Genomic DNA, 57,671 nt, shown 5'->3' with positions numbered 1-57,671 from the left:
GAAGTTTTACTCAAGCAACTGCTTGCCAATTAAGTCTAGTGCTTGGGATGGCTCTTACCATGCCAGATACAGTATTTGTAATTCATGGTCCTGTAGGTTGTGGATCACAGATTCATTCATCTAATTTTCAAGTTAATTCTGGAACAAAAGCCAGAGGCAAAATTCCTAAACCTTTAATATGGTTATCCACTAATCTCACAGAGAAAGACATTATCAATGGAGGTGAAAGTAAACTAAATAAAACCATATTAGAAGCTGACAAACGTTACAAACCTAAAGCTATCATTGTCATGAATACCTGTTCTCCAAGTATGATTGGTGATGATATTGATGAAGTGGTAAGGAATATACAAAAAGATATAAATGCAAAAATAATACCAATGCACTGTGAAGGAATTAAATCTCCAATAGTTGCCAATGCTTATGACACTTATTATCATGGTGTAGGCAGAAATCTTGATTTGTCTAAGGACTCATCAGGTAATATAGGAGAAAACAATTCAAGATTTCAATTGGAAGGAGAAGTTCATAAAAAATCTAAAATCGTAAATTTATTTAATTTTGGTTCCCTCACCTATCCTGATGAATTGGAGATAAAAAGATTATTGGAGACATTAGATCTTAAAGTAAGGGTTTTCCCTAATTTTGCACATCCCAATGATTTTAAAAAATTGTCTGAGGCAGCTTTAAATATAAGTCTCTGCAACGTACATGACGACTACTTTTTAACTTTTTTAAAAGAAAGATTTAACATTCCCTATTTTATTCACAATATGCCTGTAGGCATAAAAAATACAAGTGAATGGTTTATAGAGGTAGCAAAACAGCTTAATTTAGAGAAAAAGGCAAAAGAAATAGTTTTAGCAGAAGAGCAAGAAATCTTTTCTGCAATAGAACCTTATAAGAAAATTTTAAAAGGTAAAAGAGTGCTTGTAACTGGAGGGGTAATAAGAGTAGTATCTGATGCAGAACTTCTTCATGAATTAGGCTGCGAGATTGTATCCATTAGAGCTCATCATTATGACAGTTTAAGTACAGATCTCTATACAAAATTCAATGAGAAGTTTCCAGACTTAGAAATAAGCGTAGCACCAAATCAGGTTTTCGAATTGATTAATATAATAAACAGATATAGACCAGATATATGCCTAACTCATGCTGGAGCTGGAGTATGGGTATCTAAACTCGGTATTCCTTCACTGCCGCTATTTGGAGGCCCGCATAATTATTTTGGATACAAAGGTTCCTATGATGTAGCAAGAAGAATGACAAAACTACTAAGAAATCCTTCTTTCCAACATAAACTACAGGCGAACACAGATCTTCCCTATAAAAAGGAATGGTATAATAAAAATCCATTTTCATATATAAAGGAATAAATAAGATTAAGGAGTTTTCTCACAAGGCATATTGTACCTCTTGTGAGAAGACTCCTCTAATTATTTTATTCATATTTTACTCTTAAGCTGTAACACAAATTTCACTAAATAAATATTCTATTATATAGGTCTTTATTTAACAGTTTGGAGGTAAAGATATGGACTATGAAATAAAGGATTGTATTGATGCTGGAACAGAATATTGCCCCTGCCATCTTGCAGAAACTGGTAACTGCCTTCTTTGTTCTCATCTTCAAGGAAAAAGTTTTTGCGATTGCACAAATTGGAAGGGAGTTTGTATATATCAGGAATATGCCTGGAATGGAAATCATGCAAAAAATTTAAGAAAAGTAAGCCTATGTAAAATACTAAAGAAAGAAACAATAGATGATAATCTCTTATGTTTTACTATATCTGCAAAACATAAACTTGTTCAAGAATTGTCACAGCCTGGTAGTTTTGTTTTTATAAGACATCCTAAATCCAATGGATATTTCGATGCTCCTATTTCAATAATGGATACAGATGTAAATGAAAATATTATAAAAATAGTTATTGATGTAAAGGGAATAAAAACTAAAAGTATAGATAAACTTCAGGAAAATGATAACATAGCCCTAAGAGGACCTTATTGGAATGGAGTTCTTGGTCTAAAAAATATATACCATAGCAAAGATGGTACATCTCTGATAATTGCCAGAGGCATAGGTATGGCTCCAATGATACCTGTAATGGAAAAATTATATAGTAACGGAAATAAAATCATTGCTGTTTTGGATAAAGGGAATTATAAAGATATATTTATAAAGAAATATCTAGACCTATGTAATGCTGAATTAATAGAATGTACCGTTATAAATAATGATGGCACTCTTTCAGAGGAACTAAAAAATATTATAAATAAATATGAAAAAGATATAAATATCATATACTGTGCAGGTCCAGATATATTTATAAGCAATTTGCTGGAACAAACCAAAGAAGATACTAAAATAGCCTGCTGTAATAATGCAAGAATGTGCTGTGGAGAAGGTATATGCGGTACCTGCAGCACACGATATGATGGTGATATTGTAAAAAGATTATGTAAGCTACAAATTGATCCTAAATATATATTTAAAGGCAGAAGAGCATTATAGCAAAATCAATAGATTTTAGGAGGATTATTTTATATGAAAGTTGTAATTATTGGTGGTGGCTGGTCTGGTTGTGCCGCAGCCATTACAGCAAAAAAATCTGGTGCAGAAGTTGAACTATATGAAAAAACCGACTTATTATTAGGTCTTGGAAATGTTGGAGGTATAATGCGAAATAACGGTCGATATACAGCCGCTGAAGAATTACTTGCCTTAGGTGCAGGTGATTTGATAAACATAACAGATAAAAATACAAGGCATAAAAATATTGATTTTCCAGGTCATAAACATGCTTGGCTTTATGATGTAAATAAAATAGAATCCCATGTGCGAAATTATTTAAAAGAGTTAAATATATCAATTAATTTAATAAGCAGAGTTATAGACGTAAAAAAAATTAATAACAAAATAGAAGGAATATATCTTGCTGACGGTACCTATGTAAAAGGTGATGTATTTATAGAAACTACGGGCTCTACAGGTCCTATGGGCAATTGCTTAAAATATGGTAATGGCTGTTCCATGTGCATACTCAGATGCCCTGCCTTTGGACCAAGGGTAAGTATAAGCAGCAGAGCAGGCGTAGACGATCTTCAAGGTGAAAGAGAAGATGGCAACTTAGGTGCCTTCAGTGGTTCCTGTAAACTTGCAAAAGAATCACTAAGCGATTTTATAGTTAAAGAACTAGATGAAAAAGGTGTTGTTATATTAAAAATACCACCAGAAGATGTAAATCTTGATAAACTTAAAATAAAAGTCTGCCAGCAATATGCATTAAAAGAATTTGCCGAGAATATTATACTTTTGGATACTGGTCATGCAAAACTTATGACAACCTTCTATCCTCTAGAAAAGCTCAGAAAAATTCATGGACTTGAAAATGTCAAATTTGTAGATCCATATGCAGGAGGGAAAGGAAATTCTGTGCGATATCTATCTGTTGCACCAAGAAATGATGATATGAAAGTAAAAGGAATAGATAACCTATTTTGCGGTGGTGAAAAAGGAGGACTGTTTGTTGGTCATACTGAAGCTATATTAACTGGTTCTCTAGCTGGTCATAATGCTGTAAGAAGCGTCCTTGGAATTCCTTCTTTAATCTTGCCAAGAGATCTAGCTTCTGGCGACTTTTTAGCTTTTGCTAATTATAAAATGCTGGAAAAAGACGGCCGCAGAAAGCGTTATACCTTTGCAGGTTCTGACTATTTCAAACGAATGCAGGAACTAAATCTATATACCATAGATTCAGATGAAATAAAACGAAAAGTAGAAAAATTAAATCTTACAGATATATTTAATCAAAAATTAGTTTAAATTTTAATACAAAAGACTGTCTCACATTGTACAGATTGTGAGACGGCTTTTGTAGTTTTACACAGCTGTTAAAATCTAATTTTTCTTTATACCTTTAAAGAATTTGTCTATTATAGAGCTTTTTTCTTTAATATTATTATTTACTATTAAAGGTTCAGAATAAAGTAATTTGTCTTCTTTATACACTTGCACCTTTCCAAATTCATCACCTTTATTTATTTTTTTAAGAGAAATTTTAGGTATTACATATTTTGTAGTATAATTTTTATTATTTTCACAAGGCAGCACTATATCTTCTTTTAATGACAATTTAACATTATCTTTTTTATTTATTGCCGCTTTTGGAATATTATCATTTACTGAGCAAAGCTTTTTATAAGAATAATTATCTTTAACATACTTGTATATTTTGCCAGTTTCCTTCCATCTAGGAGTGCAATTAAGTACTACAAATATAACATCATGACCATCCATATCTACAGATGTAACCAAACATTTACCGGCATTCCCTGTATATCCGGTTTTAACACCATTTGCCCCGGGAATTTGATATAGTATTTTATTTATATTGTGATAACTTCTTGTAAAATTCATTTCTTCATCAGTAACATCTTTACATCCTACTATATCATTAAATATTTTATTTTCTTTAGCTTTTGCAGTTATCAGTGCCAAATCGTAAGCAGTACAATAATGATTTTCGCTATCTAAGCCGTGAGGAGATTCAAAATGTGAATTAAAAGCTCCAATTTCAACAGCGTATTCATTCATTAATTTTAAAAATTGTTCTACACTTCCACCTACACCCTCTGCTAAGGCAATAGCCGCATCATTACCTGAACGGAACATAAGACCATATAGTAACTCTCTCTCCGTTATTACTTCTCCTTCTTTATATCCAACAGTAGATCCTCTTACACTAGCAGATGCTTTAGATATAGTAATTTTTTTATCCAAATCGCCATATTTTATTGTAACAAGGGCAGTCATAATTTTAGTGGTACTTGCCATAGGAAGAATCATATCTGAATTTTTTTCATATAGAACTAATTTAGATTTACTATCTAATGCAATTGCTGCTTTTGCATCTACATTTAAGTTCTGCGCTTTTACATTATAAGTAAACATATTTATTAAACAAAAACAAATTAATAAAATTATTATCTTATTAGTTCTTACAATTTTCATCTCTACACCTTCTTATAATTTTCTTATTTGCAAAATATTATATTATTCTTCTCATAACCATTTAACTACATAGTAATCATAAATATTTTATATGCTTTAGTTTTAATGTTAGCTAATATATTATTTCATAGTTATGTGTTTAATTATTGTGTTTCGTTATTCTAATAATATTGTGATTTTATGATAATTAAATTGATGCTTTATTATTATTTGTATAAAATTAAAATCTATGCTTTGGTTTACATTTTTATTTAATTTACATAATTTAAATTATGTAAATTAAATAAAAAATTTTAAATGAATACTTTACCATAATTCTATTTTTTCACCATTTATAATAAATTCACTTAAAACTTTTCATCTAATATTCAATAAATTTAAATATCTTATTAAAATTGGTGAATATGGTTATAATATGTAATAATATTATTGAATCACAAGGAGTTACTATGCACATTATCATTATAATCCTAATTATTTTTATAATAACACTTTTTCCAATACCAATCCCTTTTAAATTACACTATTATAATAACAACTTACATATATACATATACGAAAAAGAGATAAGTTTTAAGAAAAGAGTAACTAAAAATATAAAACATGATATAAGAAGTAAAGATTATTTCCAAATATTAAAAGATTTTTATCCCTTAATTAAAAATGTAGCTATAAAGCTTAAAAATAATCCTTTAAAACCTAGATTGATTTTCAATCTTTACTTGAATTTTGGTTTTGAAGATGCGGCTAAAACTGCAATATGCTTTGGATTTTTAAATTCTCTTTCACCTATTTTATATTTTTCCATAGGTAAATTTTTTCATATAAAAAAATATACTTTCTCCATTATACCTAATTTCAAATCATCAAAAATAGATTTATGCTTAAAAAGTATATTAAGAATAAGTATAGTAAATACTATATATATAGTCATATTAATCCTATTAGTCTTTTTAAATAATAAAAAGCTTAAAAACACAAAAATTTTACATCCTAAGGAGGAATTGTAATTGGAAAATCATTCTATTGAAAATTTAATGACAAATACTATGGAAAATTTAAGAGATATGATTGATGTTAATACAATTGTGGGTGACCCTGTAGAAGCCAAAGATGGAACTTTAATATTACCTATATCTAAAGTTTCCTTTGGCTTCGCCTCAGGCGGTACTGAATTTTCTGATAATATTACTAAAGATAGCCCTTCAGATAAATTTCCCTTTGGAGGAGGTTCTGGTGCTGGTGTATCTGTAAAACCTGTAGCCTTTCTGGTTCTTAAAGAAAATACGGTAAGACTCTTATCCTTAGATTCTCAAAATACTTATGATAAGATGGTAGATACTATACCTCAAATAATTGATCTGATAAAAGACAATATAGGGAAGCATAAAGAGAATAAAAATGAAGCGTTGAAATCTAAAAATAATTCTATAGAAAAAGATGAAACTGACATTAAATAAAATGATAGCAAGTAATTCTATACAGCATTTATAATTATATATAAAGCAAAATATTATTACCTAACAATATATCTATGAATTACTTGCTAGATTAAAAAATATATAATTCATCTCATTTTATAAATATTAAACTTTAAATATAAATTTAATATTTTTATGTCAGCGTATCTCTCTTATCTATGCTTATTAATATTTAATTACTAAATTGAATATTATCTTTTATCAATATAAGGTTGGATATACCTTTTTATTTAATCTTCATCCTCTTCTATAATATCTTTAAAGCTTTCAACAAACTCTTCTATTTTAGGAAGTTCTTGTAGATTTGACAACTCAAAATATCTTAAGAATTCTTCAGTAGTTCCATATAATATAGGCCTTCCTGGTGCATCTAATCTTCCACATTCTTTAATTAAATTTTTTTCCTGTAAACTACTGATAGCTCTATCCGACTTTACTCCTCTAATTTCATCTATATCTATTCTTGTTACTGGTTGTTTATAAGCAATAATAGCCAATGCTTCTAGAGATGCTTGAGATAGAGACTGTCTTGTATTGGTCTTTAAAAGTTTTTGAATATAGGAACTATTGTCAGGTTTTGTAACCAATTGATAGTTATCATTTATAGAAATGAGTTTTATTCCCCTTACATTATTTTCATAATTATAAATCATTTCTTTTAACAACTTTTTAGTGTAGTGTAAATCGCATTCAATTATTTCAGATATATTTTTTACTTTCATGGGTTCACCACTTACAAATAAAAGTGATTCAATTATTGAAAAATACTTTTCTTTATTTAAAACTCCCTCTATTTCCAATTGCTCTATATTATAATTCTTCACCATCAAAAATCCTTTCAATATAAATTTCATTAAAGTTAGCTTGCTGTATTACCCTTACACTTCTTAGTTTTATTAATTCTAAAAGGGCTAAAAATGTAACTACTATTTCCATTTTACTATTACACTCTTTTTTCACATCTGAAAAGAATATTCTTTTTTTATCTTTAAAGGTTGACATTAATTCTTCTATTTTATCTTCTATTCTAAACTTATCAATGGGAATTTCTTTTGAAATAACATTTTCTTTATTAATTTTACTTAAATATGTATTAATGAGATTATCATATAAATTAAATAAATCTAACATACTTATATTTTTTAATAATTCCTCTGTAGAACTAGATTTTTTATCCATATCCTCTATAATTTCAGGTTTTTTTGTAAATACTTCTCCCTTGATATCTTCCCTTTCTTTAAAAAAGTCAGCAGCAAGCTTGTACTTTTTATACTCAACAAGTTTTGAAACCAAATCCATTCTAGGGTCTTTTCCCTCTTCTTCTAATTCTTCAACTTTATTTTTAGGTAATAATAATTTTGATTTAATTTCAAGCAAATTTGCAGCAATTACAATAAATTCAGAGGTTATCTCCAAATCCATCTCTTTCATTGTCTTTATATAACTTAAATACTGTGAGGTTATATCATATATTTTTATATCATATATATCCATTTTATTTCTTTTTATAAGGTGTAGTAAAAGGTCAAAAGGACCTTCAAAATTGTTTAATTTTATATTTATTGACATAGAGTTTCTCCTGATTTTAAACTTATATTTATTATACACTTAAATAGATTATATATAATTCTAAAATAGATTTTTACTATAACCTTTTCCCTTTTATTATTAATAGATATTTATATTTTGAGATTATAAAATAAACTTCATCAATAATATAGATACATATATAATTATACAAAAACAAATGGATACTATAAAGATAAAATTTATCCTTATTTGTTCTACAACTAATTTTCCACTCTAAACAGTATTCAACTCTATAGATATATAAATAATGCAGACCCTAATATAAGTATCAATATATTTGAATCTGCATTATTATAATATTAGAAAGATATAACTAAAAATATTTTTGCTATTTATAGATATATAAATTAATATTTAAATATTAATGTTATGAGAAATAATTTCAATACTTAATCTTTAAATAGCATTATCAAATACCCTTCCTAAATTATATTTAAAGTGACTTAGAATTCCACCCTTTTTCACATCTCTATCACAGTATAATTTTACTTTGCCACATACATTACCATCTTGATAAAACTCACAGTATCCAACTTCATCGCCTTTTTTAAATCCCTTAGCATTCTCATTGTATACACATTTATGATCTATTTTTATATTATTATCTCTAGGAACAACTAAATCCAAATCTTCACCAGCTTTAGCTAGGAAAAATTTATCACCCTTTTTATTTAAATTAACTTTTTCAACAATACTGTCTTTCTTGACAATTTTTTTGCTTTCAAATTTAGAAAAACCATAAGTCATAAGCATTGATGCATCTCTATTTCTAACTTTGTATGTAGGAGCACCCATTATAACTGCCAGCATTCTAACTCCATCTTTAGTTGCTGTAGCTGATATACAATATTTTGCCTCATCAGTAAAACCTGTCTTTAATCCATCACAGCCTTTATAGAATCTTACTAATTTATTGTGATTAACAAGTTCTATAGGAGACTTCCTACCCTCACTAATAGTTTCCATATAAGTTCCTGAATATTTTAGTATTTGAGGATGTTTTAATAACTCTTTTGACATCAATGCTATATCATAAGCTGTTGTTAGATGTCCCTGTGCACTAAGTCCAGTACAATTCTCAAAGTGAGTATCCTTCATACCCAACTTCTGTGCTTCTTCATTCATTTTTTTTACAAAACCATCTTCACTTCCACCTAGGTATTCTGCCATAGCAACTGCAGCATCATTTCCCGAAGCTATAGCTATACCTTTTAATAATTCTTCAACGGTTCTTACTTCCCCTGTATCCAATATCATAGAACTTCCGCCCATTTTTTTTGCATTTTCACTTACTGTAACTTTGTCATTAAGTTTAATTTTACCACTATCTACATTTTCCATGGTAATTAACATAGTCATTATTTTTGTTACTGATGCAGGTGCAAATTTTTCATGAGAATTTTTTTCATAAATTACTTTACCAGTAGATGGTTCTATCAATAATGCTGATTTTGCATCTACATCTATACTAGAAGAATTTTGATTTTTATTATCTGACGGTTCTAATTCTAATACTTCTGCTTCTGTCCATACAGGAGTAAAAAGAAGTGTAGTAGACATTATAGCCGCACATAAGGCACTAGAGATAAGTCTGCTTCTTTTTATCATAATATACCACCCTTTCTTAAATTATTTTAACAATATTATTTTTACCAACTTCAAAAAGATTATCACATAATAGTAAAAAAACAGACTGAAAGCTATTATTAATATTTAACATATATATAAGAATAATGCAGGCAACACTAAAAAATAGTATTACCTGCATTATTCTTACATAAATTCATTTATTTAATTATATCATATACATATTTAATAGCTGCTGGTTTTACTTTACTTATACTAAAACTATTTTTTACTATATTTTCAGCTTCAGTATAATTCTCAATATTCGTATGTAATACAAAAACTGTATCCCCTTTACTTACTTTTTCACCATATTTTTTATTAACAGTTATTCCTGCTGAAAAATCTATTGTATCTTCTTTATTCTTTCTTCCTGCACCTAATAACATGGCTGCTAAACCTATATTATCAGCTTTTATAAATTTTATATACCCATCTTTCTTTGCTCTTATTTCAATATTATTTTTTGCCTTTGGAAGCATATCGGGATTGCCTATTATGTCTGTATTGCCACCTTGAATTCTAACGAATTCTCTAAATTTTTCTATAGCCTTTCCAGACTTTATAATATGCTTCAGTTTCATATAAGCAGAATCAAAATCCTCAAAAACGCCACCTAATATACTCATGTAAGAAGCTATAGTTAAAGCTACTGTAGTTTCATCTTCTGATCCATTTCCCTTTAAAACCTCCATAGCCTCCCTTACCTCATTTGCATTTCCAACTTCACGCCCAAGAGGTTCATTCATATTAGTTATTATAGCTATAGTTTTTCTATTTAAAGATTTTCCTATATCTACCATAGTCTCTGCAAGTTCTTTAGCCTTATCTAAAGATTTCATAAAAGCTCCCGCACCTACTTTTACATCCAGTACAATGGCATCTGCCCCAGAAGCTATTTTTTTACTCATTATAGAACTTGCAATTAGAGGTATGCTATCTACACTGCCTGTTACATCTCTTAAGGCATAAGTCTTTTTATCCGCAGGTGTTAAATTAGCAGTTTGACCTGCAATGGCCATCTTATATTTATTTACATTATCTATAAATGTATTCATATCCAAATTTGTATTAAAACCTTCAATTGACTCCAATTTATCTATAGTGCCTCCTGTATGTCCAAGTCCTCTGCCTGACATTTTAGCAACGGGTATGCCTAGAGCAGCTACTAAAGGAATAACAATTAATGAAATTTTATCTCCTACACCTCCTGAAGAATGCTTATCTACCTTTATACCATCAATACTAGACAAATCAATAATATCTCCAGACTCTATATAGGAAAGAGTAAGATTTGATATTTCGTCTCTGTTCATTCCCTTAAAATATATTGCCATCAAAAAAGCCGCCATTTGATAATCTGGTATATGTCCATTAGTATATCCTGAAACTATAAATTGAATTTCTTCTTTACTTAAAATTTTTCCATCTTTCTTCTTATTTATTAAATCCACTACTCTCATTTTTAGCTTCCCCTTTGACTACATTTTCTCTATTACGGATTTTACTATGGAAACAAATTTATTTTGAGCTTTGGCTGCAGTTTCTAAAACCTTTCTATGATCTAAAGGTTCTAAATTATCTGCTATGGCCATATCTGTAATGCAAGATATTCCGAGAACTCTCATAGACATATGGTTAGCTGCTATAACTTCTGGAACTGTAGACATTCCAACGGCATCCCCTCCTAATGTTCTAAGCATTCTAAGTTCCGCCGGTGTTTCATAATTAGGACCTGTAACAGCAGCATAAACACCCTTTTTAATTTCATATCCTAATTCTTTTGCACTCTTTTCTGTTAATACAATAAGTTCACTATTATAAGCTTCAGACATATCCGGAAATCTTGGTCCCAGCTCTTCATAATTTTTACCTATGAGAGGATTTGTACCCATAAAATTAATATGATCTTCTATAATCATTAAATCTCCCGCTTTAAAATGAGGATTCATGCCACCTGCAGCATTTGTTATAATTATATCTTTTATACCAAGTGCATTTATTACTCTTACTCCAAAAGTTACTGTATCCATAGAATAACCTTCATAGTAGTGAAATCTTCCGTTCATTATAATCACAGATTTTTTATTAATCTTTCCAATTATTAATTCTCCTGCATGACCAGCTACCGTAGATACTGGGAATTCCGGTATGTCTTTATATGCTATTACCAATTTATTCTCTACCTCATCTACTATACTCCCTAAACCTGTACCAAGTATTATGGCAGCATCTATTTTTTTATTATATAAATTTAATATGTACTCCTTAGCCTTATTGATCTCCTGTAAAATATCCATATAACGCACCTCACATAATATTAAAAGTCCTACTATAAATTATTTTAATTTTATTTTCTATATTCAGCTCTACAATATAAAATCATATTTCTCCTACTATATCATTTATAAGCTTTTTAAAATTATCTTTGACTTTATAGGAAATTTCCATTACCTCCGCATGGTCTAATGGTTTATTTAATATTCCTGCCGCCATATTTGTAATGCAGGAAATGCCCAGTACTTCTAGATTGCAATGATTAGCTGCAATTACCTCTGGAACTGTAGACATTCCAACCGCATCTCCACCTAATATTCTGATCATTCTAATTTCTGCAGGGGTTTCATAGCAAGGACCCGTCATCATTAAATAGACTCCCTCTTTAATATTTATATTTAAATTATTTGAAACTTCTTTTGCTATATCTATTAACTTTTCACTATAGGCACAGGACATATCTGGAAATCTTGATCCTATTTTCTCATGATTTTTTCCTATAAGAGGGTTATTAAATACAAAATTTATATGATCCTTGATTAACATTAAATCTCCAGGAACAAAATTAGTATTTACTCCCCCGGCAGCATTGGTTACAATTAAATTTTCCACCCCTAAATATTTCATAATGTAAATAGGCAATGCCAAAAGTTCCATGGAATTGCCTTCATAATAATGGAATCTCCCCTGCATAATTATAACATTTTTTCCTGAAAATTCACCTATTACAAATTGACCTGCATGCCCTTTTACTGTAGATATAGGCATATTGGGAATATCACTGTATTTTATTATAATCTTATTTTCGATATCTTCTGCTATTTCTCCAAGACCAGAACCAAGTATTATGCCTATTTTAGGCACTATATCAGTAATTCCTCTTATATATTCTACACTTTTAATTATAGTATTATTATCCATATACCTTTTCTCCTAAATTAACTTTTCTTTAAAACTCTTTCCATATAAATTATTATCAATTTTCAATATATCTAAAACAGTTTTGCCTATATCACAAAAGCACTGTCTCATACCTATATTTACAGAATTCTTTATAGATTTACCATATACAAGTAGTGGTATATATTCCCGGGAGTGATCTGTACTTCTAGTTGTAGGATCGCAGCCATGATCTGCAGTTATAATTAAAACATCTTCTTTTTTCATAACCTCCATTATTTCAGGAAGCCTCTTATCAAATTTCATTAATGCATCAGCATAGCCCTTTATATCATTTCTATGTCCATAGAGCATATCAAAATCTACTAAATTTGTAAATATTAATCCGTTTTTTTCACTTTTCATATACTCAATAGTTTTGTCTATTCCTTCATTATTATTTTTTATGTGAACGGCTTCAGTTATTCCCTTTCCATTAAATATATCCTCTATTTTTCCTACTGCCATAACACTTAATTTATCTTCTTCTATGTAATCTAACATAGTCTTATCAAAAGGATCTAGTGCAAAATCTCGTCTATTTGAGGTTCTAGTATAATTACCTTTAATACCCAAAAAAGGTCTTGCTATTATTCTTCCCACTAAATTTTCTCCTGTAAACATATTCCTTGCTATTTTACACATATCATATAACTTTGAAAGAGGAATTACCTCTTCATGAGCTGCAATTTGAAACACGCTGTCTGCAGAAGTATATATTATAGGATAACCTGTTTTCACATGTTCCTCCCCAAGTTCTTTAATAATTTCCGTACCGGAAGCTACTTTATTACCAAGGATCTTTCTTCCTATTTTATTTTGAAATTCCCTAATAATTTCTATTGGAAAGCCTTCAGGATAAGTCTTTAAAGGTTTCTTTAGTACTACTCCAGATATCTCCCAGTGACCTGTAACAGTATCCTTTCCATTTGACAGTTCGGCACATTTACCAAAGTTACCAATAGGATCGTGAATTCTTTTTACTCCCTCAATAGAATTTATATTTCCAAGGCCAAGCTTTTCCATATTAGGAAGTTTTAGTCCCCCAATGCTTTTCCCTATATTACCCAAAGTATTACTTCCATCATCTCCATACAACTTTGAATCCGACATTTCTCCTATTCCAACGCTATCAAGTACTACCAATATAACCCTATTCATAAATTTTCTCTCCTATCTACAGAATATATAAAAATCAGCTATCATCTTTATCTAAAATATAAAAAGCAAATCACTATTATATACTAGGCTCTAGGATGTGCTTTTTTATATATTTCTGCAATTTTACTCTTTTTATATATACCTGAATAAATTTGGGTTGTAGATAAATCACTGTGTCCCAGTAATTCTTGAATTGTCTTTATATCCGCACCATTTTGCAATAAATGCACTGCAAAAGAATGTCTTATAGTATAAGAATTTATAGGTTTGTCAATTTGAGCTTCCTCTGCATAATGCTTTACTATCTTCCAAAAACCCTGTCTTGTCATTTTATTTCCCTGAAGATTAAAATATAAAAAGTCCAAATTATTTAAATTTAGTTGTGACCTTACTTTTAAATATTTCCCAATCCATTTTATTCCATAAGACCCTATAGGTATTATCCTCTCTTTTCCCTTTAATCCTTTGCATTTAATATAGGAAAGTTTAGTATCTACATCATATATGGTAAGATTCAAAAGCTCTGTTACCTTTATGCCTGTAGCATACATTATTTCAAGCATACACTTATCTCTAATTCCCTTATTGGTTTCACAATCCGGCATAGATAAAAGTTTATCTACTTCTTCAACCGTTAAAATTGCTGGTAATCTTCTTTTTATTTTAGGAGATTGATATTGTATTACAGGGTTCACATCAATTTTACCCATATTTATCAAATACTTATAGAAATTTCTTATAGAAACTATATTTCGTATAACAGATGAATTTGCTTTACCTTCTTTCTTTAAATTCTGCACATAAGCCATTACAATTACTACATCTACTTCTTCTATATTTTCCTTTTTACTCATAACAAACTCGTGAAATTTTTTTATATCTCTTGTATAGGCATCAAGAGTATTAGAACTCAATTTTTTATTGCTAATATAATTAATATAACCATTTACTAAATCGCTCATAAAAATTCTCCCAAAATTTATAAAAATAGATTAGCTGGTAGCTAATTTAAATAAATATATAAAATTATAAATAATTCGTTTATCTATCTTAAGTACATTATATACTAAAATGCTGTTATTATGAACCTCTGACTTAGTAATAAAAAAATAAATTGAATAATCCACTAATTTTGGAAGTATAATTCCTAAAAAAATTAGAATTAAAAAACATTTCATAGCTAAAATAATAAATTCAATGAATTCTGTTTTCTCTATCAAAAGTTATCACAATCCCCTCCTAAGCAATTGCCTTAATTATATTAGGCGTTATATAGGTTTCAAAGGATAACCCAACAAACATACATGCCGCTATTATAATAAATACTATAGAATAAGACATTATTCTAGAAGATATACCGGTTGTCCAATGTTTTTTACCATTACTTTTTATTAGCATTAATGAGAATTCCATAGCCACTACAGATCCAATTATTATACAAGGTATGTATATAATATTTTGAGGAATAACAGATAAAAGTGCCATCCAGATCCCCTTAAACCCCATACCATTCACAAAAAATGTTACAGTAAAGCCCATGGTAAAGCCTTTAATTACATCTAACACCAATATTATAGGGATTCCTATCATGGTTAATCCTAAAAACCAAACTATTAACAATATAGGTATATTATTTTTTGCCGTTTCTAAAAATAATTGATTGTAATTAATAGTTTGAGAATTATAATTTTTCATAAATGATGATAAATAATTTAAAAGATCACTTTTTTCAAATCCACTCATATACTTTACTGTGTATACTCCAAGTACAATACCTGTACATAGACAAATAGCACTTAAGACATATAACCATAAGTTATTTTGTAAATGACTTGCTATTAAATTTTTAAAAAATGTCACTTTCATTAATTATTCCTCCCATTGTTAATCATCTTTTTATAATATTTATGATTCACAATAGAATAATATGATAATTTTACAAATACATAAATGCACTTATAGTTTTTGCGTCTATTATAATTCCTTTAATTATCATCTCTTTTATATCATTAATTTTTACTTCTTTTATATTTATAAATTCATCTTCATCTCTATCCAACTTACCTTTATATAGATCTTCAGCCTTATAAAAATAAATATATTCATTACAAAATCCTGGTGATGTAGCAATTTTACCTAGATAGGTAAATTCTCTTGCTTTATACCCAGTTTCCTCTTCAAGTTCTCTTTTGCCACATTCTTCAGTCCTCTCTCCAAGTTCAATTTTACCTGCTGGCAGCTCAATTAAAACCCTTTCCAGCGGCTTTCTGTACTGCTCTACCATAAGTATTGTTTCCTTATCTTTAAAAGCTATAATAGCCACTCCGCCAGGATGCTTTACTATTTCTCTATCTGAACATTTTCCATTACTCAATCTAACTTTTTGTAAATATAATTCTATTACTTTACCTTTATATAAATTCTTCTCACAGACAGTATCTTCCGTTAATTTCATCAAAATATCCTCCAAAATTAAAATTTTCTTTATAAAAATCAATAATTTCATTCTAATTACGAAAAATACAATTGTCAAATTTAAGTATTTACTAAAAAGTACAAAATTTATTATAGGATTAAATTGTCAATTTATATATTCATTAACTATATTATAATTATTTTTTGTTATTTGTGATAAATTTACATAAATATAGAAATTTTGTATCTAAGTTAAAATAATTGTATAAAATATAAATATAAGGGAATATTATCTTACATAATTATAAATTTACAATAACTATATTATCTTTTAAATAATTTATTTTAATTTCAGTTTTTATAATTAAAATATTTGTAAATACCAATAATTAAAATCAATTTACTTATTTTAATTATGAGATATTGATTTAACTTCAAAATTATATAAACGTTTACAAGAAAATTTGGAAAGGGGTAATATGTATGAAAGGTAAAATTATCAAAGAAAACTATATAGCAAAAAAAAATACAAATTTTGGAGACATAGGAGAATATGCTTTTACCTATGAGGGAGTAGATTACCATGTAGGCGATGTAGTTTTTATTATGGACACCTCTTTTGTTAGAAGAACAACTTTAGTTGTAAAATTTAGAGACAACTATTACATTCACGGCTATCCAGGAAACTTAAATGGGATTATTCATAAAGACTATATTCTTCAGCTTAAAATAGTAAAAAAATATACGGAACTATCAAATAATAGATATATTGATGGATTTACTGTAAAAATAGGTGATACTGAGGAAATACAAAAAATAAATGATACCGATCTAGAAAAGAATCTCAAGTTAGAAGACAAACTTAGTTTAGTAGAATTATCAATAAATCTGCTATTATCCAATTATAAACATTTAAATAAATTAGAAAAGAATAAATTATATGATTTAAGCAAAAAATACAGCATTTTATATGAATTATTAAAAGATAAAGAAGATATGAAATTAGTTGATAAATTTCGAAAAAAAACCATAAAATAATTATATTTAAGAAATTTAAATTTAATCACATAAATTTAACACAATTCTTTTATATTTTTTCTGTATTGTAATGCTAATATTTAATCGTAGCAAATATTAGATACCCCCTTATCTTAATATTTAATTATACTAAAAATAAACCTTATGATAGTAATAGTAACTACATAGGGTTTATTTTTAGTATAATTGATAATCTTCAATAATTAAATTAATAAATACTAAAAATCACACAAAATAAACATATTTATTTTATATTTATGCCATATTCCCTTATTATAATTTAATCATAATAAAGTGATAAATCGGAAAGGTATGAATTACATGACTGCTATTAAAAATATTTATAATAAATTTATAAATAATAACGATTTTAAACATATCATAAAATTTGGATGCATAGGTTGCTTAAATACTATATTTGACTTTGGAATATTTTCTTTGCTAAATATCTTATTGGGTGTTAACTATATTATAAGTCAGATAATATCATATTTTAGTGGTACTTTAAATAGCTACCTTTTCAATAGATTTTGGACTTTTAATGATACAAGAAATAATAAGAAAACAATTATGGAAATTGTTCAATTTATTGTTGTTAATTTAGCTTCATTAAGTGTAAGTTTAATAGGGTTAAGTATATTAATGAATAATAGCTCTTTAAATTCTTTTTTTGCTAAAATTATTTCAATGTTGTTAGCTCAGATAGTTAATTTTTTAGGCTATAGATTTTGGGTTTTTGGGAAAATAGTAAAATTAAAATCTCTTAATTAATAAACTTTATTGAAGCAAGTACTTAATTCAGGTGAGGATTCTTTTACCCCATCTTGAATTTTAGAACTGCAAATGCATGGCTTACTTGGCGTCGAACTCCCACTTCAAGAAGTTGGAGACTTACGCCAAGTTAGTCAGGTTAAATTTTAAAATCTTTTATTTGTATAATTCCAACTTCACGCAATATAAGAACTTAGTGTATAATTTTCATATAATAATATAAGTTAAAAATTTAAATAATTCGAGGTTATAGTAAAAATGAAAACACCATTAGGATATCAAAGTACAGAATATGATTGTGTTCCAACAACTTTTATAAATGCTTTAAAATATTTATTTGAAAGACATGAAATTTTCCCAGAAATCATAAAAAATATTTATATGTATAGTCTAGATACTTACAATAAAAATGGAAAGTTAGGTGGAAATGGTACATCATATTTTGCAGTAGAATTAATAAGTAATTGTATAAATGAATTTTCTAAATCACATAATTTAAAGATTAAATGTGAAACATTGAAAAATAAAGAAATAAATTTAAAAACTAACAGTAAAGTTTATAAATGCTTAAATAACAATGGAGTTGCTGCTGTAAAAGTATATTTTGATTCAAATATATATCATTATGTTTTACTTACCTCTATTGATGATGATTATGTATATGTATTTGATCCATACTATAGAAAAAGAAATTTTAAAGATAAAGAAATAAAGATTATTATGGATAAATCAGAACTTTATAATAGAAAAATAAGTAAAAGCAGATTTACGGAGGAACAAGAAAAGTTTTATGCTATGAGTCTTATGGAAGATCGAGAATGTACTTTAATATATAAACTGTAGCTGAAAAAATAGGGTATTACTACTTTTGGAAATACCCTATAACATTTCTATACTAATATTTATTTTTATATTTATCATAATTAATATTATCATAACTATCATCAGTAATTCTCACATACCGCTTTGTAAGAATTAAAAATATTATTAATATAATGATAAAAGTTATAAAACCAACATCCATTAAAGTTGTATTATCATAATACATTCCTATATATGTTATTATCATAGGTGAAAATAAAACTAAAAATATAAATGATGCAAAATAAAACTTTTTTATAATCAAAATTACTAAAGCAATTCCTATTATTATACCAGCTATAATACTTATTAATATGTTGCCATTCAATCCAAAATAAGTATTATCTCCAAAATTTCTAGAAAACCATCTTCCGAAAAAGATACCAAACATACTTATAGATTGAGCTATACTTTTATTCCTATCTTTCATATAATTTCTTTCCTTGTTGATTACCTGAACAGTTCTGTTGTAAACACAGTATTTTATCCATTTTTTGTCAAATCAAATAAATTTACAGCAGATGATAAATGTATAGGATGTGGCATATGTGTGAAAGAATGTCCCCTTAACAATATCCATCTAAAAAAAACAAACCTGTCTGGGACAAGGAATGTACTCACTTGTAAATGTCCCACAGAAGCCATTGAGTATGGAAAAAACAGTGTTGGCAAGGTCCGTTATCAATGTCCAATATAAAAAGAGAAGATTTGTACTGGCTTTTATAATACGATTTATATGTTGATAAATTTCAATTTGTCTGTTTGATTAAAATTATCATAACATTGGTTTTGATTAACGCAGATTTTTCTTATTTAGATGTAATAATAAAAAACAAAAAAATAGGCAATCTAAGAATTTACCCTAAATTGCCTATTTTAATTTAATTATTAATTGTTTTTTATCTACTATTTCTATGTGTGTGTTGTAGCATATTGTTCAACTAGCAAATAATCTGAGACAAGCTTCATAAGATGTGATACTTTTTATTCTTAAATCTTTTTGTTGACACCAAATCATAAAGTCATCAATTTTATAATCCAAACTTTATTTTTTTACATTTTTATTCATAAAAATAACCTCCAATAATCACACCAATGAATATTGAAAGTTATTTTTATTTTTAAATAAATATTAGTCGGCTCAAAAATCATTAGTTGGTCTGATGATATACCCTAAAACTACTCTCAACCCACCTACTGAGCCACATTCTTAACCTTATTTTTAAGTCTAAGTTTATCTGCAATCATTGCTATAAATTCTGAATTAGTTGGTTTTCCCTTTCCATTATGTATGGTATATCCAAATAATTTATTTATGGTATCGACTTGCCCTCTAGACCAGGCTACTTCAATTGCATGTCTTATAGCTCTCTCTACACGGCTTGCAGTAGTATTATATTTTTTTGCTATAGATGGATATAATTCTTTAGTTACAGCAGATAAAAGTTCTATATTATCTACTACCATATTTATTGCTTCTCTTAAATACATATAACCTTTAATATGAGCTGGAACGCCTATTTCATGAATAATACTTGTTATTTCATCCTCTAAATCTAGAGGTACAGATTGAGAAATCTTTACATCTGCAGCTTTTTCAGATATAGGCATTGTCTTTTTAGTTTCTGAATCCAAAATAGTATTGTTAAACATTTGTCTTATTCTCTTAGTAAATACATCCATATCAAAAGGTTTAACTACATAATAATCAGCACCTAAAGTTATAGCTCTTTGAGTAATTTTGTCTTGACCTACAGCAGATAGTACAATTACATTTGGTACAGGATCTATGTTTATATTGGCAAGCTTCTCCAAAACTCCTAATCCATCCAAATGCGGCATTATTATGTCTAAAATAACTAGATCCGGCTTTTTTTCTTCTATTAATTTTAAAGCTTCTATTCCGTCTTTAGCTATACCTACCACCACTATGTCACTTTGATTTAATAAATAATCATTTAAAATATTACAGAATTCTTTATTATCATCTGCTATCAATACACTTATCTTAGAATATTCCATTTTTAATACTCCCCTTTATATTTCTATTCCCATATGTTTACAATTAAAGTATTCGACAAATCTTTGATAAAACCTTCTTTATTATATAAATTATTTTTTTTATTAAATTTATTTTTAAATTTATTTTTTTATTAAATAAATTATATTTCTGTTCTATTTTATTATTAAATCAATTAAAAAGCAAGATATTTTGTAAAATTTTACTATAATAATTTATTTTAACATTAATTATAAAAGACTTTAGAATTTACTCTAAAGTCTTTTATTCTACTTTAAAATACCAGCATCTTTTAACATCCATTCCATATATATACCATATCCTACATCTGGTTTATTGATAAGCACATGGGTCACAGCACCTATAATTTTGTTGTTTTGTATTATAGGACTACCACTCATTCCTTGAACTATACCACCTGTTTTCTCTAATAATTCAGGATCTGTAATCCTTATAACCATACTTTTAGGTCCTGGTGAATCTTGTGGAAGAAGCTTTTCAATTTTTATACTGTAAAGTTTTGGCGTTTCACCATCTATTGTTGTAAGTATCTGTGCATCGCCTTCTTTTATTTCATTTCTAAGTCCTATTTCTATAGGTCTGTTATATTTATGGTTTTTTAATATTTTATCAGTCATACCATAAATACCAGATATAGTATTGGATTGTATATTACCCATGGGATTATTTTCATTTACAAAAATTCCTCTAACTTCTCCTGGATCACCTTTAGCTCCCTTTTTTATTGACACTATAGATGAATTTATTATATTTCCATTCCTTACACTGAGCATTGTACCAGTATCAACATCTGTTATTGGATGACCTAAGGCTGCAAACTTTTTGGAGTTTTCATGATAGAATGTTAATGTTCCAACTCCTGCAGTAGAATCTCTTACCCACAATCCTAATTTGTAATCATTATCTAAATCACTTTTTATTGGTCTAATTTCTTTTTCAATATTTTTCCCATCTCTTTTTATAGTTACTTTTAAAATAGAATCTTTATATTTTTTTAGTTTGTCTGAAACTGTTTTAGAATTGTTTACATTTTCCCCATCTATTTTTACTATACTATCACCAATCTGCACACCTGCTTCTGCAGCAGGACTGCTAACTTTTCTATTTTGTGAATCTATATCAGATAAACCTACTACCAAAACTCCTTCTGTATTTAATTTTATACCTACAGGTTGACCTCCAGGGTATACCATAATTTTAGGTACCACTTCTAAGTTTACGGTTTTAACAGGTAAAATACCTAATAAATTCACAGATTTTTTTACTTTTGTTTGGAACTGATTATTAGTATTTTGTTTTAATACTGTAACATCACTATTATTTACCTTTAACATTGAGCTGTAATTTATATTTTCACCTTGTCTTACATATATAGTTTCTGGTATATTTCTTAGGCTCATAAAGGTAACTAAAGTTAAAATAATAATAGGAGTTAAAATAGAGCACATTATCTTTAATTTTTTGTTCTTCATGCTTTTAACCTCCTGATCTTTAAGATTATAATTTTAAGTTACCCTGATGAATTTTTATTATGCTATTATAACAATGCATTATTAGTTAATACTTTCAATATACGAAAAACACCAATAAAAAAATCCATAATTTATATTATGGATTTTTTTATTGATGTTTATTATAAAATTTTCCTTAAACTTTTCTTTTTATTATCTGCTAATATAATCATTTCTTTTGCGTTTGCCAAGGTCAAATTCGTAATTTCACTTCCACTAATCATTTTAGCAATAGCCTTTTCCTTCTGTTCTAATGTTAATCTATTTACAAAGGTAAAAGTTTTATCATTTAATATCTTTTTTTCAATAAGGTAATGAACATCTGATATACATGCAATTTGTGGGAGATGAGTTATGCAAAAAACTTGATGATTGTTGGATATAGCATATATTTTTTCTGCTACGCTTTGAGCAACTTTACCACTTATTCCAGTATCAATTTCATCAAATATAACTGAAGGAATATTGTCTTTATCTACAAAAACGGTTTTAAAGGCCAACATTATTCTAGATAATTCACCACCAGATACGACTTTTTCCAATTCTCTAAGTGGTTCTCCAGGATTTGTAGTTATGAAAAACTTTACTCTATCTCCTCCATTTTCATTAATATTTTGTTCATTAAATTCAATATTAATGTTAAATATGCTTTTTCCAAGACCTACATACTTTAATTCATCCAAAATTTTTTGTTCTAATGTTTTTGCAATTTTTTCTCTTGTACTATGAATTTTTTTAGCTTGATCAACTACTTTAATATGAATAGTGTCTTTATCAATTGATAATTTCTGTATAATTTCAGAAAAATTAACAAGTTCTTCATATTGATTTATTATTTTTTCTCTATACTTCTTTATGTCACTGATAGTATTTCCATATTTCTTTTTTAATCCATCAATTGTATATAATCTATTATTTACATATTCCAATTCTTTATCATCAAATTCAATTTTATCCTTAATATCTCTTATAATTGATATATTTTCTTCTATATTATAGTAAGATTCCTCTAGGGAACTAGCAACAGATTTTATTTCATCGGAATGCTCTTCTATAGACCTTAGCTCCTTTATAACAACTCCTAAGTTATCAAATATGGATAAAGTCTGTTCCTTGCCTGTATAGAGCTTTTCATAACTGCTGCATAAAATTTTGCTTATAGCTTCACTATTTGATATAATAGAATATCTTTCTTCCAACTCAACATCTTCACCGTCTTTTAATTTTGCCTTTTCGATTTCATCAATTTGATATTTTAAAAAGTCAATAATTTTATCTTTGTCGCCGGTTTTTTTAGAAAGCTCTTCTATCTTGAATTCAATCTCTTTCAATTCTCTGTAGTATATTCTATATTTTTCTTTTTCTTTATTTAAAATACCATCTCCAAAGGAGTCTAAAAAATTAATATGATTTTCTGAATTCATAAGAGTTTGACTTTCATGCTGTCCATGAATATCCATTAAAGTAGCACTAACTTTTCTCAATTGAGTAAGCAGTACAGTTTTTCCATTTATCTTAGTTATATTTTTCCCTGATTGAAAAGCTTCTCTTGAGATAATTAAGATATCATCATAATCTATTTCAAGTTTCTTTAATAATTCTATAGTTTTACTATTTTTAATAGAAAAGACTGCTTCTACAAAAGTTTTTTTCTCACCAGTTCTAATAGAATTTTTTGTAAATTTTACTCCCAGTACATAATTAATAGCATCAATCAATATGGATTTACCTGCACCTGTTTCTCCTGATAATACATTAAATCCATTTTCAAAAGAAATGCTTAGAGATTCTATAAGTGCAAAATTACTAATATTCAACTGAAGGAGCATATTAAATCCTCCTATTCATTTTCATTAAGTAATTTTTTTAGCTTCTGTACTATTTCAAAGGCTTTTTCCTCGCTTCGTACAAGTATAAAGATAGTGTTATCTCCTGCTATTGTACCTGCAATTTCGTCAAAATTAAGGGAATCAATTGCTTCTGCTGCCCCGGGGGCAGATCCTGAAATTGTCTTAACTACTACAAAATTTTTCACATGTTCTACATTTAGAACTGTTTGAATAAATACACTAACCAGTTTATTTGAAAGAAAATTTTCATTTGAAGATATTGAAGCATATTTATACTTGCCATTATTAGATAAAACTTTTATCAGTTTCAATTCTTTTATATCTCTTGAAACTGTAGCTTGTGTTACTACCATATCTTGTTTTCTTAGTTCATCTGCCAATTCTTCCTGTGTTTCTATATCCTTTGAATTTATTATTTCTAATATTTTAGCATGCCTCGATATTTTCATTACTCATCACCTTCACACTCTTTAGTTCTAGATATTATCTTTTTTCTTAATATTTCAAAATAGTCATATCCGCTTATTCTAATTATCTTACATTTAAATGGAGCTTCTTTAATATATACTTTATGTATATTACTTATTTCTTGAGAATCCTGACCATCTACAGTTAAATACACAGGTTGATAAACTTTATTTAAAACAACATTAACTTCACTTTTACTGTCTATAACCATAGTTCTAACACCAAGAGATAGAGGGCATATAGGAGTAATAGAAATTAATTTTAAAGTAGGAGAAATTATAGGACCTCCAGCAGAAAGAGAATATGCAGTAGATCCTGTAGGTGTTGAAACAATTATTCCATCAGACATAAATTTAGTATAAAAATTGCCATCAATTTTTATGCCATATTCTAATATTCTTGCCAAAGTTCCCTTAGATATAACAACTTCATTAAGTGCATAATAGATTTTTTCATCCTTATTTTTTTTTACTCTACACTCAAGCATAACTCTCTCTTCTATTTCATATTGTGATTTAGACAGCTTTATAATACATTCCTTTAATTCCGATAATTCCGCGCTAGCTAAAAATCCCAAATGTCCCAAATTAATACCTAGTATAGGTATATCATATCTACATACATTTCTAGCAGTACTTAAAATAGTTCCATCGCCGCCTAATGATATCATTATATCTATTTTTTCTGCCTGATCTTTTGTAAAGTTTCCAAGGTCATCAAATATTTTTATTTTTACATCCTCTATATTTTTAACTATAAAATCAACTATTTCTCTAGTTACTGTTCTGTCCTTATCTTTGCTTTTATTAATATTGATACCTATATTTTTCATAATTTATTCTCCTAATCCAACTGACCATGAGCCCTCTTTACCACCTGCTCTATATTTTCTAATGAAAATTTACTATGAGTACTATCTTCTTTATTAAAAAATATGAGATACTCTATATTACCTTCCGGACCTTTTATAGGTGAATAATCCAGTCCAATTATTTTTAAATTATTTTGTACTAAAAAATCTGCTATTCCTTCAATAACTTCTCTATGAACAAATGGCTCTCTTACAACACCTTTTTTACCAACTTTTTCTCTTCCCGCTTCAAATTGTGGTTTAATCAAAGCTACAATTTCACCCTTATCCTCTAATAAATCTAAAACGGCTGGAATTACTTTTTTTAATGATATAAAAGAAACATCTATACTTGCAAATTGTCCTATTTCACCTATATCTTCTTTCTTTACATATCTTACATTAGTTCTTTCCATACAGACAACTCTAGGGTCATTTCTAAGTTTCCAAGCAAACTGTCCATAACCTACATCTATAGAAAATACTCTTTTAGCTCCATTTTGAAGCATACAGTCTGTGAAACCTCCTGTAGATGCTCCTATATCAAAGCAGACCTTATCTTTTAATTCTATTATAAAGGATTTAATTGCTTTTTCAAGTTTATACCCGCCTCTACTAACATAGGGCATAGTTTCTCCTTTAAACACTATATTAGATGACTCTTTTACCTTTTCACCGCATTTATCATATCTCACATCATCTATAAAAATCTCTCCTGCCATTATACTGGCTCTTGCTCTTTCCCTTGATTGAAATAAGCCCTTCTTTACTAATAAAACATCTAATCTTTCTTTTGCTTCACCCATCTTTAACTCCTCAATCAGATAAATTTTAAAATACTTTGAAAAACCCCTTCTACATCTAATCCATGTAATTTATATAATAAATCTACATTTCCCTGAGTAACAAATTTATCCTTATATCCCAGTGTCAATATATTATGTTTACATTCAAGTGTATTAACATATTCTAATATAGAAGATCCTAGTGCACCATGCAAAATATTATCTTCTAAAGTAATTATTTTATAATTCTCATTCACTAACCTTTTTATTATATCCTTGTCTATAGGCTTTATAAACTGGGCATTTATTATAGTGGTTTTAATATTTAACTTCAAAAGTTTTTCTTTCACCAGTATTGCTGTCTGTACCATTTTCCCAGAAGCTATTATTGCAATATTGCCTTCTTTCTGAATTATTTCCCACTTTCCTCTAAAAAAATCCTTTAGAGGCTTTAATTTAATATCTCCATTGTCTACTCCTCTTGGATATCTTATAGCAATAGGTCCTTTATTATCATTAACTGCCCATCTTAACATATATACAAGTTCCTCAATACATTTTGGACTCATTACTGTCATATTTGGCATTTGAGTCAAATAGGATAAATCAAATATTCCCTGATGAGTTTCACCATCTTCTCCCACTATTCCCGCTCTATCTATAGCAAAAATCACTGGCAATTTTTGAATACATACATCATGCAGTACTTGATCGTAGGCCCTTTGTAAAAATGTAGAATACACAGCAAATACAGGTTTTATTCCCTGCGTAGCCATTCCTGCACAAAGAGTCACTGCATGCTGCTCTGCTATGCCTACATCAAAAAACCTCTTTGGAAATTTTTCTGCAAAATTGTTTAAGCCCGTTCCATCTGGCATAGCAGCAGTGACTGCTACTATTTTTTTATTTTCTTTAGCTAAATTTATCATTTCTTTGCCAAATACCTTTGAATAAGTTAATCCTTTTATAGAGCATATTTCTCCACTATCACAATCAAAAGGACCTATGCCATGAAACTTATTTGGATTTTTCTCAGCAAAGTCATAGCCTTTTCCTTTTCTTGTAATAATATGTACTAAAACGGGTCCTTTTATATTTTTAGCTAAATTTAATACTTGTACCAATTCATTTATATTATGTCCATCTATAGGCCCTAAATATTTAATTCCCATATCTTCAAAGAGCATCCCGGGAATAAAGAGCTGTTTAAATCCATCTTTTATCTTCTGAAGGGAATTAGCTACACCCACTCCTATATTTGTCTTTCTTAAAGTATTATTTACTTCTTGTTTAAATTTATTGTAGGCAGGATCAATTCTTATTTTATTTAGATATTTAGACATTCCACCCACATTTTTAGAAATTGACATTTGATTGTCATTTAAAATTATTATCATTTTAGTCTTACTATAACCTAAATCATTAAGTGCCTCATAGGCCATTCCACCGGTCAGTGCACCATCCCCAATAACTGATACTACTTCATAATTATCTCCATTTAGATCTCTAGCCCTTGAAATTCCAAGCCCTGCTGATATAGATGTACTACTATGTCCAGTATCAAATATATCAAAATAACTTTCTTCACGTTTTGGGAAACCGCTTATCCCTCCATATTTTCTAAGTTTGGAGAAATATTTTATTCTTCCTGTTAATATTTTATGTACATAAGATTGATGTCCTACATCCCAAATTAATTTATCTTTTCTAAAATTGAACACCTTGTATAAACTTAAAGTTAATTCCACCACACCAAGATTTGATGCTAGATGTCCTCCAGTTTTCGATACACTGTTTATTAAAAATTGTCTTATTTCCTGTGAAAATATATTAAGTTCTTCTGAGCTCATATTTTTTATTTCATCTATATCCTTATACTTATCAAGTATATATGTCATTATCATCTATCCTTTACTATTAGATATAGTAGCTTAGAAACTTTAGAAACTATAATGCTATTATTTTCTAAAGCATAAGTCTTCCCAATGGATTTACCACATATAGTGATAGACGCAACTATCGCTCCAATGGCCACATTCACACCAGTAAAATTAATATTGGTAAAATTATGTGTAACCTTTTGTGCTATAAAAAAGCCAACAGAACCACTAATTATTCCTGCAATATCTCCTACCACATCATTACAAAAAGTAGAAACTTTATCAGCATTTCTTAGAAGTCTTATAGCTATTTTTGCTCCATGTATCTTTTTTGCAGCCATAGCATGAAAAGGTGTTTCATCTGCTGTAGTAACTGCTATACCTACTATATCAAAGATTATACCTGCAATTATAATAAAAGCCAACACAATAAAAGCTACTAACATATTAACCTTACTTAGTAGCGAATCAGACAAAAGAGAAATACTGCTGCTTATCAATATTGACCACACTAAAATTGTTAAAATCCACTTTCTTCTATCCTTTGTAGTCTCTTTTCTATTGATCTTTTTTGACATTACTAATCCTCCATTTGCATTTTAAGCTGATCATTAACATTATTTAAAATGCATTGACAAAAACAGTGGCAGTATGTTAAATAAATCTTGCGGCATAGGTCCAGTAGGATTTCCCATGAATTAACCGAAACGTCGCCGTAACGGCAGTTTCCATTTAATAACTCATCTAATTTGTTACCATAATTAGGACTAGATTACCACTAAGTCCGCACTGCAATCCATAACATACCCCTTTACATGACAGTCTAGAAGTTTTCCTTAACAGTTAGGCTCTTTCTTAGCCTCTTTTGCAAAATAGGTTTCAGAAGGCAACCGAATAAAATTTTTGGCCTGAAATTTTATTTTTCCTGTCCTCTCCCCATTTCACTCAAGGCAGGCTACACTGCACATAGCTTTTACACCACAATACAGGTTTACCCCATTGCCGTAAATTAGGTATCTAACCTAATTCACAGATAATGGTCTCCACGAAGGTAGGGTCAATTGCGCATGCCGTTGCGGTTGCCCCAGCCTCCTTACTCCCAGCACAAACCCATGACTGGGCGTTATAGGCAAGCACCAGGAACTTCATCGATATGCCCTCTAACGGATTTTTAGCCCCGTCTTTAAAAAAAGCTTACCTGACTAGAATACTGCGCCACTGGCTAAGTATTATATTAAAGAAATTATAACATAGCTATACTAATTATTCAAAAAATTCATTCTCCTATAGTAAATATATAAAATATTACCTTCATCATTTTTCTCTATATAGTAAAGTTTTAGTTAATTCCTTAAGATTCAATGTATCTCTATCTACATCATCTAAAATATTCATACATTCTTTAGTTAGCTCTCTGCATTTATTTTTACAATCTTCAAGACCAAAGGTACTTATAAAATTGGTTTTGTTATTATCTATATCACTATTCACAGGCTTTCCCATAACCTCTTCATTCCCAACAACATCCAATATATCATCTTTTATTTGAAAGGCAAGTCCTAGTTTACTCCCAAAATCAGATAATTTATCTATCTCCCTATCTGATGCTCTTCCAATTATAGCCCCTGAAAGTATAGAGGCTTTGATTAATTCCCCAGTCTTTTTTCTATGCATATAACTAAGGGTTTCATAGGATATTTTCTTACCCTCACTTAAAATATCTACTACCTGTCCTCCAATCATTCCTTCTGCTCCAGCACTATCAGATATAATTTTACAAGCCAATAATTCATTTTTTCCTCTATCTTTGCAGTAGTCAAACATTAGACTCATAGCTTCATTCAGTAATCCATCCCCTGCCAACACCGCCAATGCTTCTCCAAAAATTTTATGATTTGTAGGATGCCCTCTTCTAAGATCATCATCATCCATACATGGCAAATCATCATGTATTAAAGAATAAGTATGAATCATTTCTATTGCACAGGCTACAGCTATTACTTCTCTATAATTTTCATTAAACATTTCGTAAGTTAAACAGTGAAGCATTGGTCTCACTCTCTTACCGCCAATATCTATGCTGTATTTCATGGCTTCATATATTTTTTTATTATAAGTACCTTTATTACTAAAATAATTATTTAACCATACATCCACTTCACTTTTTAAAGCTTCAAATTTCATAATTATTCCCCATCCCTTAGAAAATCTTGTTCTTGTCCATTGGACAATATTTTTATCTTTCCTTCTGCTTCATTTAAATACTTATATAATTTATTGCAGAGTTTAATTCCCTGTTCATAGCTCTTCATTGTTTCCTGTAAAGTAAGTTCCTTATTTTCCATAGAGTAAATAATATCCTCTAATTTTTTTACCATGCTCTCATAGGACTCATTTCTAGATGTCACAGCCTATCACCAACTTTTAATAATATTTTAAATTATTTGTCTTTTAGTTTTTCTATATGAAACTTAGCATTACCATTTTTCAACGTAATTTTCACTTTATCAGTATTATTTAGGATATTTATATCACTAATAAGTTCACTATTTTCATTTTCTATAATAGCATATCCTCTGTCTAATACATTTAAAGGGTTGTGTGCACTTAGTAATGCATTTAATTTGCTAAGTTTTTGCTTTTCAATTTCTAATTTATTTTTAACATTTTTATTTAATATTTCATTCATTCTATCTATATAGCTGTAGGAATTAGCTATAATAGCCATTGGACTGTTATGCTCAAGGGTATTTCTGTACATATCTATAGTTTTAAGTTTATTTTCTATGTATATTTTTATATGTTTTTCTATAGTATATCTGTAATTTTTTATTTTGTCATTGGCTTCTTCTAAATCATAGGCAATTATTTCTGCTCCTGCAGAGGGAGTTGGTGCTCTAAGATCACTTACAAAGTCTGCAATAGTAAAATCTGTTTCGTGACCTACCGCTGATATTATAGGCTTTTTTGAATTAAAAATTGCATAAGCCAGTTTTTCATCATTAAAAGACCATAATTCTTCAATAGAACCTCCCCCACGAGCAAGTAATATTACATCTATATCCTCTACCTCATTAAAATAATTTATTCCTCTTATAATATCCTCTGGTGCATTAATACCCTGAACCAGTGCAGGATATATCATTATATCAATTCTCTTATTTCTTCTTTTAGTGACATTTATAATATCCCTTACTGCTGCTCCCGTTGGTGAAGTTATAACTCCCATTTTTTCACAAAATTTAGGTATAGTTTTTTTATGAGAAACACTGAATAGTCCCTCTGCCTCTAACTTTTTTTTCAGTTTATTAAAAGCCTCGCTTAGTTCCCCTATTCCCTCTAATTTTATCTCTTCACAATAAATTTGATATACTCCATCTTTGGCATATACAGAAACTTTTCCTTTTACAACAACGTCCATACCATCTTCTGGCATAAACTCAAGTTTTCTAGTTTTATCTTTAAACATTATACAGCTTATTTTACCATAATCATCCTTTAATGAAAAATAAGCATGACCACTGCTGTGAATTTTAAAATTGGATATTTCACCCTTAATAAGAGTATTATTTAATATAAAATCACTGTCTATTATTTTTTTAATATAATTACTTACCTCTGAAACCGTTAGAGTTTTAATGTACATAATTTTCAAGAGCCTCACAAGTGTTCATCAAAAGCATTGTAGTGGTCATAGCTCCTACTCCACCTGGAACTGAAGTTAAAAAAGATGCTTTATTAATTACATCATCAAATATAACATCTCCTTTTAGCTTTCCATCTACCATGGTAGTACCAACATCTATTACAATGGCACCTTCTTTTACAAAAGATCCATCTACAAAATGGGGCTTTCCTATAGCAGCAATTAAAATATCAGCTTGACTGCACACTTCTTTTAAATTCTTTGTTCTAGAGTGGCAAATAGTAACTGTAGCATTATTATTTAATAGAAGCTGTGCTACTGGTTTGCCCACAATATTACTTCTTCCAATAACTACGGCGTTTTTACAGCTTATATCTTCTCCCGTACTCTTTATAAGTTCTATTATTCCCTTAGGAGTACAAGGTATAAAACTCTTTTCGCCACTGTAAAGCTTACCTATATTAATATGGGTAAGACCATCTACATCCTTTTTATAATCTATTTTATCAATTATATTTTTTTCATTGAATTTATCTGGAAGAGGAAGCTGCAGCATTATTCCATCTACATCTTCTCTGTTATTTAAAGTTTCAATAGTATTTATAATATCTTTTTCGGAAGTTTCCTCTGGAAAATTAAACACTTCACATTTTACATTTAAGTTATCACATAATTTCTTAGCATTTTTAACGTAATATTGAGATCCACCATCATTTCCCACCAAAATTATTGATAGTCCTGGAACTCTTAAATTATTATCTATTCTATTCTTTACAAATTCTCTAATACTATCTCTAAAGCTCTCCGCTACTAATTTCCCTTGTATTTTGTTTCCCATTTCTACACCTCTATGTTTATGTTTTTAAATATTCTAATCCATATTTTTTGTTGATTGTTTTGATTTTATTATATTACCTATTACTCCATTTATAAAAGCAGGAGATTTTTCATCAGAATACTTCTTCGCCAGATTCACCGCTTCATTAGCAGAAACCTTTTCTGGTATATCTTCCTCAAAATATATTTCATAAATAGCTATTTTTAAAATAGCTGTATTTATTTTAGAAATTCTATTAATCTTCCAATTATTTGAATTTTCTTCAATAGATCTGTTTAAAAAATCTATATTTTTAAATATTCCCTCTAGTGTATTTTCAATATATGTGAAATCCACATCTTCCAAATTTTTATTACTTTCTTTATACTGTTCTATTGCTTCCTTTGTCTCTTTTACATTCATAGATATCTCAAACAGAAGCTTCATTGCTATTTCTCTACTTTTTCTTCTACTCATTAAAATTGTCTCCTCCTAAGGCATATTCAAATAAATAACTAGTCAGTATGCTAGCCTATTTTTAATCCTACTACGTCAACAGAACCCTCAGATAGCTCACTATCCTGGTCACCTGTTTCCTTGTAGGATTAAAAATATCCGTCGCATCTTTGGCTTTCTATTTATTTTCATATGCCTAAAATAATATGCAATGAATTTATATTACTATATATTAATCCAAAGTTCTATAACTTTTATGTATAAATATTATTGACATAGAAACACCCTCTAAAAAATTAGAGGGTGTTTAGTCCTTATTCTTCTACTTCAACAACTTCCTCTTCCTTTGGAAGAATAACATTTTGAACATATACATTAACACCTGAAACGCTGAGTCCAGTCATAGATTCAACAGCTTTTTTTACATTAGTTTGAACTGCAGCTGCTACTTCTGGTATTTTAATTCCATATTTCACTACTAAATATAAATCAATTGAAGCACTATCTTCTCCTAAGTTTACTTTAACACCCTTTGAAAGGTTTTTCTTTCCACTTAATATTTGCGAAATTCCACCTACTAAGCTTGCGCTCATGCCTACAACACCTGTTATTTCAGCTGCGGCAAGTCCTGCAATAACTTCTACTACTTCGTCAGATATCTTTACAATACCTACTTCTATGTCATCTCTTAGATCGTTATCCATTTTCTCTTTACCCCCTTAGTCCTGTAACATCGCACAAATCTATTAGTCTTATGTACATTATATCAAAACCAATAGAATTTTACAATGTTAGGAATTTTAAAAGAAAAATCTAAGAGTCTTCTTTTTTACATTACGCTTTATTCCATCAGCAGAGCCTTTTATAATTTTACTATTTTGTTATGAGGCCCTGCTTATACTTTGCATCATATATATTAAAATTTTAATGAACTGGAGGCTCTATTTCTATATTTCTAAGATTAGTTACACTTAATACCACATCTCTTATTTCTCTTAGTTGCTTGTCTGATAATTTTTGTTCATCAGTTTTTACAACAATATTTACTTTATCATCATTGATAGTACATAATGCCTCTTTATAGCCTTTACCTTTAAGCATATTTTCAACTTTTGCAGCATTTGCACTAGCTGTAGAGATGTTTATAGATTTTTGTGTTGCATTCTTTTTACTTTCTTCGGATACATTCTTATCGTCAATTATAGATTTCAATGTAGAAATTGTCTTTGCATTAGCTTTTTCCCTAGTAAGTCTGGCATCAGCAAAATAATCAGATTTGCTATTAGCTGCTGTTTCATTTGCTTTAGCCTGATCAGTGCTATCTGTAGATATTGTACTGTTATTATCCACAAGATCTGTATCACTGACATACAATGGGCTGTTGACCTTTGTAGCTAAAACTCCAGCGCAAACTATAAGTACCAATAAAGTGACAATAATAACTGCTTGTTTCTTATTCATTTAATTCCCCTCCATTTTAACCATTGGTCATAATCAAAGAAATTATTAGTCAATATGCTATTATACTTTGCATCTTATAAACAACTATGATATTTGTAAACTCTTCATACACACCTTGTGTTTTTATAATTACAAAATATTATGCACCATGCCTCATTAACTTCTTGTCCTATGCCTTATACAAAATTTATATGCTTGTTCAAATAATTATATGTTACTTTTTCATAGGATAAACATTTACTTTATCTGCTGACAAATCAAAAAAACTTGATACAGCATTAGTTATATTAAGCCTTATGTCTGAATCATCTGCTCCTTCTGCAGAAATTAAAATCCCTGTAACTTTTGGTTTATATTTTTTTAAAATAAATGGCTTAGTTTTTTCACCATCATTTTCCATAACTATGCTAGTTCCAGAATTATTTTGAGTAGTAGTCCTCTTTCCGCCAGAATTATCAGTTTCATTAATTACAGAGGAAGATTTATTTTCATTATAAGCAGGCACATCCTCTTCTCCCGTTGAAAAATATATCATTACACGAGTATCTCCAACTCCCTGTATACTCTGAAGTAATGCCTTCAGCTTATTTTCCTGTTCATTTTCATAGGCAGATATATCCTCCGTAGTGCTTAAGTCATTTGATGATTGACTATTAGCAGTACTATTACCACTATTTGGGCTATTAGAAAAAGTAGAAGTAGCCTTGTTGTCTTTAAAAAAGCCAGCTGATATAATTAAAAGTATTCCTATCAATATTACTATAATAATGTTATTTATCTGTTTATTTTTGCCACCACCTTTTTTTAATATTTCCAGTAATTTTTTAAAATTCATGCTTCCCCCTCCCAATTTTTATCCGATGACTACCATACCTAACACTCCAATCTTACTCTGTAAAATCGGCATACAAGGTCTGATGCGTCCCTGGATAACGATTTACCCTAAAGGACAACGATTTCTAAGTATCAAAAATACTGATACTAAGAACTCTATTAGTAAGTATTGAAAATGCCAATATTAAGAACTCTGTTTATCATTGCTTATATATAGATATACTATCTTTAGATATTTTAAGCTCATTATTAAGATAATCTTTAATTTCTTTATCTACCTCTGGATCCACTTTCTTTTCTTGACTTGCGCTAACACTTTTACTGTCTATTTCTATATTTTCTATTTTTTCTACCCCTTCATTTTTAACACCAATACTCAATCCTTTTATATTGATTTGATTAGTGGCATCATCTAATTTAACATCAGCTTTCACTTCATAGTCATTGTTTGGAAATTTATCCTTTAGCATTTTAGAACAGGATTTCTGTAAATTTTCTTTAAAAGCATTTATAGTTTCCTCTTTATCTTGATTTTTATATTTTTCAGTATTACTTTCATAGGACCCACTATTTACATATTGATCTGCTTTATCTATATAAGTAGTTATATCAGTTTTATTATTAAATATCTTTATTATGGGGTTCAATATTACAGCTATTAATATAAGTCCCATTACAAATTTAACATAGCCCTTAAATTTATTACTGGGTATTATAAGCTCTACTGCTGTTATAAAAATTACTGCCACACAAATACTCATCACCCAGCTTCTAACCCAATCTATCATATAATCTCCCCTTTCTAAGAAATAACATTCCCACTAGAGGCAATTATGGCTATCATAATAAAGAACATCACTGAGATAGATATGAGACAGGACATAAGCAGTATAAGTGTATCTCCAGCTGCATTTATACAATTTACTATTCTCTTATCACTTATTGGCTGAACTAAGGCTGCTGTTAATTTATGAATAAGAGCTAAAGCCAAAATCTTTATAATAGGGAAAATTACTATTACAATCAATACTATAAGTCCTATACTGCTTATGGCATTTTTTAAGACTACAGAATAACCTACTACAGTAGTCACCGCATCAGATAGAGCTTTACCAACTATAGGTACAAAATTGTCTACAGCAAATTTAGCTGTCTTAGCTGTAACCTGATCTATGGCCTTTGCATTTATTCCTCTTATAGTTACTATACCAATAAATATTGTCATAACCAGTCCTTGTATCCAAAGTACAATTTGATTTAAAAGCTTTGCCAATCTATCAACTTTGTATTCTTCTGATATATTATTTACAAATTGCAAAACAAATCCTATCAATATAAGAGGCAGCAAAACATCCATAAATATCCTTGCAGCCACATTAATAGCCAATATTATAATTGGATCCATAATGGTAGATTGAACCAGTCCACCTCCTGCCGCAAGAAGTGTCAATAGTACAGGTACCAGTGCAGCCATAAAGTCAGTTAAATTATTAGTTGCAGCTTTAACTTCATTTACACCTATATAAAAACTTCTAGCAACAATAATAATTATAAGTGAATAGCAGGCAAAATATGCTATATTAGATAATCCTTCATTACTAAAGGCTTTCTGAAGATTTGTAAGTAATGCACATATAACACATATTAGCAAAAGCATTATCATCAATTTAAAAGAGGCTATTACTTCTCTAAAAAAATAGGCTAATACTCCTTTAAATAGTTTTTCAACAGAAAACTTTCCATTACCGGTTTTCATAAAATCTTTAACATAATCCTTAATATCTAAATCCTTTATCAATTCATACTTTGTCTTCATATTTGTAATATAGGTATATAGTTGTTCTACTTCCGTGATATCCTTATTATTACTATCATCTATAGTTGATGCTTGTACTATGGTTTGGTTGCTCATTAAAATAAACAATACAATTATTATAAATATTTTTTTCATAATAGATTACCTCTATATAATCTTTAGAATTGAATTTAAAACCCCCATCAATATTGGAATTGCCAATACTAAAATCAATATTTTGCCACCGAATTCTACTTTAGATGCCAGGCTGCTCTCTCCTGCATCCCTGCATACTTCACTGCAAAAGGATGCCAAATAAGCAATTCCAAGTATTTTAAATACAGTATTTAAATACACAAAATCAATATTAGCCTTTAAAGCCAGTTGTTGTAATAACTCCATTACGGCAGTAATTTTAGTAACCATAAATAAAAATATTAAAGCTCCTGCTGCAATACTAAGCTGTACAGCTAGTTCATCCCGCCTGCCTCTTAATATAAGAACAAGAAATAAACTTATAAAGGCAAAAGATACTATTTTAATTATTTCCATTTTAATCACCTACAGTTGAAACATGGTTTTTACTGTATCAAATAATTTACTTATAAGACTTATTACCATCATTAGAACTATAACTATTCCCGCCAAATTTACCATTACTGCATAATCATCTTTTCCACTGGACTTTAGTATCTTATCAATGATAACTATCAATATTCCTACAGCAGCAATTCTAAATATTAAACTTATATCTAACAAAAAATGCACCTCCTAAATAAGCATGATAACTATCATTGCACCAATTCCAAAGCCAAGATATCTATACATTTTCACGTTTTTTTTCATAGTTATTTCTGCCTGTGCAATAATTTTTTTTAAATTTTCTATAGTTAGAGAAAAAATATTAATTTGTCCTGTGATATCTGATTCCCCTAAGGACTTGGACAAATCTAACATTAAATTAATGTCTTCCTCTTTAAGATTTAGATTAGAATTTTCTCTAAAAGCTTCTTTAAAAGCTTCATAGACATTATCATATCTATTACTTTTTAATTTATGAGAGCTTCTATTAAAAATATCAGCTATAGGTTCTTTGGATTTAACAGCTACATTAACTAAGGCTTCCGGCAAAGGTGTATGAGTGTATACAATCTCATTTTGAAGCTGGTATATGCATCTCTCTATCTCATTTAATTCCTTTACTCTATTTACAAAACACTGAGCATACATAAATCCACCAAAAGTAGAAGCTATTATAATAAGTATACTGCCAATAATTTTAAGCACTTTATTACCTCCTTATGGTTGTCTCATTTAAAAAGTCATATATATACTCCACTGTTCCTACACCTTTATTGCAACTTAAAACTATTGCCTTTTGAAAAATATGGTTACTAATAACCTCTTTGAATACATCTCTACTCCTCAAATCTTCTATTCCAAATCCATGAATAGTTGTTATTAGATTAATTCCACAATTAAGAGCAGATAATATACTCTTTACATCTTCATAAGTACCAATTTCATCACATACAATTACATCTGGTGCCATGCTCCTTATAGCCATCATTATTCCTTGACTTTTAGGACAATTATCCATAACATCTGTTCTTATGCCTACATTAAGCTGTGGAATTCCATCAGAAGAAGCACATATCTCACTTCTTTCATCAATAACACAGACGTTTTTACCTCTGATCCCAAAATTTTTAGATCCACTGGATATATTTCTTGTTATATCTCTAATCAAAGTAGTTTTACCACAATTTGGAGGAGAAATTATTATTGTATTTAGTACATTGTTATCTTTTACAATCCATGGCATAACTTTATCTGAACATCCTATTACTTCTCTGCAAATTCTAATGTTTAATGATGAAACATTTTTTATTATCTTTACTATATTATTTTCAACAATACAATTTCCACATATTCCAACCCTATGTCCACCTTTTATTGTTATATACCCTTGTTTAATTTCATCTTCTATAGAGTAAATGGAGTAATTACTCATTCTCTTCAATATGTTATTTATATCTTCAACAGAAATTTTATACTCCTCTATTATCTCTATTTCTCCAAGCTTCAAAATTATAGGTCTATTTATTTTTAATCTTATTTCCTGGAGTTTGTCTAATTTTTTTACCTTAGTAATTATATTTATTATATTTTCAGGTAATACATCTAAAATATCTTTTATGTTAATCATTTTTATCCTCCTTTCTTAATTCAATCATATTTAATTTACATCAGAATTATTCCAAAAAATAAAAAAGAAATTTCTTTTTTCCAGAAATTTCTTTTTAGTAAATACTTATTAATTCTATTCACTTAAATAGTAACTTATATTATTTAACTCTTTCCATGTATTCACCAGTTCTTGTATCTACTCTTATTACTTCACCTTCATTAACAAAAATAGGCACTTGAATGACAGCTCCAGTTTCAACCGTAGCTGGCTTTAAAGTATTAGTTGCTGTATTACCTTTAACACCTGGTTCTGTAGCTGTAACCTGCAGTTCAACAAAATTTGGAGCTTCTACAGAGAAAGCTTCTCCTTTATAGAATTTAATTATTGCATTCATATTCTCTTTTAAATATTTTATTGCATTTTCAACCTGATCATAACTTAATGGAATCTGCTCATAAGTTTCTTGATCCATAAAGTAATATAGGTCAGCATCGCTATATAAATACTGCATTTCTTTTCTCTCTATACTAACTTCCTGCAATTTAGCAGTTGGATTAAATGTTGTTTCTGTAACTCCTCCAGAGATTACATTTCTCAATTTTGTTCTTACAAAAGCAGCACCTTTTCCTGGTTTGACATGAAGAAAGTCAATAACCGTAAATACTTGTCCATCTGCTTCAAAAGTAGTTCCTTTTCTAAGTTCTCCTGCTGATATCATTTTAGTATCCCTCCAAAAATCTCTTAATCATTTATATTATAACCTTTTTAGGTAAGATTAATACCATAATATATCAATATATCTTACTTGGCAGAGTTCATGTACTCTTACCAAGTTAAGATATATTGTTTATCCACTATTCCTTAAATAAAATTACATTTATACACCTAGATAAATTAATTTTTTAGGCGATTTTGATAATGTTTCACATCCATCTTTAGTTACAAGAACTAAATCTTCTATCCTGACTCCACCGAACTCTGGAATATAAATTCCCGGTTCATCAGTTACAATCATTCCCTCTTTAAGTATAGTTTCAGACATAGGACTGAGTCTAGGTGCTTCGTGTATCTCTCGACCTACCCCATGACCTAGGCCATGACCAAAATAGCTTCCATATCCCTTTTCAGATATATATTCTCTAGCTACGCTGTCAACAACATTGGCCTTTACACCTGGTTTAATAACTTTAAGCACTTTTTCCTGTGCCTCTAATACTACGTTATATATTTCCCTTAATTTATCATCAGGCTCACCAATAGCTACTGTTCTTGTCATATCAGAACAGTATTCTTCAAATATACATCCAAAATCAAGGGTTAAAAATTCACCATTTTCCACAATTTTATCAGTGGCTTTTCCATGAGGTAATGAGGATCTCACTCCACTAGCTACAATAGAGGGAAAAGATAAATCTTTAGCTCCTAGCTTTTTCATGGTAAACTCCAATTCAAGTCCTATTTCTCTTTCACTCATACCAGTTTTTATAAACTTCAACATATGTGAAAAAGCTTTATCTGCTATATCTGCTGCCTTTTTTATAGATTCAATTTCACTTTTATCCTTAATAAGTCTTATTTCTTCTATTATACCTTTCATAGGTACTAACTGTGCCTCTGTTTTACCTGAAATTTTAGAATACAATTCATAGGAAACTACATTATCCTCAAAACCAATCTTTTTTACATTAAGTTTTTTTATAATGTCAGAAAAAAAATCTGGAAATGCTCCTTTATATTCTAATATTTCATAATCCTTAACTTCATTTCTAGCTTGTTCAGTATACCTTGAATCTGTTATAAACAAAGCTTTATTATCAGTTATTATAGAAAAACTCTCATCTCCTGTAAATCCACTTAGATAATTTCTATTTGGATCTCCAATAACTAAAACTGCATCTAAATCTTTCAGTTTCATTGATTCTCTTAACTTTTTAAGCCTATCTTCGAACATTAAACTCACCCTTTACAATATATAAATATACAAATTCATTAACTTATGTTTATTTATTATATTACGCTTAACTTTTCTAAAAAATGTCGAACATATTTATTCTATCAAAAGTTAGATAAATTTGCAAATTTATAAGTCTTTAAAAATCAAATAAAATATTTTTAAAAAACCTATCCCCCAATGCACATATATACATTGAGAGATAGGCTGTTCTTAATATCATTATAAATTCTATTGTTTAAATTTAAAATTATTGTTATTTAACAATCTAATTATACTTATTCACTTATATGAACCACTGCTTTTACAATATTATCTTTATCTTGTACACTCTTATCCATGGCATTTTGAATATCATTAAAATCAAAAACATCTGTTATAATTCCCTTTAGATTAACTTTTCCACTTGCTACTGCTTCAATTGCCATAGGGTAAATATGTCTATAACGAAATACTCTTTTAAAGATTAATTCTTCTAATACCTTCACAGTGTTTTGCTCTGCTCCATTAATAGCACCATCAGCACCTAACTGCAACCTTCATTGTATCTTTCATAAAGAATTCCTCCAAAAACTTATATATATTTCTACACTAATCACAATTTTTTAAAAGACTTATTGACTATAATAATCTTTTATAGAATTTTTCTATCTAAGCTTATACTGCCAATTTCTTATTTCATCAATACCATTTGAATTTTAGATATATTACCTATTAATCTAAGATACAACTAATACCTTTACACTCTCAACGCTTTTTTGCATTTCTAAAGCTTCTTCTACCTTATCTAATTCAAATTTATTAGTAATTAATGGCTTCACGTTGATTTTACCACTAGTTATTAAGTTTAAAGCAGATAAATGAGTATCTGGATTTATTAAAGAACCTTTTATTATTAGTTCTTTTTTAAATATTTCAAATGGACTTATTTCTACCTTTACATCTGGACTACTTACTCCAAACAAGAGTATTCTAGTCCCCCGTTTTGCAATATCAAAGGCACTTTCTATTACATATTTATTTCCTGTACATTCAATAATTACATCTGGACCTTTTCCAAGATATCTATTTAAATTATTTTTGAAACTTTCTTCCATAGGATTTAATACATAATCAGCCCCTAGTTCCAATGCTGTATTTCTTCTCTTTTCTATTGGTTCACTTACTCCAACTATACTTGCTCCTGATATTTTTGCTAATTGAAGCATAATTAACCCTATAGCTCCAGCTCCTAATACTAATACTTTATCTCCTGGTTTTATTTCAATATTATTTATTCCATGCAAGCAACAGGCGGTGGGCTCCACCATAGCTGCTTCCTCAAAGCTTATATTATTAAATGTATAGGCTTGCTCTTTAGGAACTACGCAATATTCGCTAAAACCTCCATCTATATTTACGCCTAAAGCTGTTAAATTCTCACATAATTGTTTCTTGCCATTTCTGCAATTATCACATTCACCGCAATATATATTGGGATCAATAACTACTTTATCACCTATTTTTATATCTTCCACCTTATTTCCTACCTTAACAACTTCACCTGAATATTCGTGACCTAATATTATAGGTGGTGTTACTGGTGCTGAACCTTCTTCACCATTAAAAATATGAATATCTGTACCACAAACTCCACAAGCTTTAACTTTAACTAATATTTCATTTTCCGTCATTTTTCTACATTCTCTGTCTTCTACTTTTATATTGTTTTTACCATAAAATACTGCAGCTTTCATGCTCATGTTCCTCCAAATTTTTAAAAATTATTTTTTAAATATATTCACTGCTTTTTAATATTTTAAATTTAAAACTTTAAAACAACGATTTATAGATATCCAATTTATAATTAAACTTACTTAAATCTATAAGGCTCTTTAAATCTATATATCAAGTTGTTTATCTATAATAATATCCTTAGCTTTACCTAATGCCTTATAAACACCACCTATATATTAATTCTACTAATTTATTTGTATAACACCTCTATCCTTTGCTTTTACCTTCCCAGCCCTAAAAGTAAACGTTCTCTCATTCAATTCTAAAAAAATTACTGGAACAACTATAGACGGAACTTTTTTCTTTACCTCATCAACATCAACTTCTAAAAGTAAATCACCCGCTTTAACTGCTGCTTCCTCTTCAATATAAAGCTTAAAACCTTCACCTTTTAATTCAACAGTATCTAATCCAAAATGAATTAAAATTTCAATACCAGCATTACTTTTAATTGAAATAGCATGTTTTGTTGGAAATACAGATGTAACAGTACCATCTACCGGTGAAAATACATGACCATCTTCGGGGTCTATGGCAAATCCATCTCCCATCATTCTTTGAGAAAAAACTTCATCCTTTACCTCATCTAAGTTTATAAGCTCTCCTGAAATTGGTACTAAAAATTCATCATTAGCCACAGTTTTGCTAGTATTTACATTTTTATCTTCTTTTTTAATTCCTAATTTCTCTTTAAATAAATTAAACATCTCTCTCTCCTCCCAATTTATAAATTTATTTTTAATTACTATATTATTTAAATTTTAACTTCTGATAAAAATTATAATATACATATTTAATATCTTAAACCTTTTCATAATAAAAAACATGTAACAAATAAAGATAATATATTTCTTTATAGTGACATATAAAGCTGCCATAACTTTTATAAAATCTTTACTTAAAAATAAAAATTTTATTTATATTTTTAATAACTAAGCTTTATCATCTTTAATTCTTTCAAGATATTTATTAAGTAGAATCTCAAATAATATTATGACATTTCCATAAAATAAATTAGGTAATTTATTTTGATCATCCATACTATGCATATCGTATATTTTGAAATTAATATCAGATAGTCTTCCTATAGTACTTTCAGCATTTCCAATAAATGAAATTATTTTAATATTACTTTTTTTTGCTTTATTAGAGACATCTACTAGGTATTTTGTTTCTCCTGATTTAGAAACATTTATGAACAATTTGGCTTTTAGTGTATTCACAGCATAAAGTTCATGACAGTCTGAAAGAATGCAATTAAACCCCATGATGAGTAATTTCCTAGTAATATATTCTGCAATAAATAGTGAAAGTCCAAAACCGTAAGTGTATATAACTTCATTTCTATTTTCTACTAACATATTTATAAATTTATCAATACTATCATCATCAATTGACAATATTTCATCTACATTAACACCATAATAGTCGTTAAAAATTTTTCTATCAAAATAACTGCTTTTATTTCTTAATTTAAAATGTAAATTATAATACATATCCAAAAAACCAGAGTAGCCTAACTTCTTAGATAAATTCATAATAGTTGTAGTACTTGTATAATGTTCTTTTGCAATTCCCCTTACTCCAATTTCTTTTACACTGTCTATATTGTTTATAATATAGATAAGTATTTTTTCTTCAAACTTACTCAAATGATACTTATCTCTTATCTTTGTAATGTCCAATTCAATCATAAATCCACCTCAAGTACAATGTTATTGAATAACTTCAATTGTTATGATAATATAATATTTAATTATATACCAAACATAAAAAAGATAAAGTTATGCATCAATAATTTAATAATTGTATAATAAGGTATCAATAAATTTTTATTAATTCTATCTATCTGCTACAACTTCACACCTATAACAAATGGATAGAATTAATATATAATATATTATATTTAAAGTATTATTTTAATTCAGGCCAGTATTCTTTATTGGCTTCAATTAAATCATCTAAAATGTTCTTAGCTATTTCTGCACTAGGTACAGTTTTGGAAAGAGTTATTGCCTGCCATAACTTTTGATAGGATTTTTCTATCCAAGCTTCTACTACTAATTTTTCTACTGAAACCTGCTGCTCCATTAATCCCTTTTGGAATTGAGGTATTTTACCGATTGTAAGTGGTTCTGGTCCATTGCTTCCCACAAGACAAGGTATTTCTACCATAGCTGTAGAATCAAAATTTTCTATAGATCCATTGTTTGGAACAATTAACAACATTCTTTCCTGAGTGTTAAATGCTATCGCTGTAGCAAGATCTACTATAAAAGATGCATGTTCTTCTATATGAAGTTCACAACCTTCTGTTGATTGATTTTTAATAACTTTTCTACATTCTCCAAATACAAACTTTTCTCTTCCATCCATTACTTCATTAGCTCTTGTATATTCCTTATCTGAATGTTTAACTACGTAATCTTGGAATAAATAATACTTTAAGTAAGTATTAGGCAGTGTATCTGGATCGACGGCATATACATCTTTTGCTTTAGCGAAAGTATCTGTCCAACTGGCTTCAGTGTGCTGACTATCACCTTTATCAACTACATAACCATATTTAGAAATATGTTCTTTTAATTTAGGCATCAAATCATTTCCTGCTTTGTCACGCACATCTGTCCACCAACCAAAATGATTGAGTCCAAAATATCTAATATTCATATCTTTTCTTGAATTTAATCCAGCGATTTCAGCCATACGTGCTTCTATACCTATTGGCATATCACATATATTTAAAATTTTTGAATTAGGTCTAAGTCTTCTAGTAGCTTCTGCAACTATTGCTGCTGGGTTAGAGTAATTCAGCATCCATGCATTAGGTGAATATTTTTCCATATAGTCAAGTATTTCAATAACTCCAGCAATAGATCTCATACCATAAGCTATTCCTCCTGGTCCACAAGTTTCTTGACCCAATACATCGTATTTCAATGGAATTTTTTCATCTAGTTCACGCATTGCGTATTTACCCACTCTTATGTGAGCCATAACAAAATCTATATCTGTAAAGGCTTCTTCTGGGTCTATTGTTGCATGAAACTCTATGTCAGGTGCTTTTTCTTTTAATATAATTTCACATGCTCCAGCAACTGTAGACTGCCTTTCTGCATCATTATCATAAAATTTTAACTTTCTTATAGGAAATCTTTCTAAATTATCTAGCAGCATTAATACTATTCCAGGAGTAAAAGTACTTCCTCCACCAGCTATAGTTATCGAAAATTTTTTCATAATATATTCCCTCTTTCTAATTTTTTATTTATATAAATTTTTAATATAAAAATTTAAGCATATTTAATTATTTCCAAGATATTTATCAACTTTATTTCTTACACCGTTTACTTTAGGTCCATATATAACTTGAACATTGTTACCATTTTTAATCACTCCAGATGCTCCTGTAGTTTTTAATGTAGCTTCATCTAATTTATCTAAATCTGTAATTTTTACTCTTAACCTAGTAAAACAGTTGTCAACACTTTCTATATTATCTTTACCTCCCAAAGCTTCTACAATTACAGCTGCCAAATCATCCTTTTCATTTTCCTCAATTTGTTTTGAATCCTTAGATTTTTTACCTTTATAGTCTTTTTTAGTAAACAATTTAACTTCACTATCTTCTCTACCGGGAGTTTTAAGTTTTAATTTTTGAATCAGGGTCTTAAACACAAGATAATATACACCTAATTGAACTAAACCTATTCCTATATATATAGGCCATCTGGTTCTCCCTATACCTGCCGGTAAATTATATACAACAAAGTTTATAAGTCCATCACTTCCAAAGGTTCTAACGCCAAATAGTACTGCAACGGCTTCAAATAAACCATCCATTATAGAATGAACTAACCATAGAAGAGGTGATACAAATAAGAATGTAAATTCCAAAGGCTCTGTAATACCAACTAACATGGATGTTGCCACTGCTGGTATTAATATTCCCTTTAATTTTTCCTTATTTTCTGGTTTAGCTGTTTTATAAAAAGCCAATGCTGCTCCTGCTAGTCCAAATATTTTAACCATACCGAACTGTAAAAATTTTGCTGAGGGATCAAAAACTTTTATTGATGGATCTGTTAGTTGTGCTAAAAAAATATTATAAGCTCCCAAATATGTTTTTCCATTAATCATTAGTGATCCGCCGATATCAGAATAAAGAAATGGTGTGTATATTAAATGATGCAATCCAGTTGGAATTAAAAATCTATTTAAGAACCCGTATAAAGCTATTCCAAAAAATCCTGATGAATTTATTAAAGTAGTTAAAGCTTTAATAGCTAGAGCTACAGTTGGCCAAACATAACTTAATACTATAGCTAAAATTAAAAGAATAGGAATTAATATTAAAAATACCAGTTTAGTATTACCATATATAGCAACTGCTTCTGGAAATTCCTTATTGCAAAACTTGTTATGGACAAGAGCTATTGTTATACCTAGGATCATTCCCAGGAAAACTCCCATATCTATTACTTGAAAACCTAATAAAACCGTTTGCCCAGTACCTGCCAAATCAGATACTTGTTTATAGTTTATTAGTTTTCCTGTTAGGCTAAGCCATGCATGATTAGCTCCTAAGAAAAACAGAAATGAAAATACTGATACAAGTGCAGCTTCTGCTTTTTTTTCTTTGGCCATTCCCATAGCTATTCCCACACAGAAAATAATACTTAAATTCGTTAGAAAAGTCCAAAGTCCACCTCCAACAAATTCACCTACATTGATCAAGGGACTTCCTTCTCCTACAATACTTGGATTACTTATAACGCCAACAATAGCCAGCAGGATACCTACAATAGGTAAAAATAATATTGGAGTAACTATGGATCTTGCAAAAATCTGCATTCCATTTACTATTTTGTCTTTCATAAATTATTTCCCCCTCATTAACAATTTTAATATTAACAAATATGCAAATCTAATTAAATACATTTAATACATAAAAAAACATATTAAATTAAACGATAACATGTTTTTCATTATCATTTATAGACCATAAATACTCCTCCTCCTAAATTTATTTTCTGTTTATATATCCAGTAAGTAACTACATATATTCGTCTTGAAACTGTTTACATTTGTACTTTAACAAAATTTTTAATATATATAAATAGTTTTTGAACATAAAAAAACATGTTAATCTCATCCATAACATGTTTTTTGTAAATTAAATTATCATTTTCACAATATACTCTAAGTATCACTATTTAAAAAATCAGCATTTAATAATATTATATAATCTTCACTCCCTATACCTTTCTTTTCTAGTGCTAAAGAATTTAATTTTTTTATAGTTTTTTCTTGTTTTAATTTATCCAAAATTTCATTAATTGAATTTTCATTTACACTTATGCTTATAATAGTATTTATATTGTTATTTTTGCTTTTGAATTCTTTTATTTCTCCATTATATTTATTGGCTATATGAATGATATTGTTGTAGTATATATTTTTGCCAATGTCCTTATTGTTTTTGGCTGTTCTATTTAATAAATTTAACTGTTCTTTATTATTCGTATATTGTAAATTTATTTTTGCATATAACATATTTAATAAAAATAATGCAATTATCAAAAATACTATAGAACTGCAGTAAAAAAATTTTCTCACTTTTTTACCTCCATACTTACCTGAAATTTAAATATATCTTCTGCTTCTTTTTCAATTGATGACAACTTGATTATATTCCAGTATGAGTTATTTTCTATATATCTTACAGCTTCTTCATAATCATCTTTAGTACTTAATACTATATTTGCATTTATAATTTTCCCTTCTACTATTAAATTTTCAATTTTAAATCTCTCACCTGCATATTGAAAAAAATCTTTGGTATTTTTAAATATGTCAGAATTATTATCTGTAGAAGTTATTATCTTGCTGCTCATTTTTGAATAATTAATTTCTTTAATGGATTCTTTTAACTTCTTTGTTTCACTATACAAATTAATAATCCTATAAATCAAAATAGAAGCAATAATAATTAAAATTATTATGACTATATTAAGAATATAGGTCTTTTTTTTATTTCTTCTTTCTCTATAAGAGTATGGTAAAAAATTATATTCCATAAGTATAATTCTCCTAAACAACTTTCTTAAATAATTTATCTTCTTCTATTTTTCCTAAATTCTCAAAGTTATATATTTTTTTAATATCAGCTATTATTTCTTCTTTAACCCCTGATATATATATAACTTTAAAACTGTGTTTTATTTCCCTATTTAAATTTATAAAATAGTCTAAACAAGCTTTAAATTCTTCAGAAGATTCTTTAAAATTTCTAAATATATAATTATATTTTATTAAACCTTTATCACAGTAGATTGTATATAATTTACTGTTGTGAAGAAATAAAAATATATATTTATCCTGTTTTATTATACTTTTTAAATATTCTGCATAACAAAATTGAATTAAATATAGAGCTTTTATATTTTTCAAATTCATATCATTTAAATTTTTGCTGTTTATATAAAATACACCAAGTTCCATATTTGTCTTATTCTTTTTTAAAATAGAATATGTAAATGTAATATTTTCCTGGATTCCATAATAAGAATTCAATTCATCTCTTACTATTTTTTCAGCTTTATCTCTACTTACTCTTGGAATAGTAATATATTTAATATATATCTCTTCATTTTCCATTATCATAATTGAATTATTTTTAAATTCTACATCACTATTCAATATTTCTTTATTCAAAATATTAAACTCCCCCGTAAGCAAATTTTTATTGTAGCATATTCTAGAAACAACTTTACCGTCTACTGTAAAAATATTATCTTTATTTACAAATATCAAATTCAGATTCCTCCTTTTATATTCTTTGATTTTTGCTTTTACCCAATATTTTTATATAAATAGTAATATTTAATGGAAAATACCTTTTTTATCTTTATAAAGAATACTATTTAATTATATTTTGAATAGGAATACATATAATTTATCTTTCCATCCACAAAATCATATGTATATATGTCCCTTTTAATTTGTCTATTTCTATAATTTTGCTTTACAACAAAATTATCTGTTATCAAATCGTAGTATATAAAATAATCCTCATTACCAATTTTATTTTTATTGGGATTTGATGAAAATAATTTATATAATTCATATCTATTTATGTCTATATTTTGAGACAATACATATTTATTCATTTCACTAAATAGGTACTCTGTGGTTTCTCTATTATAGGATTTTTCTGTTATATTGTTTTTTAGACTTAATATGTATGTTTTCTTTTTAATTTCTAACATAAATACATAACTGCTCATCATAATTATAATCAATCCTATAATAAGTGTATAAATCATTACAAACCCCTTTTTTAATATACTTTTTTTACTCCAAAACATCGATTAACAGTTTCACCCTCTTTATTTGTCAATGAAATATATATTACATTATCTTTTTTACGAACTTTCATATTTCCTATATTTGTAGCTACTACATTAGCCGTTTTAACAGTTCCAAATCTATCATAATAATCTACAACAATTTTTCCTGAACTGCTTACAAATCTTATCCTCTTATTTTCATTGTCTTTACATATAATTTTTATATCATTGTTTTCTATTCTAATTTCTTTCATTTTTTCATAAATTAAATTTTCAATTATAATAAAACTTTGATTACAATAATTTCTATCTCTTATAACCTTAATGTCTGTGTTATAATCCTTTAAATTTTTCACAAATATAATACATTGAAAAGAGAGCAATATCGAAGCAACTGCCATAGCAATCATAAGTTCTATTAGAGTAAATCCCTTTTTTATTTATAACCCTCCTACCTCATATAATGTAATCATAACATTCAATGGAAAACTATCTTGAATTTTAACGAATATTACAACTCATCATTTATTTAAAGATTTTCCACTACGATGGAGTGTATTAATATCATCTAACTATCCTTTGCTTTATAGTAAAAATTTATTTCACTTCAATAAATTTGTAAAATTTACAAACTATACTCTCCTCTTTTCTAAGGATATCAGCATATAATTCCAAATTTACAGCTATTAAATTATCCCTTGAAAGTGAAATTTTCATATAGGGTTTTTCATAGGAAGGTAATGTAGTAATTACTTCTGTAATTTTTTTATCCCTAATTGATTCAATATCAATATTATTTTTGTCTATATATACCTCTCCTAAATTCAGCATTGATTTTATTTCTTCATCAGAACTATTAGACAAAATTTCATTTTTTACTCCATTTATACTTTCAATATATTTTTCCATTTTTTCATTATGAACTCTCATTTTTACTGTAGAAAATCTTATAGATATTGCTGTCATGAATATTAATGTAAATATGGATAAAGCACACATTACTTCTATAAGTGTAAATCCTAATTTTTTACTCTTTAATCTCTGCATAAGTAGTACCAACTCCTATAGTAATAATATTACTTTTACCTTTTCTATCTGAATACTTTAAACTACAAGGAGTAGTTATCATTCCGCTGCTGTTAATATAAATTAACTTATCTGATGTTATTACATTATTATCTTTTATTGCAAAACCAGAGGGCAATTTTAATCTCCCCTTTAAATGGGAACTCTCATAAACTTTTACTTCATCGCTTCCTTTTAAAAAAGAAATTTGTCTGGAAGATTCCTTAAGTATACATTGAATTCTGGATTCATTTATGAATGAAATCACATCACTATTGAATCTTTTAACCTCTATTTGATTTTTCAAATCCTTATAACTCTTAACCTGTATAAGTGTTATACTAGTAATTATAGATATAATTGAGATTACAACTATTATCTCTATCAAGGTAAAACCTTTAGACATAAAATTTTTATTATACATATACCAAATTCCTTTTTACAGAATGTATTTTAAATAAATAACTAATTCATTAATGCAAATCACTTATTATTCCGAATATTTCTTTTATGATTAATTTTTATTTAGCGTAAAAGTACTGTTATTTCCCTTTATAATCACTGTATATTTATCATTTGCCGTATTAAAATTCGCATATATGGTATCACCTTCATCAGATGGATTTTTAACATTTATATTTAAATCGCTAATGTTCATGTCCTCATTTATAGCTTCAGCTACTTCTTCTCTTACAAATTTTTCATTATTCATATAGGACCTCATGGCGGATACAAAAATCATTTTGGAAATTTGTTCTGCTTTAGCTTCATTGGTTTTCTTTATATACCCTGTATATTTTGGAATTAACATTCCACCCAGAATAGCTATTATAGCTATAACTATAATTACCTCTATTAAAGTAAATCCCTTTTTAAACTTTTCCACTGTAATCATTTCCTCCTGACCTAAACGGATTGCATTATCTTTAACATAGGCATCATAACAGATATTACTACTGTACCTACTATAAGAGATAATATTATTATCATAGCTGGTTCTACTGCACTTATAATCTTACTTAAAATATCCTCTATATCATCTTCATATATATCTGCTGCAAGTAACATCATATCTTCTAAATTTCCAGATTGTTCACCTAATGAAATCATTGATATAGTAAATTTTGGAAATATATCTAATTTGTTTACAGACTCTGCAATACTCTCTCCCTTTCTTATATCTGTCAATATTTTTTTTAATTCTCCTTCTGCATAAGAATTATCTACAACTCTGCTCACTATATCTATAGAATTCATTAAATCTATACCACTTTTTTGCATAATACTAAAACACCTTGTAAATCTAGAGGCTATAATTTTTTTATAAAAGCTTCCCATTAAAGGAGCTGATATTTTAATTTTATCAATATTTATTTTTATCCTTTTTAAATTGAATGATTTGTACATTAAAAAAATTATAAATATAATCATAATTAAAATAGCTGCGGTATTTTCTATAATAAATTTACTGAAATTCATCAGTATCATAGAATACATAGGCAGATCCTGCCCTAATCCTTTAAAAGTATCCCTAAACATAGGTATTATATTTATTTCCAGATAAAAAAATATAGAAATAGATGTAATCAATAATATTGCAGGATATACCATGGCAGATTTAAAGCTTCTTTTAATTTTAAATTCCTTAAGATAATATTTAGACATGCTTTTTAATATTATATCCAAGTTTCCTGACTGCTCTCCTAAATTTATCATTTCTATATAGAAATTTGGATAACTATTTTTATATTTGGATATACTATCGTAAAAACTATTTCCCTTTTCTAAATCTTTCTTAATGGATTTTATATTTTTCTTAAGTGCTTTACTATAGGATTCTTCTGAAAAAATACTTAAGGCTTCTGATATGTTAAAACCTGCTGACAGCATAGCTGACAGTTGTCTTGAAAAAACAGAGATGTCTTTAAAACTTATTTTTGAAAAATACTTTAAATATATTGAATGATTAATTTTTTTACACTTGATTAGAAAAAATCCTCTTTCTCTCAATTTATGAGATAGATCTTCTTCACTTTTATAGTAATCAATTCCCTTAAAATCTTTTCCACTATTATTAACAGCTTTAAATTTAAATAATTCCATTTTAATAATCCTCACTACTGTGTATGACATTTATATATTCACCACTAGTGGTGATTCCTTTTTTGATTAAATCTAAACAGTTTTCCTTTAAACTTTTCATTCCCTTTTTAAGGCTGTATTCTCTCACTCTCTCTGTACTCTCACCTTCATATATAAACTTTTTAATTTCGCTATTTATCTTCATTATTTCAAATACTGCAATTCTTCCCATATAGCCCGTGTTATTACATTTTGAGCAGCCTCTCCCCCTATATAGATATTGTTCTTCTTTTAAATTGCATAATTTCCTCTCCATACTATCTGGAATATATTTTTCTTTACAATGTGGGCATATTTTTCTTACCAAGCGCTGAGCAATAACTCCTATCAATGCATCTGCCAGTAAGTAATTCTGAACCCCCATATCTAAAAGTCTTACAACAGTTCCTGAGGCATCCTTCGTATGAAGGGTACTTATAACCAAATGACCTGTTATAGCTGCTCTTACTGCAACCCTAGCTGTCTCTTCATCTCGTATTTCACCTACGGATATTACATCTGGATCTTGACGTAAAAAGCTCCTGAGTCCAACAGGAAAAGTAAGTCCAGCTGTTTTATTTACATTCACTTGATTTATATTATCTATAGTAAATTCAACAGGGTCCTCAATAGTAACTATATTTTTTTCTTCTTTGTTTAACTCCTCAAGAATAGAATATACCGTAGTAGATTTCCCACTTCCCGTGGGTCCGCACAATAAAATTATTCCATTAGATCTTGAGATAAACTCCCTTACAGCATCAGCACTATCATAAGCCAATTCATCTAAAGAAATATTCTTTCTGCTTTTATATAAAACCCTTATAACAAACTTTTCTCCATATATAGTTGGAATGGAAGAAACCCTGAAGTCATACTGTATTCCATCTCTTACATAATCTATTTTTCCATCTTGAGGCAGCATTCTTGTGGTTATATCCATTTTAGCCTTTACCTTTAATGCTATATTGATACTTTTATACAAGCCTTTTTTAAGAGGTTTTGTAATTTTTTGAAGTTTTCCATCTACTCTTATTCTCACATGTACATAGTTCTTGAAAGGCTCAATATGTATATCGCTGGCATTTCTAGCTATGGATTGAGCAATAATTGAATCTATTAATCTTACAGAAGGAGAATCTTTTATTCCAGTATCATCAATATTATCTAGCTTTTTATCCTTAACTTCTTTTTCCATTTCCATTATGGTATTTTTGCTGTCTTTTATCTCATAAAATAATTTTATATAGGAAATTATCTGTTTTTTATTAGCTTTAAAGGGAATTACATTCTTTTGTGAAATGAACCTCAAGTCATTTATTGCCACTGTATCAAAGGGATCATTCATTGCTGCAAATATTTCATTTTTATTTTCCTTATAGATAAATACACAGCGTTTATAAGCTATAGATTTGTCTATGACTTTTATGGATTCTGCTGATATTTCAAAGTCATCCAGATCTATAAATTCATAAGTACTATATTGGTTTTCTATGGAATTATTATAATTATTTTCTATTGTTATCATCTCCTTAAATAAGTTATTTTCTTCTATTATTTACCTTATTTTTTATATTTAATCCTATAAATTTAAAATTTTTTAATATTTCATTTAATTATTTATAAACATTATTTCAATTTGTACACCACTTTACAATAAAATTAACTAGCGTTATCTTGAGAAGCCAAGGAATTAATTACCTTTAGAACTTCTTCTTGAATTTTGTTCTTTTGTAGCTTTTGCACGAAAGTGCGTAATATTAATTCTTTTGACATTTGGTAAGATATAGTATTTTTAGTTACCTGGGGACTCTTAAATTGGTATTTCGAAAAAGCTTTATTTATAAAAGGTAATATTACCGTAAAACTGTAGGCGATAGCCAGTAAGTTAACATATTTCTCTATAGCCTCTTGAGACCTTACCATATATTTACCAAAAGACCAGAAGAATTTATGTTGATAAAAAATAACTTCTATGTTCCATCTTATTTTGTATGTATAAAATGGAATAAGATGTGGTTTGTTTTTATCGATAGTTAAGTCATCAGTATTGTAGTTCTTAAAAACTTCCAATTCTGAAGGTTCTATAGAGCTAATATATAACCTTACAGATGAAAATTTATCAATATCTGTAGTGGTTACAGTTACAAATACTGGTTCATCAAATAAGTTTGTTATTACTTTTTTAGTTGCTATATAGTAGTTATCTACTTTTTCATAGTTAAAGTTTTTAATATTGAGTTTTTCACCTTTTTTTCTTGGGCGTCCTCTTTTACCTGTAGGTTTAGGCTGTAAATCATATAAGCACGTATCAGAACGAACTGCCCCTATTACATTAATGTTATTGAAATTCTTTGATATTTTTAAAAATGGCTTTTTAGTATACCAGCTGTCGCATAGTACAATAACTTGATAATCTATAAGTAGTGGCATAACATTTACAATCATATTACCTGCAATTTCAAGTTTACTTTTTGTTTTATCATAGAGCTTATACCCTACGGGTAGGCTAATATACTTGATTTTTCCATTAAAAAGTATAGGTATATTTATAACTAACGATACAAAACAATGCCCATTTAAGTACGAAGTACCATTATGCTGTGTATGGTCAAAAAGTTTACTATAACAATCAAATTTGTTCCCAAATTTAGGTTGAAGAGTATCATCTACAATTAAGAATATAGTAATAGATGATTTTATATCTTCTGGAATGAGAGTTAATGCTATTCTAACTGTAACTATCATTAAACTCTCTACCGAAAACTTGGTGTAGGATAAAAAGTAATAAAAGCTATTTAGAACTTTAGTCCAATATTTTTTTATAAAATTATCATATAAAAATTTTATTGAGCGAAGCTCTTGAACCGCTAGTATAGCTTCAATGAGTATAACAAATATAACAAAGCTTCGCTTCTTAAAAATTGATCTATATTCACTTAAATAAATTTTTATTGTTTGAATTAATGATTTTTGGTCAATACTAACCATAGTACCAGATACCTCCATTCTCTACTGGTTTCTTTCAAAGTTAGTATTGATATTTTAGAGGTATTTGGTACGTTGTATTTTTTGGTATTTTTTAATTACTTGTAAAGTGGTGTCAATTTGTATAAAAAAGCAGTATAACAATGCATTCATAAACATTGTTATACTGCTTTTTATCTATTCTAATATTAAAAACATTTATTAATATATAATCAATGGAGACATTTTCAAGTTTAATAAATATTTATCCTCTTTGATACAGACCTTTAACATATGAACTATAAGTACTCATAATACTGCAAGTGAGTACTTTTTCTTCAAAAAATATATTTTCAAATTGACAAACCGGCATAATTCCCATAACACTATTAGTTAAAAAAATTTCATCTGCCTCTATTAAATTTTCTTTAGTAAATTTCCCCTGAACTACAGAATAGTTTTTTAATATATATTTTCTTATAGTTCCATCTAAAAGTCCACAATCTACACTGGGAGTATAAATTTTTTTATCTCTTATAAAAAATACATTTGATATACTTCCCTCTGTAATTTCATCCTCTAAATTTAAAAAAAGTACTTCATCATATCCTTCTTCTTTACATCTTCTATGTTCCAGTATATTATCAAGATAATTTAATGATTTTAAATACGTAATAA

Annotated in this window: 62 protein-coding genes and 1 pseudogene (2 of these 63 only partly in view); 9 read left to right on the top strand and 54 right to left on the bottom strand. The window is 28.3% G+C overall.

Annotated elements, in window-relative coordinates; genetic code table 11:
* The 3 genes from CLPA_RS09430 to CLPA_RS09420 form a co-directional block, all read left to right on the top strand.
* Positions 1–1,379, top strand: partial view of a nitrogenase component 1 gene (locus CLPA_RS09430; protein ID WP_003444304.1) — the 3' portion only. It extends 130 nt beyond the left edge of the window; only the last 1,379 of its 1,509 coding nucleotides appear in the window; the start codon falls outside the window, past its left edge; the stop codon is at positions 1,377–1,379.
* Between the two features lie 158 nt (positions 1,380–1,537).
* The gene (locus CLPA_RS09425) at positions 1,538–2,518 is read left to right on the top strand and encodes a sulfide/dihydroorotate dehydrogenase-like FAD/NAD-binding protein (protein WP_003444303.1); all 981 of its coding nucleotides are present in this window, start codon (positions 1,538–1,540) and stop codon (positions 2,516–2,518) included.
* Positions 2,519–2,551: 33 nt separating this feature from the next.
* Positions 2,552–3,829, top strand: coding sequence for an FAD-dependent oxidoreductase (locus tag CLPA_RS09420; RefSeq protein WP_003444302.1), 1,278 nt, complete (start codon positions 2,552–2,554; stop codon positions 3,827–3,829).
* 75 nt (positions 3,830–3,904) lie between these two features.
* Here the strand turns inward: CLPA_RS09420 and CLPA_RS09415 are convergent, their stop codons facing one another.
* Positions 3,905–5,017, bottom strand: coding sequence for a D-alanyl-D-alanine carboxypeptidase family protein (locus CLPA_RS09415; protein ID WP_003444301.1), 1,113 nt, complete (start codon positions 5,015–5,017; stop codon positions 3,905–3,907).
* Positions 5,018–5,466: 449 nt separating this feature from the next.
* Here CLPA_RS09415 and CLPA_RS09410 point away from each other — a divergent pair, with 449 nt between their 5' ends.
* Positions 5,467–6,027 (top strand): DUF2953 domain-containing protein, encoded by a 561-nt coding sequence (locus CLPA_RS09410; protein WP_236900400.1) that lies wholly within the window; start codon positions 5,467–5,469, stop codon positions 6,025–6,027.
* A complete protein-coding gene (gene ytfJ / locus CLPA_RS09405) occupies positions 6,028–6,477 on the top strand; it encodes a GerW family sporulation protein (RefSeq protein ID WP_003444295.1) in 450 nt (149 codons plus the stop codon). It abuts the gene before it with no gap.
* Positions 6,478–6,728: 251 nt separating this feature from the next.
* Here the strand turns inward: ytfJ and scpB are convergent, their stop codons facing one another.
* The 10 genes from scpB to CLPA_RS09350 form a co-directional block, all read right to left on the bottom strand.
* The gene (gene scpB / locus CLPA_RS09400; protein WP_143756574.1) at positions 6,729–7,322 is read right to left on the bottom strand and encodes an SMC-Scp complex subunit ScpB; all 594 of its coding nucleotides are present in this window, start codon (positions 7,320–7,322) and stop codon (positions 6,729–6,731) included.
* The gene (locus tag CLPA_RS09395) at positions 7,309–8,067 is read right to left on the bottom strand and encodes a segregation/condensation protein A (RefSeq protein ID WP_003444265.1); all 759 of its coding nucleotides are present in this window, start codon (positions 8,065–8,067) and stop codon (positions 7,309–7,311) included. Before CLPA_RS09395 ends, scpB begins: the two co-directional genes overlap by 14 nt.
* 417 nt (positions 8,068–8,484) lie before the next feature.
* Positions 8,485–9,696, bottom strand: coding sequence for a D-alanyl-D-alanine carboxypeptidase family protein (locus CLPA_RS09390; protein ID WP_003444263.1), 1,212 nt, complete (start codon positions 9,694–9,696; stop codon positions 8,485–8,487).
* Between the two features lie 179 nt (positions 9,697–9,875).
* Entirely contained in the window at positions 9,876–11,177 is a 1,302-nt protein-coding gene (locus CLPA_RS09385) for a pyrimidine-nucleoside phosphorylase (RefSeq protein WP_003444261.1), read from the bottom strand.
* A gap of 18 nt (positions 11,178–11,195) precedes the next feature.
* Positions 11,196–12,014, bottom strand: coding sequence for a purine-nucleoside phosphorylase (locus CLPA_RS09380; RefSeq protein ID WP_003444259.1), 819 nt, complete (start codon positions 12,012–12,014; stop codon positions 11,196–11,198).
* An 82-nt stretch (positions 12,015–12,096) separates the two neighbouring features.
* Positions 12,097–12,912 carry a purine-nucleoside phosphorylase gene (locus CLPA_RS09375; RefSeq protein ID WP_003444257.1) on the bottom strand — a complete coding sequence of 272 codons (816 nt, stop codon included), beginning with the start codon at positions 12,910–12,912 and terminating at the stop codon, positions 12,097–12,099.
* 12 nt (positions 12,913–12,924) lie between these two features.
* On the bottom strand, positions 12,925–14,091 hold the full coding sequence (locus CLPA_RS09370) for a phosphopentomutase (RefSeq protein ID WP_003444249.1): 1,167 nt from the start codon (positions 14,089–14,091) through the stop codon (positions 12,925–12,927).
* An 83-nt stretch (positions 14,092–14,174) separates the two neighbouring features.
* Positions 14,175–15,053 carry a site-specific tyrosine recombinase XerD gene (xerD, locus tag CLPA_RS09365; RefSeq protein ID WP_003444245.1) on the bottom strand — a complete coding sequence of 293 codons (879 nt, stop codon included), beginning with the start codon at positions 15,051–15,053 and terminating at the stop codon, positions 14,175–14,177.
* Between the two features lie 277 nt (positions 15,054–15,330).
* Entirely contained in the window at positions 15,331–15,957 is a 627-nt protein-coding gene (gene spoIIM, locus CLPA_RS09355) for a stage II sporulation protein M (protein ID WP_003444240.1), read from the bottom strand.
* Between the two features lie 70 nt (positions 15,958–16,027).
* Positions 16,028–16,546 carry an NUDIX hydrolase gene (locus tag CLPA_RS09350; protein WP_003444236.1) on the bottom strand — a complete coding sequence of 173 codons (519 nt, stop codon included), beginning with the start codon at positions 16,544–16,546 and terminating at the stop codon, positions 16,028–16,030.
* Positions 16,547–16,989: 443 nt separating this feature from the next.
* On the opposite strand from CLPA_RS09350, the gene CLPA_RS09345 reads away from it, so the two are divergent.
* The 3 genes from CLPA_RS09345 to CLPA_RS09335 all read left to right on the top strand — a co-directional run bounded on the left by CLPA_RS09345 (position 16,990) and on the right by CLPA_RS09335 (position 19,158).
* Positions 16,990–17,544 carry a hypothetical protein gene (locus CLPA_RS09345; protein ID WP_003444234.1) on the top strand — a complete coding sequence of 185 codons (555 nt, stop codon included), beginning with the start codon at positions 16,990–16,992 and terminating at the stop codon, positions 17,542–17,544.
* Positions 17,545–17,865: 321 nt separating this feature from the next.
* Positions 17,866–18,315: a GtrA family protein gene (locus CLPA_RS09340; RefSeq protein ID WP_003444231.1), complete on the top strand. Its 450-nt coding sequence runs from the start codon at positions 17,866–17,868 to the stop codon at positions 18,313–18,315.
* A gap of 258 nt (positions 18,316–18,573) precedes the next feature.
* The gene (locus CLPA_RS09335; RefSeq protein WP_003444228.1) at positions 18,574–19,158 is read left to right on the top strand and encodes a C39 family peptidase; all 585 of its coding nucleotides are present in this window, start codon (positions 18,574–18,576) and stop codon (positions 19,156–19,158) included.
* Positions 19,159–19,210: 52 nt separating this feature from the next.
* On the opposite strand, the gene CLPA_RS09330 is transcribed toward CLPA_RS09335, so the two are convergent.
* On the bottom strand, positions 19,211–19,606 hold the full coding sequence (locus CLPA_RS09330) for a hypothetical protein (protein WP_003444225.1): 396 nt from the start codon (positions 19,604–19,606) through the stop codon (positions 19,211–19,213).
* Here CLPA_RS09330 and CLPA_RS21695 point away from each other — a divergent pair.
* Positions 19,577–19,873, top strand: coding sequence for a 4Fe-4S binding protein (locus CLPA_RS21695; RefSeq protein ID WP_335617777.1), 297 nt, complete (start codon positions 19,577–19,579; stop codon positions 19,871–19,873). The genes CLPA_RS09330 and CLPA_RS21695 overlap by 30 nt on opposite strands.
* A 497-nt stretch (positions 19,874–20,370) precedes the next feature.
* Here the strand turns inward: CLPA_RS21695 and spo0A are convergent, their stop codons facing one another.
* The 42 genes and pseudogenes from spo0A to CLPA_RS09120 form a co-directional block, all read right to left on the bottom strand.
* Positions 20,371–21,198: a sporulation transcription factor Spo0A gene (gene spo0A, locus CLPA_RS09325; RefSeq protein WP_003444222.1), complete on the bottom strand. Its 828-nt coding sequence runs from the start codon at positions 21,196–21,198 to the stop codon at positions 20,371–20,373.
* A 267-nt stretch (positions 21,199–21,465) separates the two neighbouring features.
* Entirely contained in the window at positions 21,466–22,689 is a 1,224-nt protein-coding gene (spoIVB, locus tag CLPA_RS09320; RefSeq protein ID WP_003444221.1) for a SpoIVB peptidase, read from the bottom strand.
* 161 nt (positions 22,690–22,850) lie between these two features.
* The gene (gene recN / locus CLPA_RS09315; protein ID WP_003444219.1) at positions 22,851–24,557 is read right to left on the bottom strand and encodes a DNA repair protein RecN; all 1,707 of its coding nucleotides are present in this window, start codon (positions 24,555–24,557) and stop codon (positions 22,851–22,853) included.
* Between the two features lie 11 nt (positions 24,558–24,568).
* Positions 24,569–25,027 (bottom strand): arginine repressor, encoded by a 459-nt coding sequence (locus CLPA_RS09310; protein WP_003444215.1) that lies wholly within the window; start codon positions 25,025–25,027, stop codon positions 24,569–24,571.
* On the bottom strand, positions 25,027–25,878 hold the full coding sequence (locus tag CLPA_RS09305; RefSeq protein ID WP_003444212.1) for an NAD(+)/NADH kinase: 852 nt from the start codon (positions 25,876–25,878) through the stop codon (positions 25,027–25,029). The genes CLPA_RS09310 and CLPA_RS09305 overlap by 1 nt, the downstream gene beginning before the upstream one ends.
* 11 nt (positions 25,879–25,889) lie before the next feature.
* On the bottom strand, positions 25,890–26,702 hold the full coding sequence (locus CLPA_RS09300) for a TlyA family RNA methyltransferase (RefSeq protein ID WP_003444208.1): 813 nt from the start codon (positions 26,700–26,702) through the stop codon (positions 25,890–25,892).
* Positions 26,703–26,716: 14 nt separating this feature from the next.
* Positions 26,717–28,579 (bottom strand): 1-deoxy-D-xylulose-5-phosphate synthase, encoded by a 1,863-nt coding sequence (gene dxs / locus CLPA_RS09295; protein ID WP_003444205.1) that lies wholly within the window; start codon positions 28,577–28,579, stop codon positions 26,717–26,719.
* 2 nt (positions 28,580–28,581) lie between these two features.
* Positions 28,582–29,139, bottom strand: coding sequence for a CNNM domain-containing protein (locus CLPA_RS09290; RefSeq protein ID WP_003444203.1), 558 nt, complete (start codon positions 29,137–29,139; stop codon positions 28,582–28,584).
* A 736-nt stretch (positions 29,140–29,875) separates the two neighbouring features.
* Positions 29,876–30,745 carry a polyprenyl synthetase family protein gene (locus CLPA_RS09285; protein ID WP_003444201.1) on the bottom strand — a complete coding sequence of 290 codons (870 nt, stop codon included), beginning with the start codon at positions 30,743–30,745 and terminating at the stop codon, positions 29,876–29,878.
* A gap of 2 nt (positions 30,746–30,747) precedes the next feature.
* The gene (locus CLPA_RS09280) at positions 30,748–30,969 is read right to left on the bottom strand and encodes an exodeoxyribonuclease VII small subunit (protein WP_003444200.1); all 222 of its coding nucleotides are present in this window, start codon (positions 30,967–30,969) and stop codon (positions 30,748–30,750) included.
* 32 nt (positions 30,970–31,001) lie between these two features.
* A complete protein-coding gene (gene xseA, locus CLPA_RS09275) occupies positions 31,002–32,207 on the bottom strand; it encodes an exodeoxyribonuclease VII large subunit (RefSeq protein ID WP_003444199.1) in 1,206 nt (401 codons plus the stop codon).
* Complete coding sequence (locus CLPA_RS09270; RefSeq protein WP_003444198.1) at positions 32,197–33,045, bottom strand: bifunctional 5,10-methylenetetrahydrofolate dehydrogenase/5,10-methenyltetrahydrofolate cyclohydrolase; 849 nt, start codon at positions 33,043–33,045, stop codon at positions 32,197–32,199. Before CLPA_RS09270 ends, xseA begins: the two co-directional genes overlap by 11 nt.
* A 33-nt stretch (positions 33,046–33,078) precedes the next feature.
* A complete protein-coding gene (gene nusB / locus CLPA_RS09265) occupies positions 33,079–33,501 on the bottom strand; it encodes a transcription antitermination factor NusB (RefSeq protein ID WP_003444197.1) in 423 nt (140 codons plus the stop codon).
* A 293-nt stretch (positions 33,502–33,794) separates the two neighbouring features.
* Positions 33,795–34,184, bottom strand: coding sequence for an Asp23/Gls24 family envelope stress response protein (locus CLPA_RS09260; RefSeq protein ID WP_003444196.1), 390 nt, complete (start codon positions 34,182–34,184; stop codon positions 33,795–33,797).
* Between the two features lie 220 nt (positions 34,185–34,404).
* The gene (locus CLPA_RS09255; protein ID WP_003444195.1) at positions 34,405–34,941 is read right to left on the bottom strand and encodes a SpoIIIAH-like family protein; all 537 of its coding nucleotides are present in this window, start codon (positions 34,939–34,941) and stop codon (positions 34,405–34,407) included.
* A 214-nt stretch (positions 34,942–35,155) separates the two neighbouring features.
* Positions 35,156–35,776: a stage III sporulation protein AG gene (gene spoIIIAG, locus CLPA_RS09250; protein ID WP_003444194.1), complete on the bottom strand. Its 621-nt coding sequence runs from the start codon at positions 35,774–35,776 to the stop codon at positions 35,156–35,158.
* A 199-nt stretch (positions 35,777–35,975) separates the two neighbouring features.
* The gene (gene spoIIIAF, locus CLPA_RS09245; protein ID WP_003444193.1) at positions 35,976–36,563 is read right to left on the bottom strand and encodes a stage III sporulation protein AF; all 588 of its coding nucleotides are present in this window, start codon (positions 36,561–36,563) and stop codon (positions 35,976–35,978) included.
* Positions 36,564–36,577: 14 nt separating this feature from the next.
* Positions 36,578–37,726 (bottom strand): stage III sporulation protein AE, encoded by a 1,149-nt coding sequence (gene spoIIIAE, locus CLPA_RS09240; protein ID WP_003444192.1) that lies wholly within the window; start codon positions 37,724–37,726, stop codon positions 36,578–36,580.
* A gap of 12 nt (positions 37,727–37,738) precedes the next feature.
* Positions 37,739–38,122: a stage III sporulation protein AD gene (gene spoIIIAD / locus CLPA_RS09235; RefSeq protein ID WP_003444189.1), complete on the bottom strand. Its 384-nt coding sequence runs from the start codon at positions 38,120–38,122 to the stop codon at positions 37,739–37,741.
* Between the two features lie 9 nt (positions 38,123–38,131).
* A complete protein-coding gene (spoIIIAC, locus tag CLPA_RS09230; protein WP_003444185.1) occupies positions 38,132–38,329 on the bottom strand; it encodes a stage III sporulation protein AC in 198 nt (65 codons plus the stop codon).
* Between the two features lie 12 nt (positions 38,330–38,341).
* Positions 38,342–38,857: a stage III sporulation protein SpoIIIAB gene (spoIIIAB, locus tag CLPA_RS09225; RefSeq protein WP_003444181.1), complete on the bottom strand. Its 516-nt coding sequence runs from the start codon at positions 38,855–38,857 to the stop codon at positions 38,342–38,344.
* Between the two features lie 4 nt (positions 38,858–38,861).
* Positions 38,862–39,779 carry a stage III sporulation protein AA gene (spoIIIAA, locus tag CLPA_RS09220; protein ID WP_003444179.1) on the bottom strand — a complete coding sequence of 306 codons (918 nt, stop codon included), beginning with the start codon at positions 39,777–39,779 and terminating at the stop codon, positions 38,862–38,864.
* Between the two features lie 139 nt (positions 39,780–39,918).
* A complete protein-coding gene (efp, locus tag CLPA_RS09215; RefSeq protein ID WP_003444176.1) occupies positions 39,919–40,479 on the bottom strand; it encodes an elongation factor P in 561 nt (186 codons plus the stop codon).
* Between the two features lie 159 nt (positions 40,480–40,638).
* Entirely contained in the window at positions 40,639–41,712 is a 1,074-nt protein-coding gene (locus CLPA_RS09210) for a M24 family metallopeptidase (protein WP_003444163.1), read from the bottom strand.
* Between the two features lie 278 nt (positions 41,713–41,990).
* Positions 41,991–42,188 (bottom strand): annotated as a pseudogene (locus tag CLPA_RS09205) (NAD(P)-dependent alcohol dehydrogenase); the annotation flags it as partial.
* A 243-nt stretch (positions 42,189–42,431) separates the two neighbouring features.
* The gene (locus tag CLPA_RS09200; protein ID WP_003444157.1) at positions 42,432–43,448 is read right to left on the bottom strand and encodes a zinc-dependent alcohol dehydrogenase family protein; all 1,017 of its coding nucleotides are present in this window, start codon (positions 43,446–43,448) and stop codon (positions 42,432–42,434) included.
* Positions 43,449–43,673: 225 nt separating this feature from the next.
* Positions 43,674–44,195, bottom strand: a complete 522-nt coding sequence (locus tag CLPA_RS09195; RefSeq protein ID WP_003444150.1) for a PTS sugar transporter subunit IIA — start codon at positions 44,193–44,195, stop codon at positions 43,674–43,676.
* A 225-nt stretch (positions 44,196–44,420) separates the two neighbouring features.
* Positions 44,421–45,179: a MurR/RpiR family transcriptional regulator gene (locus CLPA_RS09190; protein WP_034830764.1), complete on the bottom strand. Its 759-nt coding sequence runs from the start codon at positions 45,177–45,179 to the stop codon at positions 44,421–44,423.
* A 223-nt stretch (positions 45,180–45,402) separates the two neighbouring features.
* Positions 45,403–46,728, bottom strand: coding sequence for a 6-phospho-alpha-glucosidase (locus CLPA_RS09185; protein WP_003444146.1), 1,326 nt, complete (start codon positions 46,726–46,728; stop codon positions 45,403–45,405).
* 63 nt (positions 46,729–46,791) lie between these two features.
* Entirely contained in the window at positions 46,792–48,366 is a 1,575-nt protein-coding gene (locus tag CLPA_RS09180; protein WP_003444144.1) for a PTS transporter subunit EIIC, read from the bottom strand.
* Between the two features lie 324 nt (positions 48,367–48,690).
* The gene (locus CLPA_RS09175; protein WP_003444142.1) at positions 48,691–49,107 is read right to left on the bottom strand and encodes a hypothetical protein; all 417 of its coding nucleotides are present in this window, start codon (positions 49,105–49,107) and stop codon (positions 48,691–48,693) included.
* Entirely contained in the window at positions 49,104–49,568 is a 465-nt protein-coding gene (locus tag CLPA_RS09170; protein ID WP_003444139.1) for a hypothetical protein, read from the bottom strand. The genes CLPA_RS09175 and CLPA_RS09170 overlap by 4 nt, the downstream gene beginning before the upstream one ends.
* 13 nt (positions 49,569–49,581) lie before the next feature.
* Positions 49,582–50,304, bottom strand: coding sequence for a hypothetical protein (locus CLPA_RS09165; RefSeq protein WP_003444138.1), 723 nt, complete (start codon positions 50,302–50,304; stop codon positions 49,582–49,584).
* Between the two features lie 110 nt (positions 50,305–50,414).
* Positions 50,415–50,816: a hypothetical protein gene (locus CLPA_RS09160; protein ID WP_236900399.1), complete on the bottom strand. Its 402-nt coding sequence runs from the start codon at positions 50,814–50,816 to the stop codon at positions 50,415–50,417.
* A 14-nt stretch (positions 50,817–50,830) separates the two neighbouring features.
* Entirely contained in the window at positions 50,831–51,280 is a 450-nt protein-coding gene (locus CLPA_RS09155) for a prepilin-type N-terminal cleavage/methylation domain-containing protein (protein WP_076719001.1), read from the bottom strand.
* A gap of 157 nt (positions 51,281–51,437) precedes the next feature.
* A complete protein-coding gene (locus CLPA_RS09150) occupies positions 51,438–51,887 on the bottom strand; it encodes a prepilin-type N-terminal cleavage/methylation domain-containing protein (RefSeq protein WP_003444125.1) in 450 nt (149 codons plus the stop codon).
* Positions 51,868–52,329, bottom strand: a complete 462-nt coding sequence (locus CLPA_RS09145) for a prepilin-type N-terminal cleavage/methylation domain-containing protein (RefSeq protein ID WP_003444123.1) — start codon at positions 52,327–52,329, stop codon at positions 51,868–51,870. The genes CLPA_RS09150 and CLPA_RS09145 overlap by 20 nt, the downstream gene beginning before the upstream one ends.
* A 90-nt stretch (positions 52,330–52,419) precedes the next feature.
* The gene (locus CLPA_RS09140) at positions 52,420–52,800 is read right to left on the bottom strand and encodes a prepilin-type N-terminal cleavage/methylation domain-containing protein (protein WP_034830716.1); all 381 of its coding nucleotides are present in this window, start codon (positions 52,798–52,800) and stop codon (positions 52,420–52,422) included.
* Positions 52,801–52,811: 11 nt separating this feature from the next.
* Positions 52,812–54,008: a type II secretion system F family protein gene (locus CLPA_RS09135; protein ID WP_003444121.1), complete on the bottom strand. Its 1,197-nt coding sequence runs from the start codon at positions 54,006–54,008 to the stop codon at positions 52,812–52,814.
* Between the two features lies 1 nt (position 54,009).
* Positions 54,010–55,554 carry a GspE/PulE family protein gene (locus CLPA_RS09130; protein ID WP_003444119.1) on the bottom strand — a complete coding sequence of 515 codons (1,545 nt, stop codon included), beginning with the start codon at positions 55,552–55,554 and terminating at the stop codon, positions 54,010–54,012.
* Positions 55,555–55,688: 134 nt separating this feature from the next.
* Positions 55,689–57,017, bottom strand: a complete 1,329-nt coding sequence (locus CLPA_RS09125; RefSeq protein ID WP_003444117.1) for an IS701 family transposase — start codon at positions 57,015–57,017, stop codon at positions 55,689–55,691.
* A gap of 241 nt (positions 57,018–57,258) precedes the next feature.
* Positions 57,259–57,671: the 3' portion of an aminotransferase class IV gene (locus CLPA_RS09120; protein WP_003444114.1), read on the bottom strand. Its footprint extends 352 nt past the window's final position; the window shows 413 of its 765 coding nt (coding positions 353–765); its start codon lies off the right edge, out of view; its stop codon occupies positions 57,259–57,261.

Origin of the sequence: Clostridium pasteurianum DSM 525 = ATCC 6013, from assembly GCF_000807255.1 — a bacterium.
Classification (GTDB): domain Bacteria; phylum Bacillota; class Clostridia; order Clostridiales; family Clostridiaceae; genus Clostridium_I; species Clostridium_I pasteurianum.
This window is presented reverse-complemented; position numbering and strand designations above follow the sequence as displayed.

Bases quoted from the DNA above. Each gene is read 5' to 3' on its own strand.
- CLPA_RS09135 (WP_003444121.1), bottom strand. From the start codon at position 54,008: ATGGAATTATTTAAATTTAAAGCTGTTAATAATAGTGGAAAAGATTTT.
- CLPA_RS09260 (WP_003444196.1), bottom strand. From the start codon at position 34,184: ATGGATAACGATCTAAGAGATGACATAGAAGTAGGTATTGTAAAGATA.
- CLPA_RS09425 (WP_003444303.1), top strand. From the start codon at position 1,538: ATGGACTATGAAATAAAGGATTGTATTGATGCTGGAACAGAATATTGC.
- CLPA_RS09340 (WP_003444231.1), top strand. From the start codon at position 17,866: ATGACTGCTATTAAAAATATTTATAATAAATTTATAAATAATAACGAT.
- xerD (WP_003444245.1), bottom strand. From the start codon at position 15,053: ATGAGCGATTTAGTAAATGGTTATATTAATTATATTAGCAATAAAAAA.
- dxs (WP_003444205.1), bottom strand. From the start codon at position 28,579: ATGACATATATACTTGATAAGTATAAGGATATAGATGAAATAAAAAAT.
- recN (WP_003444219.1), bottom strand. From the start codon at position 24,557: ATGCTCCTTCAGTTGAATATTAGTAATTTTGCACTTATAGAATCTCTA.
- spoIIIAE (WP_003444192.1), bottom strand. From the start codon at position 37,726: ATGAAAAAAATATTTATAATAATTGTATTGTTTATTTTAATGAGCAAC.
- CLPA_RS09395 (WP_003444265.1), bottom strand. From the start codon at position 8,067: ATGTCAATAAATATAAAATTAAACAATTTTGAAGGTCCTTTTGACCTT.
- CLPA_RS09130 (WP_003444119.1), bottom strand. From the start codon at position 55,554: ATGATAACAATAGAAAATAATTATAATAATTCCATAGAAAACCAATAT.
- CLPA_RS09285 (WP_003444201.1), bottom strand. From the start codon at position 30,745: ATGAAATTTGAAGCTTTAAAAAGTGAAGTGGATGTATGGTTAAATAAT.
- CLPA_RS09385 (WP_003444261.1), bottom strand. From the start codon at position 11,177: ATGAGAGTAGTGGATTTAATAAATAAGAAGAAAGATGGAAAAATTTTA.
- CLPA_RS09335 (WP_003444228.1), top strand. From the start codon at position 18,574: ATGAAAACACCATTAGGATATCAAAGTACAGAATATGATTGTGTTCCA.
- CLPA_RS09375 (WP_003444257.1), bottom strand. From the start codon at position 12,912: ATGGATAATAATACTATAATTAAAAGTGTAGAATATATAAGAGGAATT.
- CLPA_RS09350 (WP_003444236.1), bottom strand. From the start codon at position 16,546: ATGAAATTAACGGAAGATACTGTCTGTGAGAAGAATTTATATAAAGGT.
- CLPA_RS09125 (WP_003444117.1), bottom strand. From the start codon at position 57,017: ATGGTTAGTATTGACCAAAAATCATTAATTCAAACAATAAAAATTTAT.
- CLPA_RS09195 (WP_003444150.1), bottom strand. From the start codon at position 44,195: ATGTTTAATTTATTTAAAGAGAAATTAGGAATTAAAAAAGAAGATAAA.
- CLPA_RS09300 (WP_003444208.1), bottom strand. From the start codon at position 26,702: ATGGGTGAAGCAAAAGAAAGATTAGATGTTTTATTAGTAAAGAAGGGC.
- CLPA_RS09330 (WP_003444225.1), bottom strand. From the start codon at position 19,606: ATGAAAGATAGGAATAAAAGTATAGCTCAATCTATAAGTATGTTTGGT.
- CLPA_RS09200 (WP_003444157.1), bottom strand. From the start codon at position 43,448: ATGAAAGCTGCAGTATTTTATGGTAAAAACAATATAAAAGTAGAAGAC.
- CLPA_RS09410 (WP_236900400.1), top strand. From the start codon at position 5,467: ATGCACATTATCATTATAATCCTAATTATTTTTATAATAACACTTTTT.
- CLPA_RS09180 (WP_003444144.1), bottom strand. From the start codon at position 48,366: ATGAAAGACAAAATAGTAAATGGAATGCAGATTTTTGCAAGATCCATA.
- spoIIIAF (WP_003444193.1), bottom strand. From the start codon at position 36,563: ATGATAGATTGGGTTAGAAGCTGGGTGATGAGTATTTGTGTGGCAGTA.
- spo0A (WP_003444222.1), bottom strand. From the start codon at position 21,198: ATGGAATATTCTAAGATAAGTGTATTGATAGCAGATGATAATAAAGAA.
- CLPA_RS09160 (WP_236900399.1), bottom strand. From the start codon at position 50,816: ATGATTTATACACTTATTATAGGATTGATTATAATTATGATGAGCAGT.
- CLPA_RS09145 (WP_003444123.1), bottom strand. From the start codon at position 52,329: ATGTATAATAAAAATTTTATGTCTAAAGGTTTTACCTTGATAGAGATA.
- CLPA_RS09170 (WP_003444139.1), bottom strand. From the start codon at position 49,568: ATGGAATATAATTTTTTACCATACTCTTATAGAGAAAGAAGAAATAAA.
- CLPA_RS09210 (WP_003444163.1), bottom strand. From the start codon at position 41,712: ATGTTCGAAGATAGGCTTAAAAAGTTAAGAGAATCAATGAAACTGAAA.
- spoIIIAA (WP_003444179.1), bottom strand. From the start codon at position 39,779: ATGATTAACATAAAAGATATTTTAGATGTATTACCTGAAAATATAATA.
- CLPA_RS09370 (WP_003444249.1), bottom strand. From the start codon at position 14,091: ATGAATAGGGTTATATTGGTAGTACTTGATAGCGTTGGAATAGGAGAA.
- spoIIIAG (WP_003444194.1), bottom strand. From the start codon at position 35,776: ATGAATTTTAAAAAATTACTGGAAATATTAAAAAAAGGTGGTGGCAAA.
- CLPA_RS09255 (WP_003444195.1), bottom strand. From the start codon at position 34,941: ATGAATAAGAAACAAGCAGTTATTATTGTCACTTTATTGGTACTTATA.
- CLPA_RS09185 (WP_003444146.1), bottom strand. From the start codon at position 46,728: ATGAAAAAATTTTCGATAACTATAGCTGGTGGAGGAAGTACTTTTACT.
- CLPA_RS09140 (WP_034830716.1), bottom strand. From the start codon at position 52,800: ATGATTACAGTGGAAAAGTTTAAAAAGGGATTTACTTTAATAGAGGTA.
- efp (WP_003444176.1), bottom strand. From the start codon at position 40,479: ATGATATCAGCAGGAGAACTTAGAAAAGGAACTACTTTTGAAGCAGAT.
- CLPA_RS09150 (WP_003444125.1), bottom strand. From the start codon at position 51,887: ATGCAGAGATTAAAGAGTAAAAAATTAGGATTTACACTTATAGAAGTA.
- CLPA_RS09290 (WP_003444203.1), bottom strand. From the start codon at position 29,139: ATGTCAAAAAAGATCAATAGAAAAGAGACTACAAAGGATAGAAGAAAG.
- spoIVB (WP_003444221.1), bottom strand. From the start codon at position 22,689: ATGAAGAACAAAAAATTAAAGATAATGTGCTCTATTTTAACTCCTATT.
- spoIIIAD (WP_003444189.1), bottom strand. From the start codon at position 38,122: ATGGAAATAATTAAAATAGTATCTTTTGCCTTTATAAGTTTATTTCTT.
- CLPA_RS09415 (WP_003444301.1), bottom strand. From the start codon at position 5,017: ATGAAAATTGTAAGAACTAATAAGATAATAATTTTATTAATTTGTTTT.
- CLPA_RS09345 (WP_003444234.1), top strand. From the start codon at position 16,990: ATGAAAGGTAAAATTATCAAAGAAAACTATATAGCAAAAAAAAATACA.
- CLPA_RS09420 (WP_003444302.1), top strand. From the start codon at position 2,552: ATGAAAGTTGTAATTATTGGTGGTGGCTGGTCTGGTTGTGCCGCAGCC.
- spoIIM (WP_003444240.1), bottom strand. From the start codon at position 15,957: ATGAAAGTGACATTTTTTAAAAATTTAATAGCAAGTCATTTACAAAAT.
- xseA (WP_003444199.1), bottom strand. From the start codon at position 32,207: ATGTACATTAAAACTCTAACGGTTTCAGAGGTAAGTAATTATATTAAA.
- nusB (WP_003444197.1), bottom strand. From the start codon at position 33,501: ATGAGTAGAAGAAAAAGTAGAGAAATAGCAATGAAGCTTCTGTTTGAG.
- CLPA_RS09380 (WP_003444259.1), bottom strand. From the start codon at position 12,014: ATGGATATTTTACAGGAGATCAATAAGGCTAAGGAGTACATATTAAAT.
- CLPA_RS09270 (WP_003444198.1), bottom strand. From the start codon at position 33,045: ATGGGAAACAAAATACAAGGGAAATTAGTAGCGGAGAGCTTTAGAGAT.
- CLPA_RS09305 (WP_003444212.1), bottom strand. From the start codon at position 25,878: ATGAAAAATATAGGTATCAATATTAATAAAAGCAAAGATAAGGACAGA.
- CLPA_RS09390 (WP_003444263.1), bottom strand. From the start codon at position 9,696: ATGATAAAAAGAAGCAGACTTATCTCTAGTGCCTTATGTGCGGCTATA.
- CLPA_RS09310 (WP_003444215.1), bottom strand. From the start codon at position 25,027: ATGAAAATATCGAGGCATGCTAAAATATTAGAAATAATAAATTCAAAG.